Source organism: Phyllobacterium sp. YR620 (genome assembly GCF_900104165.1).
GTDB classification, from domain to species: Bacteria; Pseudomonadota; Alphaproteobacteria; order Rhizobiales; family Rhizobiaceae; genus Phyllobacterium; species Phyllobacterium pellucidum.
Genome location: NZ_FNJP01000004.1, coordinates 282,205 through 338,309, shown reverse-complemented (window position 1 = coordinate 338,309; position 56,105 = coordinate 282,205). Strand labels below are relative to the sequence as shown.

General features: G+C 57.8%; 56 protein-coding genes, 1 tRNA gene and 1 pseudogene (2 of these 58 only partly in view). 30 read left to right on the top strand and 28 right to left on the bottom strand.

The annotated features are described in order from the left end of the window. The 3 genes from BLR72_RS15825 to BLR72_RS15815 form a co-directional block, all read right to left on the bottom strand. On the bottom strand, positions 1 to 897 hold the 5' portion of the coding sequence (locus tag BLR72_RS15825; protein ID WP_091950138.1) for a DNA-packaging protein. 318 nt of this gene lie to the left of the window's left edge; only the first 897 of its 1,215 coding nucleotides appear in the window; the start codon lies at positions 895 to 897; its stop codon lies beyond the left edge, outside the window. Continuing rightward, complete coding sequence (locus BLR72_RS15820; RefSeq protein WP_091950136.1) at positions 857 to 1,390, bottom strand: hypothetical protein; 534 nt, start codon at positions 1,388 to 1,390, stop codon at positions 857 to 859. Before BLR72_RS15820 ends, BLR72_RS15825 begins: the two co-directional genes overlap by 41 nt. A 154-nt stretch (positions 1,391 to 1,544) precedes the next feature. Continuing rightward, positions 1,545 to 2,174: a LysE family translocator gene (locus BLR72_RS15815; protein ID WP_091950134.1), complete on the bottom strand. Its 630-nt coding sequence runs from the start codon at positions 2,172 to 2,174 to the stop codon at positions 1,545 to 1,547. Positions 2,175 to 2,450: 276 nt separating this feature from the next. On the opposite strand from BLR72_RS15815, the gene BLR72_RS15810 reads away from it, so the two are divergent. From BLR72_RS15810 to BLR72_RS15800, 3 genes are read left to right on the top strand one after another with little or no spacing between them, the layout of a single operon-like run. Beyond that, positions 2,451 to 4,604 (top strand): transglycosylase domain-containing protein, encoded by a 2,154-nt coding sequence (locus BLR72_RS15810; RefSeq protein WP_091950132.1) that lies wholly within the window; start codon positions 2,451 to 2,453, stop codon positions 4,602 to 4,604. A 37-nt stretch (positions 4,605 to 4,641) separates the two neighbouring features. After that, positions 4,642 to 5,226: a DUF1214 domain-containing protein gene (locus BLR72_RS15805; RefSeq protein ID WP_027229964.1), complete on the top strand. Its 585-nt coding sequence runs from the start codon at positions 4,642 to 4,644 to the stop codon at positions 5,224 to 5,226. Next, entirely contained in the window at positions 5,219 to 5,764 is a 546-nt protein-coding gene (locus BLR72_RS15800; RefSeq protein ID WP_091950130.1) for a DUF1254 domain-containing protein, read from the top strand. The genes BLR72_RS15805 and BLR72_RS15800 overlap by 8 nt, the downstream gene beginning before the upstream one ends. A gap of 14 nt (positions 5,765 to 5,778) precedes the next feature. Here BLR72_RS15800 and BLR72_RS15795 read toward each other — a convergent pair whose 3' ends face one another. Beyond that, positions 5,779 to 5,973, bottom strand: coding sequence for a hypothetical protein (locus tag BLR72_RS15795; RefSeq protein WP_091950128.1), 195 nt, complete (start codon positions 5,971 to 5,973; stop codon positions 5,779 to 5,781). A 171-nt stretch (positions 5,974 to 6,144) separates the two neighbouring features. Between BLR72_RS15795 and BLR72_RS15790 the strand changes: the two genes are divergently transcribed. Then, positions 6,145 to 7,098, top strand: coding sequence for a hypothetical protein (locus BLR72_RS15790; RefSeq protein WP_091950127.1), 954 nt, complete (start codon positions 6,145 to 6,147; stop codon positions 7,096 to 7,098). A 30-nt stretch (positions 7,099 to 7,128) separates the two neighbouring features. Here the strand turns inward: BLR72_RS15790 and BLR72_RS15785 are convergent, their stop codons facing one another. The 3 genes from BLR72_RS15785 to BLR72_RS15775 are packed head-to-tail and all read right to left on the bottom strand — an operon-like array spanning position 7,129 to position 10,151. Beyond that, positions 7,129 to 7,476, bottom strand: coding sequence for a DUF1491 family protein (locus BLR72_RS15785; protein WP_091950125.1), 348 nt, complete (start codon positions 7,474 to 7,476; stop codon positions 7,129 to 7,131). 13 nt (positions 7,477 to 7,489) lie between these two features. Continuing rightward, positions 7,490 to 8,362, bottom strand: coding sequence for a peptidoglycan-binding domain-containing protein (locus BLR72_RS15780; protein WP_091950123.1), 873 nt, complete (start codon positions 8,360 to 8,362; stop codon positions 7,490 to 7,492). Next, positions 8,337 to 10,151: a sensor histidine kinase gene (locus tag BLR72_RS15775; RefSeq protein ID WP_091950121.1), complete on the bottom strand. Its 1,815-nt coding sequence runs from the start codon at positions 10,149 to 10,151 to the stop codon at positions 8,337 to 8,339. Before BLR72_RS15775 ends, BLR72_RS15780 begins: the two co-directional genes overlap by 26 nt. Before the next feature lie 374 nt (positions 10,152 to 10,525). Between BLR72_RS15775 and BLR72_RS15770 the strand changes: the two genes are divergently transcribed. After that, positions 10,526 to 10,993: a DUF5330 domain-containing protein gene (locus BLR72_RS15770; RefSeq protein WP_091950119.1), complete on the top strand. Its 468-nt coding sequence runs from the start codon at positions 10,526 to 10,528 to the stop codon at positions 10,991 to 10,993. Between the two features lie 227 nt (positions 10,994 to 11,220). Beyond that, positions 11,221 to 11,646: a SufE family protein gene (locus tag BLR72_RS15765; protein WP_091919298.1), complete on the top strand. Its 426-nt coding sequence runs from the start codon at positions 11,221 to 11,223 to the stop codon at positions 11,644 to 11,646. Positions 11,647 to 11,649: 3 nt separating this feature from the next. Here the strand turns inward: BLR72_RS15765 and BLR72_RS15760 are convergent, their stop codons facing one another. After that, the gene (locus BLR72_RS15760) at positions 11,650 to 12,441 is read right to left on the bottom strand and encodes a DUF6456 domain-containing protein (RefSeq protein ID WP_091950118.1); all 792 of its coding nucleotides are present in this window, start codon (positions 12,439 to 12,441) and stop codon (positions 11,650 to 11,652) included. Continuing rightward, positions 12,441 to 12,893, bottom strand: a complete 453-nt coding sequence (locus tag BLR72_RS15755) for a helix-turn-helix domain-containing protein (protein WP_091950116.1) — start codon at positions 12,891 to 12,893, stop codon at positions 12,441 to 12,443. The genes BLR72_RS15760 and BLR72_RS15755 overlap by 1 nt, the downstream gene beginning before the upstream one ends. A gap of 205 nt (positions 12,894 to 13,098) precedes the next feature. Between BLR72_RS15755 and BLR72_RS15750 the strand changes: the two genes are divergently transcribed. After that, positions 13,099 to 13,407 carry a cytoplasmic protein gene (locus BLR72_RS15750; RefSeq protein ID WP_091950298.1) on the top strand — a complete coding sequence of 103 codons (309 nt, stop codon included), beginning with the start codon at positions 13,099 to 13,101 and terminating at the stop codon, positions 13,405 to 13,407. Positions 13,408 to 13,466: 59 nt separating this feature from the next. Here the strand turns inward: BLR72_RS15750 and BLR72_RS15745 are convergent, their stop codons facing one another. After that, on the bottom strand, positions 13,467 to 13,904 hold the full coding sequence (locus tag BLR72_RS15745) for a Ros/MucR family transcriptional regulator (protein ID WP_027229976.1): 438 nt from the start codon (positions 13,902 to 13,904) through the stop codon (positions 13,467 to 13,469). 398 nt (positions 13,905 to 14,302) lie between these two features. On the opposite strand from BLR72_RS15745, the gene msrB reads away from it, so the two are divergent. The 3 genes from msrB to BLR72_RS15730 all read left to right on the top strand — a co-directional run bounded on the left by msrB (position 14,303) and on the right by BLR72_RS15730 (position 17,347). Further along, positions 14,303 to 14,707, top strand: a complete 405-nt coding sequence (gene msrB / locus BLR72_RS15740) for a peptide-methionine (R)-S-oxide reductase MsrB (RefSeq protein ID WP_091950114.1) — start codon at positions 14,303 to 14,305, stop codon at positions 14,705 to 14,707. Positions 14,708 to 14,794: 87 nt separating this feature from the next. Beyond that, positions 14,795 to 16,900 carry a S9 family peptidase gene (locus tag BLR72_RS15735; protein ID WP_091950112.1) on the top strand — a complete coding sequence of 702 codons (2,106 nt, stop codon included), beginning with the start codon at positions 14,795 to 14,797 and terminating at the stop codon, positions 16,898 to 16,900. Between the two features lie 111 nt (positions 16,901 to 17,011). Beyond that, the gene (locus BLR72_RS15730; RefSeq protein ID WP_027229979.1) at positions 17,012 to 17,347 is read left to right on the top strand and encodes a hypothetical protein; all 336 of its coding nucleotides are present in this window, start codon (positions 17,012 to 17,014) and stop codon (positions 17,345 to 17,347) included. 10 nt (positions 17,348 to 17,357) lie between these two features. Here BLR72_RS15730 and BLR72_RS15725 read toward each other — a convergent pair whose 3' ends face one another. Both BLR72_RS15725 and BLR72_RS15720 read right to left on the bottom strand, forming a co-directional pair. Beyond that, positions 17,358 to 18,290, bottom strand: a complete 933-nt coding sequence (locus BLR72_RS15725; protein WP_091950110.1) for a cytochrome c — start codon at positions 18,288 to 18,290, stop codon at positions 17,358 to 17,360. A gap of 10 nt (positions 18,291 to 18,300) precedes the next feature. Beyond that, positions 18,301 to 18,753 (bottom strand): c-type cytochrome, encoded by a 453-nt coding sequence (locus BLR72_RS15720; protein ID WP_091950108.1) that lies wholly within the window; start codon positions 18,751 to 18,753, stop codon positions 18,301 to 18,303. Positions 18,754 to 18,910: 157 nt separating this feature from the next. Between BLR72_RS15720 and BLR72_RS22295 the strand changes: the two genes are divergently transcribed. The 8 genes from BLR72_RS22295 (at position 18,911) to BLR72_RS15680 (ending at position 25,286) form a co-directional block, all read left to right on the top strand. Next, positions 18,911 to 19,189, top strand: a complete 279-nt coding sequence (locus BLR72_RS22295) for a hypothetical protein (RefSeq protein WP_139202539.1) — start codon at positions 18,911 to 18,913, stop codon at positions 19,187 to 19,189. 772 nt (positions 19,190 to 19,961) lie between these two features. After that, a complete protein-coding gene (locus BLR72_RS15710) occupies positions 19,962 to 20,651 on the top strand; it encodes a helix-turn-helix transcriptional regulator (RefSeq protein ID WP_091950295.1) in 690 nt (229 codons plus the stop codon). Positions 20,652 to 20,718: 67 nt separating this feature from the next. After that, positions 20,719 to 21,099 (top strand): VOC family protein, encoded by a 381-nt coding sequence (locus tag BLR72_RS15705; protein ID WP_091950104.1) that lies wholly within the window; start codon positions 20,719 to 20,721, stop codon positions 21,097 to 21,099. Beyond that, positions 21,096 to 21,524 carry an EVE domain-containing protein gene (locus BLR72_RS15700; protein ID WP_091950101.1) on the top strand — a complete coding sequence of 143 codons (429 nt, stop codon included), beginning with the start codon at positions 21,096 to 21,098 and terminating at the stop codon, positions 21,522 to 21,524. The genes BLR72_RS15705 and BLR72_RS15700 overlap by 4 nt, the downstream gene beginning before the upstream one ends. Positions 21,525 to 22,053: 529 nt before the next feature. After that, entirely contained in the window at positions 22,054 to 22,644 is a 591-nt protein-coding gene (locus BLR72_RS15695; RefSeq protein WP_175492375.1) for a response regulator transcription factor, read from the top strand. A gap of 143 nt (positions 22,645 to 22,787) precedes the next feature. Then, positions 22,788 to 23,507, top strand: a complete 720-nt coding sequence (locus BLR72_RS15690) for an FkbM family methyltransferase (protein WP_091950096.1) — start codon at positions 22,788 to 22,790, stop codon at positions 23,505 to 23,507. A 13-nt stretch (positions 23,508 to 23,520) separates the two neighbouring features. Continuing rightward, positions 23,521 to 24,048 (top strand): hypothetical protein, encoded by a 528-nt coding sequence (locus BLR72_RS15685; RefSeq protein ID WP_139202538.1) that lies wholly within the window; start codon positions 23,521 to 23,523, stop codon positions 24,046 to 24,048. Then, the gene (locus BLR72_RS15680) at positions 24,045 to 25,286 is read left to right on the top strand and encodes an ATP-binding protein (protein ID WP_091950092.1); all 1,242 of its coding nucleotides are present in this window, start codon (positions 24,045 to 24,047) and stop codon (positions 25,284 to 25,286) included. The genes BLR72_RS15685 and BLR72_RS15680 overlap by 4 nt, the downstream gene beginning before the upstream one ends. Positions 25,287 to 25,418: 132 nt before the next feature. Here BLR72_RS15680 and BLR72_RS15675 read toward each other — a convergent pair whose 3' ends face one another. After that, positions 25,419 to 26,018: a superoxide dismutase gene (locus BLR72_RS15675; protein ID WP_027229990.1), complete on the bottom strand. Its 600-nt coding sequence runs from the start codon at positions 26,016 to 26,018 to the stop codon at positions 25,419 to 25,421. Positions 26,019 to 26,182: 164 nt separating this feature from the next. Beyond that, complete coding sequence (locus BLR72_RS15670; RefSeq protein ID WP_175492374.1) at positions 26,183 to 27,061, bottom strand: branched-chain amino acid aminotransferase; 879 nt, start codon at positions 27,059 to 27,061, stop codon at positions 26,183 to 26,185. Between the two features lie 481 nt (positions 27,062 to 27,542). Between BLR72_RS15670 and BLR72_RS15660 the strand changes: the two genes are divergently transcribed. Beyond that, a complete protein-coding gene (locus BLR72_RS15660; protein ID WP_091950086.1) occupies positions 27,543 to 28,256 on the top strand; it encodes a L,D-transpeptidase in 714 nt (237 codons plus the stop codon). Between the two features lie 36 nt (positions 28,257 to 28,292). Here BLR72_RS15660 and BLR72_RS15655 read toward each other — a convergent pair whose 3' ends face one another. Further along, positions 28,293 to 29,825, bottom strand: a complete 1,533-nt coding sequence (locus BLR72_RS15655; protein WP_091950084.1) for a helicase HerA-like C-terminal domain-containing protein — start codon at positions 29,823 to 29,825, stop codon at positions 28,293 to 28,295. A 306-nt stretch (positions 29,826 to 30,131) separates the two neighbouring features. Between BLR72_RS15655 and BLR72_RS15650 the strand changes: the two genes are divergently transcribed. Further along, positions 30,132 to 30,497 carry a hypothetical protein gene (locus tag BLR72_RS15650; protein ID WP_027229994.1) on the top strand — a complete coding sequence of 122 codons (366 nt, stop codon included), beginning with the start codon at positions 30,132 to 30,134 and terminating at the stop codon, positions 30,495 to 30,497. 53 nt (positions 30,498 to 30,550) lie between these two features. On the opposite strand, the pseudogene BLR72_RS15645 reads toward BLR72_RS15650, so the two are convergent. After that, positions 30,551 to 31,314: pseudogene (locus tag BLR72_RS15645) on the bottom strand (SDR family oxidoreductase). Positions 31,315 to 31,525: 211 nt separating this feature from the next. Here BLR72_RS15645 and BLR72_RS15640 point away from each other — a divergent pair. The 5 genes from BLR72_RS15640 (at position 31,526) to BLR72_RS15620 (ending at position 36,781) form a co-directional block, all read left to right on the top strand. Continuing rightward, the gene (locus BLR72_RS15640) at positions 31,526 to 32,968 is read left to right on the top strand and encodes a methylmalonyl-CoA mutase subunit beta (protein ID WP_091950082.1); all 1,443 of its coding nucleotides are present in this window, start codon (positions 31,526 to 31,528) and stop codon (positions 32,966 to 32,968) included. A gap of 1 nt (position 32,969) precedes the next feature. Further along, positions 32,970 to 35,102: a methylmalonyl-CoA mutase gene (gene scpA, locus BLR72_RS15635; protein ID WP_091950080.1), complete on the top strand. Its 2,133-nt coding sequence runs from the start codon at positions 32,970 to 32,972 to the stop codon at positions 35,100 to 35,102. A 1-nt stretch (position 35,103) separates the two neighbouring features. Beyond that, on the top strand, positions 35,104 to 36,096 hold the full coding sequence (locus BLR72_RS15630; RefSeq protein WP_091950077.1) for a magnesium transporter CorA family protein: 993 nt from the start codon (positions 35,104 to 35,106) through the stop codon (positions 36,094 to 36,096). Between the two features lie 77 nt (positions 36,097 to 36,173). Beyond that, the gene (locus tag BLR72_RS15625) at positions 36,174 to 36,404 is read left to right on the top strand and encodes an AbrB/MazE/SpoVT family DNA-binding domain-containing protein (protein WP_027229999.1); all 231 of its coding nucleotides are present in this window, start codon (positions 36,174 to 36,176) and stop codon (positions 36,402 to 36,404) included. Next, a complete protein-coding gene (locus BLR72_RS15620) occupies positions 36,401 to 36,781 on the top strand; it encodes a type II toxin-antitoxin system death-on-curing family toxin (protein ID WP_091950075.1) in 381 nt (126 codons plus the stop codon). The genes BLR72_RS15625 and BLR72_RS15620 overlap by 4 nt, the downstream gene beginning before the upstream one ends. 52 nt (positions 36,782 to 36,833) lie before the next feature. Here BLR72_RS15620 and BLR72_RS15615 read toward each other — a convergent pair whose 3' ends face one another. Further along, positions 36,834 to 37,307: a GreA/GreB family elongation factor gene (locus tag BLR72_RS15615; RefSeq protein WP_027230001.1), complete on the bottom strand. Its 474-nt coding sequence runs from the start codon at positions 37,305 to 37,307 to the stop codon at positions 36,834 to 36,836. Between the two features lie 97 nt (positions 37,308 to 37,404). Here BLR72_RS15615 and BLR72_RS15610 point away from each other — a divergent pair, with 97 nt between their 5' ends. Next, positions 37,405 to 38,748, top strand: a complete 1,344-nt coding sequence (locus BLR72_RS15610; RefSeq protein ID WP_091950073.1) for a TIGR03808 family TAT-translocated repetitive protein — start codon at positions 37,405 to 37,407, stop codon at positions 38,746 to 38,748. On the opposite strand, the gene BLR72_RS15605 is transcribed toward BLR72_RS15610, so the two are convergent. The 4 genes from BLR72_RS15605 to BLR72_RS15590 form a co-directional block, all read right to left on the bottom strand. Then, positions 38,741 to 39,760, bottom strand: coding sequence for an asparaginase (locus tag BLR72_RS15605; protein ID WP_091950071.1), 1,020 nt, complete (start codon positions 39,758 to 39,760; stop codon positions 38,741 to 38,743). The two genes, BLR72_RS15610 and BLR72_RS15605, sit on opposite strands and share 8 nt — an antisense overlap. A 166-nt stretch (positions 39,761 to 39,926) precedes the next feature. Beyond that, complete coding sequence (locus BLR72_RS15600) at positions 39,927 to 41,093, bottom strand: acetyl-CoA acetyltransferase (protein ID WP_091950069.1); 1,167 nt, start codon at positions 41,091 to 41,093, stop codon at positions 39,927 to 39,929. A 151-nt stretch (positions 41,094 to 41,244) separates the two neighbouring features. After that, a complete protein-coding gene (locus tag BLR72_RS15595; protein ID WP_091950067.1) occupies positions 41,245 to 42,111 on the bottom strand; it encodes a DMT family transporter in 867 nt (288 codons plus the stop codon). Between the two features lie 71 nt (positions 42,112 to 42,182). Beyond that, on the bottom strand, positions 42,183 to 43,061 hold the full coding sequence (locus BLR72_RS15590; protein ID WP_091950065.1) for a hypothetical protein: 879 nt from the start codon (positions 43,059 to 43,061) through the stop codon (positions 42,183 to 42,185). Positions 43,062 to 43,432: 371 nt separating this feature from the next. Between BLR72_RS15590 and betC the strand changes: the two genes are divergently transcribed. From betC to betB, 3 genes are read left to right on the top strand one after another with little or no spacing between them, the layout of a single operon-like run. After that, on the top strand, positions 43,433 to 44,956 hold the full coding sequence (gene betC, locus BLR72_RS15585) for a choline-sulfatase (protein WP_091950063.1): 1,524 nt from the start codon (positions 43,433 to 43,435) through the stop codon (positions 44,954 to 44,956). Between the two features lie 8 nt (positions 44,957 to 44,964). After that, positions 44,965 to 46,614, top strand: a complete 1,650-nt coding sequence (betA, locus tag BLR72_RS15580; RefSeq protein WP_091950061.1) for a choline dehydrogenase — start codon at positions 44,965 to 44,967, stop codon at positions 46,612 to 46,614. A gap of 31 nt (positions 46,615 to 46,645) precedes the next feature. Next, a complete protein-coding gene (gene betB, locus BLR72_RS15575) occupies positions 46,646 to 48,109 on the top strand; it encodes a betaine-aldehyde dehydrogenase (protein WP_091950059.1) in 1,464 nt (487 codons plus the stop codon). A gap of 15 nt (positions 48,110 to 48,124) precedes the next feature. Here betB and BLR72_RS15570 read toward each other — a convergent pair whose 3' ends face one another. Beyond that, a complete protein-coding gene (locus BLR72_RS15570; protein WP_244506721.1) occupies positions 48,125 to 50,368 on the bottom strand; it encodes an AGE family epimerase/isomerase in 2,244 nt (747 codons plus the stop codon). Between the two features lie 191 nt (positions 50,369 to 50,559). Here BLR72_RS15570 and BLR72_RS15565 point away from each other — a divergent pair. Next, positions 50,560 to 50,636 (top strand) — tRNA-Pro (locus BLR72_RS15565). A 34-nt stretch (positions 50,637 to 50,670) separates the two neighbouring features. On the opposite strand, the gene BLR72_RS15560 is transcribed toward BLR72_RS15565, so the two are convergent. The 6 genes from BLR72_RS15560 to BLR72_RS15535 form a co-directional block, all read right to left on the bottom strand. Continuing rightward, a complete protein-coding gene (locus BLR72_RS15560; RefSeq protein ID WP_091950057.1) occupies positions 50,671 to 51,510 on the bottom strand; it encodes a hypothetical protein in 840 nt (279 codons plus the stop codon). 323 nt (positions 51,511 to 51,833) lie between these two features. Further along, the gene (locus BLR72_RS15555) at positions 51,834 to 52,607 is read right to left on the bottom strand and encodes an ABC transporter ATP-binding protein (protein ID WP_244506720.1); all 774 of its coding nucleotides are present in this window, start codon (positions 52,605 to 52,607) and stop codon (positions 51,834 to 51,836) included. Continuing rightward, positions 52,604 to 53,404: an ABC transporter ATP-binding protein gene (locus BLR72_RS15550; RefSeq protein WP_091950056.1), complete on the bottom strand. Its 801-nt coding sequence runs from the start codon at positions 53,402 to 53,404 to the stop codon at positions 52,604 to 52,606. Before BLR72_RS15550 ends, BLR72_RS15555 begins: the two co-directional genes overlap by 4 nt. Beyond that, positions 53,401 to 54,216 (bottom strand): ABC transporter permease, encoded by an 816-nt coding sequence (locus BLR72_RS15545; RefSeq protein WP_091950054.1) that lies wholly within the window; start codon positions 54,214 to 54,216, stop codon positions 53,401 to 53,403. Before BLR72_RS15545 ends, BLR72_RS15550 begins: the two co-directional genes overlap by 4 nt. Next, positions 54,213 to 55,193 carry an ABC transporter permease gene (locus tag BLR72_RS15540; protein ID WP_091950052.1) on the bottom strand — a complete coding sequence of 327 codons (981 nt, stop codon included), beginning with the start codon at positions 55,191 to 55,193 and terminating at the stop codon, positions 54,213 to 54,215. Before BLR72_RS15540 ends, BLR72_RS15545 begins: the two co-directional genes overlap by 4 nt. 87 nt (positions 55,194 to 55,280) lie before the next feature. After that, positions 55,281 to 56,105 carry the 3' portion of an ABC transporter substrate-binding protein gene (locus BLR72_RS15535; RefSeq protein WP_091950050.1) on the bottom strand. The gene runs 789 nt beyond the window's last position, so the window shows 825 of its 1,614 coding nt (coding positions 790-1,614); its start codon lies beyond the right edge, outside the window — the gene reads right to left on this strand; it ends in the stop codon at positions 55,281 to 55,283.

The window sequence follows — 56,105 nt, the reverse complement described above, 5'->3', positions numbered from 1 at the left end:
GTCCGCTTCAAGCCGGTGAAAGAGTGCAATTGCCCGCCTCGCCCACTCGTGCGGCTTGGCCGGGGCAAGGCTCGCATCGGCCAGTACCCAGGCGATACCCGCGCCATCGAGCCCTGCGGCGACGATCCCGCATGCGTCCGACTTCTTGGTCGCGCTTGCCGGCGGATCGATAGCCACAACGATGCGCTTCAGATCCGGCACATCAGGACAGTGGATCTTCTCCAGCAATGGGCGCGACCACAGGGCGTCGGGGTTGTCCTCGATCAGTTCACCATCAAGTTCCTGTCGGCCGAGACGCGTTCCGCCATAGAGTTCGCTGACATGATCGATAAAGCCCGGGGCGAGGTTCGCCGCATTCTCTTCGGTTCGCATGCGCCAGACCGGAATTGCCGGATCGGCGATCATGTCTTTCAGGAGCGGCAAAGGACGCGGCGTCGTCGTAATAACCTGACGCGGCTTCGTTCCGAGCCGCAATCCGAATTGCAGCATGTCCCAGGTCTCCTGCAGATTGCGCCATTTCGCCAGTTCATCGCACCAGGCGGCGTCGAATTGCGGGCCGCGCAGGCTATCCGGATCCTCCGAGGAGAACATCGAGGCCGTCGCGCCATTAGCCCAGAGAAGCCGGCGGCGGCTTGCTTCGAAGCGCGGACGCTCGGCCCGCGACACCGCCATGATCCCCGAAGGTCCGTCGATCATGATTTCGCGCACGTCGGCAAGGGTTTCGCCGACAAGTGCGATATTGCCGGATTTGACCGTGGAAAAGGGCGGAAGTGCGTGAACCATGCCGTTGACCCATTCCGCGCCCATCCGCGTCTTGCCGGAGCCGCGCCCGCCGAAGATCAGCCATGCGTGCCATTCACCGCGTGGCGGCTGTTGTGCATCGCGCCCCTGGATCATCCATTCCCGGACCGCCGCTCTCGACTCCCGTTCGTTCAGATTGAATCTGGACCAATTCTCTTGCCCGCATTTCCGCAAGTTCATCGATCCTCTCGTCAATGCGCGTCAGGACGTTGCGCAATTCGTCGGTGCTGAGGCCGCCAACGGCTTCGAGCCTGACGGCCGCAAATCGTTCCTGGAGATCGCCCACCTTTTCGATGGTGCGGGTGAGCAACGCCAGCGTGTCGAGTTTGGTCTTGCTGAGGCTGTCTTCCTCAAGCGCAGTCAGCGCTTCCACCTCTTTTTGCAAGAGGTTCATGATCTTCTCGGCGAGCCGCAATTGCCGGCTCTTTTGTTCGAACCCTCCGCCGGACAACCCATGGCGCTTCAGGGCGCGCAGGAACTGCGCTTCGTCCTCCCCGAACAACGGTGCGATCTCGGCTGATGAAATGCCATAGTCACGGCAGAGCGCAACTGCGCTCCGCCGCCGCATGACGGACGAGGAAGAAGCCATGAATGTCCTGAGAGATCGCTTTGCGAACCGTCAACGATCGCAGGGCTGGGCTGCCCTGCGGGGCACTGAAGTCACATTTCCGACGATGACCAGAACCTACAGCACGACCGTTACGCAGTCAAGGACTATTTTCCTATATATGAATTTTTTCTCTCTAGGCCGCTTTGTGCCAACCCAGAGCCAGCATACCAGCGCCAATCATCAGCGATCCGCCGGAGCGATTGACGATGCGCTGCACCTTGGGTTTGCGGATCGTGTGGCGGGCCATGGATGCCATCAGCGCATATGTGCCGGCGTTGAGCGTTGCCAAAACCAGGAATGTCGTCTCGAAGATGACCATCTGGCCGAGCACGGGACGCGACAGGTCGAGGAACTGCGGCAGGAACGCAACGAAGAAGATGATGCTCTTCGGGTTAAGGGCGGTGACGACATAGGCATGAAGAAAGACCGGCAGCGCCTTCTCTTCCTTGACCGCAGCATCGCCGCCATCAGGATTGGCAACCGGCGCTCGCCAGAGCTTGATGCCGAGATAAATCAGATAGGCTGCGCCCACCCATTTGAGGACGGTGAAGATCGTTGCGGAGGCGGCAAGCAGGGCGCCAAGGCCGAGCATTGAAGCTGTCATCGCGGTAAAATCGCCAAGCGCGACGCCGGCAACCGTTGCCACGGCAAAGCGGCGGCCATGGCCGAGTGCGTAAGAGATGACAAGAAGGATGGTGGGCCCGGGAATGGCCAGGAGAATTGCAGATGCCGCAACGAATGCGAGCCAATGTTCAATCGACATGCGTACCATCCTCGAGTGAAGAATGGCATCAATCCACCGGTGGCTACCAATTGCAAGCGCAATTTGCAGGCTTGCGCTTCGGCAACACTCCTCGATCAAATCAACTTGCGCGGCTCGTCGCGTCTTGTGGCCTTAGTCATAAAAGCGGTATTCTTTAGTCTAAGAAGCCACCATATAATCTCTGCAAAACAGCCGTCCTAAGAAGCTGTTAAATGTAATCCGCTACACCATGTCCAATCAGGGTGGACGTGCCAAGCGTAGGGCAGGCAAGAACTCATGGAAGAGCCCAGGCCAGGCAAAGAACGGAAGCGATTCAAGGTCTCGCCGCTGCTGGGCCTTGACGCCTGGATCGATTCAACCCTTTACGAATTGCGTTTTCGCCTCGTCGAGTTCTGGGAAGATACGACGATTTTCTTTCGCCGGTTCCATGTCACCGGCTGGCGTCGCGTCATCATCGAATTGCTGGGCGAAGGCTTTACCTGGGGCACCGCGGGGTCGGTCGTCATGCTGACGCTTGCCATTCCCGCCTTTCACGAAACCGAGAAAAACTGGCGCACGCGCGACGACTTTGCGGTGACGTTTCTCGACCGCTATGGCAATGAGATCGGCCAGCGCGGTATTCTCCATCGCAGCGCCGTTCCTATCGATGAATTGCCGGATCACGTCATCAAAGCGGTCCTAGCCACCGAGGACCGGCGTTTTTTCGATCATTTCGGCATTGATTTCCTCGGCCTGTCGCGCGCCATGACAGAAAACCTGCGCGCCAATTCCGTGGTGCAGGGCGGCTCGACGATCACCCAGCAGCTTGCCAAGAACCTTTTCCTGACCAACGAACGCAGCCTCGACCGCAAGATCAAGGAAGCTTTTCTTGCCCTTTGGCTGGAATCAAACCTCACCAAGAAGGAAATCCTCCAGACCTATCTGGACCGCGCCTATATGGGCGGTGGCACCTTTGGCATCGCGGCCGCGTCGCAGTTCTACTTCGGCAAGAGCATCAAGGACGTCAATCTTGCGGAAGCGGCGATGCTGGCCGGCCTCTTCAAGGCACCCGCCAAATATGCACCGCACGTAAACCTGCCAGCCGCCCGCGCCCGCGCCAATGTCGTGCTGACGAACCTTGTCCAGGGTGGGCTGATGACGGAAGGCCAGGTGGTAGGCGCCCGCCGCAATCCGGCGACCGTCGTCGATCGCGGCCGGTCCGAAAGTCCGGACTATTTCCTCGACTGGACTTTCGATGAAGTCCGCAAGGTCGCCCAGAAGTTGCCGACACATACGCTCGTCGTGCGGACGACGATCGATATGGGCATCCAGAAAGCGGCCGAAGAGTCAGCCGAGTATCACCTTCGCCAGTACGGCAAGGAATATAACGTCACGCAAGCGGCCATCGTCGTTCTTGAAAACAATGGCGCTGTGCGGGCAATCGTCGGCGGACGCGACTACGGCGAAAGCCAGTTCAACCGCGCGACTGCGGCGCAGCGTCAGGCGGGATCGTCGTTCAAGCCATATGTCTATGCCGCCGCGATGGAAAAGGGCATGACACCGAAGACGCTGGTGTCCGGCGGCGCCGTCTCCTGGGGCAACTGGTCGCCGCAGAATTATTCGCGGCAATATCTCGGCAAGATCGACCTGACGACGGCGCTGGTCAAATCCATCAATACGGTGCCCGTCCGGCTTGCCAAGGATTATCTGACGACCGCGCCCATCGTTGCACTCGCCAAGGCAATGGGGGTCGAATCGCCGATCAGTTCGCACAAGACCATGGTCCTCGGCACATCCGGCATGACGGTTCTCGACCAGGCGACCGGCTACAACGTTTTTGCCACCGGCGGCATTGCCGGGATGCGCCACCCCTTTACGCAAATCCTCAGCCAGAATGGCGACGTGCTTTGGGACTGGAAGAAGGATGGCGAGAAACCGCACCGCGTTCTTTCCGAGACGGCCAACAACAATATGAACATTATGCTGGCTCAGGTGCCGGAATGGGGCACCGGTCGGCGTGCGGCGCTATCCATGACGCGCGTTGCCGGCAAGACAGGCACGACGCAGAGCTATCGCGACGCCTGGTTCGTCGGATTTACCGGCAACTACACGGCAGCCGTATGGTTCGGGAACGATAATTTCACGCCGACCAAGGAACTCACGGGCGGCATCCTTCCTGCAATGACCTGGCAGCGCTTCATGAACTACGCGCATCAGAACATCGAACTCAAGGCCATACCAGGGATTGACCCGACCATGCCGAAACAGGAGAAGGTCGCCGAGGCCAAGCAAAAGGCTGCCGACGATGACTCCGATGCCCTGACCGCCATCGAACGGCCGCGGGTCCTTTCAGGGGCGACCGCTACGGCCGTGCGCGAGATCGGACAGGCCCTGAAAGCCGCCCCGCAATTGAAACTGCCGGTCCCGCCCGAAAAGGTCTCGGTGCTTTGATTGCGTCCCCGAGCACGCCCGTGTAGTCATCGTCTTCATGCTTCGCAATGTTCTCCTTGCCCTCCTTGCGCTTGTGATTGCCGTCGGCGGCGGAACGCTGAGCGCATGGTATGCGGTGAGCCGTTTCGACGGCTTCGGTTCGCTCGCCATCGGACAATGGACAGCGCATCCCGATGCAGGCACGCCCCTCTCCGATCCCTATGCGAAAGCGCGGGCGGCGCGCGAAGGCGCCTTTCCGCTGGGCGGCACCGAGGGCCTCGTCTTCTACGCCTATAGCGACAATGAGGGCAAAACGCTGGATCGGCGCTGCACGTACAAGGTGGAAGGAAATACGCCAAACACCCGTTTCTGGACACTTTATGCAGCCGACCGCGCGCTGACCTCGCTCGAGCCAGGCAAGGACAAACTCCCCGCGCTGCACTCGCGGCAGATATTTCGCAATGATGATGGCGGTTTCAGCATCAGCGTTTCGCCGACGGCGCAGCCGGGCAACTGGCTGGCCACAAGCGGCGGCGGACGCATGGTGCTCGTCATGACGCTCTATGACACTCCGATCGCCGGCAATTCCGGTCTGGTCAATATGGCATTCCCGACGGTTACGAGGATCGGGTGCGATGGCTAGATTTCTTCGTGCAATCCTGTTTGGCCTTGTCGGCGCCGCCATCATCCACCTCGTGGTGGTGCTGCTGGTGCCCTATTACTCCGACCGCAACAGCTGGTCCCGGGTCGCCGCCTATGGCGACGATTGGCAGTTCCATCGCGTCACCCGCGACGGAGCGCCGGGGATGGTTCCCCTCGCCTTCGATCCGCTGTTCCAGGCATCCGTCTGCCGCTTCGACATCACGGATCTGCCCGCGCACATTACCGGCCTTGGAACGACCCCTTACTGGTCGATTTCAGTCTACAACCGGCAAGGCGAAAACCTTTATTCGATCAACGACCGCACGGCGATCGCCGACCAGCTCGACCTTGTCGTGGCAACGCCCCTGCAAATGATCGAGCTCAACAAGACCAAGCCCGAGTCCGCCGAGAATTCAGTCCTGATCGAAGCCGATATGGATGAGGGTTTTGTGGTCGTGCGCAGTTTCGTACCGGACGCCTCCTGGCAGAGCCAGGTAACGGCGTTCCTTGACAGTGCGGCCTGTACGCCGCTGCTTTAGAGCGGTTGCGCCGACTACCCCGGCTGGGGCACCCGATCAAGGAACCTGCGATTTTGTTTCGGTTTGGCGCGCTTTGGCGGCTCAGGCGCATAGCGTTCGTAGCGCACGCCCGGAAAGATCGTGATTTCGGCCTGGTGGTGCCGATTTATCTCTGCGCTAGGCCGGCGCTTGCTGGTGGTGCTGCCTGGAAATGCGATGACAAATCCCATGACTCCATCCGTATCGGTCTCTGGTTGGTCTCCCTGGATACTCCGATGCCTACGCGCGCAAGAACTGCGCCATAATTTCATTAGACATACCGATGGTTAACGGCTTGCTAACGCTTGGCGGCTAATTTTAGCCATTGTTTAACCGCGTTGTGTTCCGAGTGGAGTGTGTTCGTGAAGTATCCTGAGTTTCGGGCGCTTGAAGACCGCAATGGCGGCAGCAAGGCTGACGATCTCCTCACCGCATCGATTACCGCTTTCTGCTGCGTCGCAAGGCCAGCACGGAGCGACGCACAGCAACTCGAAGACCTTGCCGTTCCCCTGCTCGCCCTCGCCTCGCCGCGCGTCCGGCGCCATGCGGCTGCCGCACTGTCAGAAATTCCGCACGCACCGAAGCGCCTGATCCTCGCACTTTCCGAGGACGATATCGATATCTCGGCATCGGTATTGCTGCGCTCGCCGCTGCTCACGCCAAAGGACCTCATCGACATCATAACCCACAAGGGGATCTCGCACGCCCGGGTCATAGCCCGCCGGCGATCGGATGATCCGCAACTTCTGGGTGTCCTGCGCAGCTTCAAGGATACGGCCATAGACAATGCGCTCGAGATCAAATCTCATTTCGACCTCGGCGACGATGCGCCCATTGCTGACGGTGCCCTCGCGCCAGAATCGCCGCGGCTGCGCGAAACCCGCGAAGCGCTGAAGGCTCTGATGCGTAATGCTGCCTTGTCCGATGAAGGCACGCTCGCCAACCACCTTGTCGATGCTGCACTGCTTGACGAGACGATGTCGTTCGAACGGGAGTTGGCCATCGCGCTTAACCTTGATGTCGAGACGGCACGAAAAATCATCGGCCACGGATTGAATGCCGAATTGACCATTGCTCTGGCGTCGCTTGGCCTTTCAGCGGAAGCCGCCCATCTGGTCCTTACCGGGCTCTTCGGTCTGGTGCACAAGGATCTGCGATCCCTGCGCCTGTTTATACAGTCTTATCGCCAGATAGACCGCGATAAGGCGCAGGTGACCGTCGATCGCTGGAAAACCGCTGAAAACTCGGAAAAGCTGCGGCAAAAGCTGCGCGAGATGGCCGAGGATTACGAAGACGGCAGACGCCGGGTGTCTTAGAGCGTTTCTATTAAGCGCCCTACCCCCAGATTACTCTGGAGAAATCGGGAAGAGTCCGGCGCGATCGTCGCGGTAGTCCTCAATCTCGACGACCCAAAGATCACGGTCCCAGCGCTTCTGCTTTTCGAGGTCGGCATCGGCTATTGTCTCTTCGACACCTTGCTTGACGGCGGAAAACAAACGCTCCTGCGGCTTCATTTCGTCATAGGCCATTTGCGGCGCCGGACCGAAGAGGTCATAGGTTCCGTCGGCATTGCGGAACTTGATGAAGATCGCACCAGCCTCGGCAGCGCCCTTGTTGGAGAGCGCCGCGAACGCACCACTATTATTGACGCGGCGCACGAGCGCCGAAACCCAGAACTCTGATGTAAGACGCATTTTTAGGCTCCAATCAGTTGATCAGGCCGATTTCCTGCATCTTGGCAAGCAGTTTCGTATCAGGCTCTCCCGTCACCGGAAGTCGGAACAGTTTCTGAAACTCGCTTACGGCAGCCTTGGTCGATGCGCCAACCTTGCCATCGATCTCCACCATATCATTGCCGAATGCACGCAGGCCCGCCTGCACGCGCACTATCTCGGCGGGGGAAAGGCCGCCGGCTGTGCTGCTCGCGGCGACATCCTGCGCGGGATTTGTCGATATTTTCTGGACGGTCGCTTCTTCGGTCTGGGCCGGCTTCTTAGCCGGAACCGCAATGCTCGCCGTCGTTTCGCTGGGCTTATCTACAGTTGCCTCGGTATCGATGCCGATTTCGGCGGCTGCCTTGCGATAGGCTTCGATAGCCGCCCGGGTACCCTTGCCGGAAATGCCATCAACCGTGCCGGTGTAGAGCCCAAGCGCCAGCAGCTTTTGCTGCAGCTTGGCAACCTCGGGATCGCCGCCGGGCGCCAGCACCGGATCGCCGTTGATGGCGGCGGCAATCGGATCCTGGCTCTGGGGAACCGGAACCGACGTCACCTTGCGGATGGGTGCATCCACTGGCTGATTTTCTGAGTTATCGGAAGCCTTGCCGAGCGGGTTCGCTTGCTGCTTGATCGGCTTGAAAACGAGCTCCGGCCTTGTGCGGAAGAACACGCCATCATGCACGTGCGGCTGATACCAGAGCGCATTGGCAGAGATGAAGCCGAGCGTCACCAGGAAGGCGGTCGTGCCACCGGCGATGGCCGGATTGCTCGCCACCAACCCGCCGGCGGCCAGCAGAACCATCGTTACCCGTCCGCGCTTCGGGGCGCGCCGCTTCTTAGGCCGATTTACGGGTTTCGGCATGGGAACCTCCCCTCATATCGCTATCAATCCTGAACTCGACCACGTTTGCCGCCTCATCCTCGATATGATCTTCCATTTGCGGACCTTCGAGCGGGATGCGCACGTCGACGACAGTGCCCTCGCCCGGAGTGCTCTTTATGTTGAGGCTGCCGCCGTGCAGGCCGACGAGGCCCTTGACGGTCGCAAGACCAAGACCGGTGCCTTCGTGTTTGCGCGTGTAATCGTTCTGAACCTGCCGGAAGGGCTGGCCCAGCGTCTTCAGATCAGCTTCCAGGATGCCGATCCCCGTGTCGCTGATGGAGAAAGCCAGCATTTCGTCTTCGATAAGCGCATCGATCGTAACCACGCCGCCGCTCTCGGTGAACTTGACAGCATTCGACACGAGATTGATCAGCACCTGATTGATGGCACGCCGGTCTGCAACCACAGTCCCGACACGCGGGCTTACACGGTCGCACAAAGTCACGCCCTTCTGCGCGGCCTGGTGCGCCATCATGTCATGGACCATCGTCACGGCATCCTTGAAGGCGAAACGCTCGGTGACAATGGGATAGGTCCCGGCTTCGATTTTCGAAACGTCGAGGATGGCATTCACCACCGAAAGGAGATGTGTTCCCGAACGGTGCACCAGTTCGACATATTCGCGCTGGCGCGAATCCGGCAGCTTGCCGCAGATTTCCTGAAGCAGCAGGTCAGAGAAGCCGATGATCGAATTCAGCGGCGTGCGCAATTCGTGGCTGACCGAAGAAAGAAACCGGCTTTTGGCGATTTCAGCGGTTTCAACCTCGCGGCGCGCATGGGCAAGTGCGTTCCTGTCGGCAACGGCCTGGGCGATATCCGTAGCAACCACGAGGAAACCCGTGCCTTCGCTGTGCGGAACCGCGCGCAGATGGTGCGTGGCAAAGCGGATGGTATGTGCATGCTTCGACGTTTCGCCGGCTGCGACGCTGCGCAGCTTTATATCGGCGGTGGCGACGGGCGCCCCTCCCTTCAGATCCGCGAGGAAATTTGCGTACTGCACACGGTCCGAAACGTGCACTCTCTCCATCAAAGCTGTGCCGATGAGCAGGTTGCGCGCAATGCCGAACTGTTCCTGCGCCCGGGGCGAAAGGCACTCGATCGTTCCATCCGTCGCAAGCCTGATCACTACACCTTCGATGACGCTTTCGAGATCGGCGATGCGATCGTCGCGGCGTGCCGACCGTGCATGGCGGGAAAGCGCAATGCCCGTCCGGGCCAGCAGGATGCCCATATAGCCAAGCGATGCGAGAAGGACAGGTGCAGAAAGGGCCACCAAACCGCCGTTCTCGAATGCCACAATCGAAAGGACAACAAGGACCGTTCCGGCAGTGCAGCCGGCCACTCCCAGCGCAGTCCTGGATTTATGGACGAACCATGTCTCGAGCGGGATCGCTGCCGTCATCAGCCACAAGAGCAGGCTGGCCGATCCTGCGCTGACGCTGATGGCGGCAATCGCCGCGCCGTACACAAGTAACGCAGCCGCGCCGACAGTCGCGCTCTTTCGCGAAATCGACAGTGCGCCGCAGAAGATCATCGGCAATGCCAGAACCCCGACAACGAGGCTCACAATAACTGCACCATCATTTGTCAAAGGGTGAGTTGTCAGCATGGCCATCGCCAGCAGCAATGGCATCGCAAACATGCTGCCGGCGATGCGTGCGTCGCGTGCTCGTTCCGCCGCGTCCACGACGGATGCATTTACCCAGCGCTTGCAGAGACGATCATAGGTCTCGACAATACTGGATCGAATGACGGAATGAATCGGCACCAGCTTTTTCCTGCTTTCCGCACGTTCCGGCCTAAGCCGGATGAAATGCGGTCATTTTCCGAATGTCGCTTGCAACATTCTTGTCGGCGTTAACTTTTGCAGACGAGGCTTTAAGGAAAGGATAAAGCGGGCCATGCCCCGACCGGTTGTGGCCCGTTTCGAGCGATTGTGGCGGGCATGGTAAATGAAGGGTTGCCCTTGGCCGCCGCGCTTCCTTTCGAATCGTAAGTATGCAGTTCCGCTTCGAAGAATTCTTAATCCTTCGTTTCTATGATCGCTCAAATTCGGAGGTTTGCCGCAACGAGTTCTTGCCGGTTGTGTGGCAGGCTTATCCCATAAAACGCCACCACTAGGGATCGGGCAAAGGAAAAGGAATGGGTTTCCTGATCAGATTTGCGATCAAGTTCTGCTTCTGGATGATGCTGGTATCGCTGTTCATTCCGCCGGCGAAGGACGAGCACGGCGGAAACCAGCCTGGTCCGCTCGAAGCTTTCACGGCTGCACGGGAAGCCATTGTTGACCTTGGTGATTTCTGCAACCGCAAGCCGCAGGCCTGCGAGACAGGTAAAGCCGCCTTCGCCAATGCCGGCGAACGCGCTGGCGACGTTGCCAAGGCAGGTTACGACTATCTCGACACACAACTCGGCAAGGACGTGCCGCGCCCGGACGCCGCGGTCGCCGCAGCTCATGGCGACGCAAAGCCCGTTGCAGGCGCCGATGCCATCAAGGCGAAATTGCGCGAACTCGCGTTGCGTGAATTAATCGAAGCCGCTGACCGCCAGAGCGAAGCGTCAACCAGCGTCGACAAAAAGACGCAGACCGGTACAGTCGTCCGAAACTAGCCGGCGTGGCGAGGCCAATGCTTCATCCATCCGACGAAACTGAGGCTCGATGGATTTAGGGCAAACTCACCCGAGCTTTCAGGGATTCCGGCTGGCGCACAACCACCTTCCGCGTGGATTGTCTCGCCATCCGAGAAGCAGAACTGTTTTTATCTAGGCAAGACGTGCTCTAATCCCGTGACGTTTGCCGCCAGGTTGCCTATATGTGCCTTGAAAGGATCCAAGGCATGGCACAGACAATCGACGACATTATTGCTGATTTCGATTTTCTCGATGATTGGGAAGATCGCTATCGCTATGTCATCGATCTCGGGCGTGACTTGAAGCCCTATCCCGACTCCGCCCGCGATGCTGCCCACAAGGTGAGAGGATGCGTCAGCCAGGTTTGGCTGAAAAGCTCCCTGAATGGTGATGTAGATCCTGTCATTGATTTTCTCGGCGATTCAGATGCTCATATCGTTCGCGGCCTCGTCGCCATCATGATGGTGCTCTATTCGGGCAAGCGCGCATCGGAGATCATGGCGATCGATCCCGACGCCATCTTGAAAAAGCTTGGGCTCGACGAGCATCTCACGCCGCAGCGGTCGAATGGCCTGCGCGCCATGATCGGCCGGATCCGCAGCGAAGCGCAGGCTGCCCTCGCCGCGGCGTAATCTTCAAAGTGCCGGCCGATAATCTTCTGTTCCCCAGTGAATGATGCGCTGGCTCCGCGGTGACGGCATTGCCGGATGATAGTGACGGTCAAGCGCAGCAAGCGCCGTTCGTAAAATCAGCTTTGCCGAACGGACGGGCCACTGCCGTTCCCGTTCGACAAGCTCCAGCCCCTTCAAGAAGCAACAGACGTCAACCAGGACGCCGGAAAGCTCCGGCCCCACCGCTTCCAATGCGCGCTCGACACGCTGGCGGGCAGCAAGCGCCGCATCGGTGATGTCGAGGACGCCGTTTGAACGCGAGGCGCTGCCCGTAACGTCCCAATTTGCTCCAATCGAGGGCATCAGATTGCCAATCGTGTAGTCCGCGCGCAGCCGTTCGCCCGCCTTGAACGCTTCGTCGTTGATAAAGGGCGTTCCGCCGGCATCTTTGCGCTTGCGGAGCGTGGCAAGGGGCGATTCACTCTGGTTGCTGCGTACCTGGGATGTGCCATGTCGGTCAGCGAGGACCACCGTCGTCACTTCGCGATGCTGGCCGGCGAAAGGATCGTCCGATAACGCGACCCGGCGCAAATGTGCTTTGCCGGCTTCGCTAAGTGAAAGTTCCGTCCCGCGCAGTGTCGCGCTGCCGTTGCTTAGTGCCGATTTGACTGCGGCATGCTCGACCGAAATCGCGCCGTGCTCGCGACTTTCCAACATCACCCGCCCACTTCCGGCTTGATCGACGAGGAAACCCGGGCCTTTAGCCAGAAAGCGCAACAGGCGCAACTCGCGGGTCTTATCGTTTGCTGCGCGCATCAGCGCACCGTCCCGTCGCGCATGAATGCGACCTTCACGATGTTCTCGATCGTCTGGACAATATGGTCAAACTCCAGCTCCTCGCGCATATCCTCGATAAGATGGCACGCGTGGTTCACCGTGCTCCGGTCGCGGCCGAAGGCGCGCCCTACCTCGCTCATTGTCAGAGCAAGCGTCACATGCGCGACATACATGCCGATCTGCCGAACCCTTGCCACCGGGCGCTCGCAGCGTGAATGTGAGCGCAGTTCGCGGCCGCTCACATTGAAGAACGTCGAAAGAATATCGATGAGGCCATCGCAAACCTGGAGCAGCCGCTCGTCGAGCGGCGCTTCCTCGTCGATGGACACAAGCTCCGGTACCTTCGGTTTACCGCGCCTTGGCCGAAGCGAGTGGATCATCGCCTTGGCCTCAGGGGCGGAACGGATCAGATTGAGCAAACTCGAAGACATCCTGGCTCCAATTTCTAATAGGAATATCTTCTTATATTGGACCCTTCAAGTGCGTGGATAAGTTTTCCTGACAGCCTATCTTAAGGATCTGTACTTACATCGTATTTTTGCCTTCAATCTCCAAAAACGAGGACATAAATCCTACACCCAGCGTCATCGCGCATACTCGTTTGATCCACAACATAGGGGACAAAGCGTGTCGGCGATCGATTGGAACAGGCAGAAAATTGCATTTCTAAAATCGCAGGAGCAAGAGACAAGCGATGCTCGCCAGCGACTTGCGCTGCAAATTCTTTGTGGCGAGGATCTGGGTACGGTTCTATTGCTTGACGCGGCGAAGAAGGAACATCTGTGCAAGCGGCTGAAGCGGCTGATCGAACGCGAACGCCTCAAGGGCGCCGCAGGCCACTGGAGTTATGACCTCAACCGCCATATTGGCCTGAAGCAGGCGCTTGAAACGCTCAAAGTATCGCTTTCCGGCAGCGAGCCGGAGAAACAGATCCGCACCGCTTGAATGCAAAAACGGCGCCCTGCGGCGCCGTCCCGTCTGCGTGGCATATGCCCGTTGCTCGATCAGGCAGCCTTCTTGCGCTTGCGACCGAGGCCCATGTTCTTGGCCAGGCGCGAACGCGCAGCAGCATAATTCGGAGCGACCATCGGATAGGACGGGTCCAGATCCCACTTTTCGCGATACTGTTCCGGCGTAAGGCTGTAGTGGGTCATCAGGTGACGCTTCAACGACTTGAACTTCTTGCCGTCTTCGAGGCAGACGATGTAGTCGTCCGCAACGGACTTCTTCGGGTTGATGGCCGGCTTCGGCTTTTCCTGAACAGCAACGACTGTTTCGACGCTGCCCCCAACTCGGCCGAGCGCAGCATGAACGTCGGCGATGAGAGTAGGTAAGTCACCGGCTGGCACCGAATTGTTGCTGACATAGGCAGCAACCAGTTCGGCAGTGAGTTCAAGCAGGACGTCGCCGGCAGTTGTGTTTGAATTGTCGAACGTGGTCATCTAAGTCCAATTCCTTCGTCTATTTTTTTATCTCGGTAGGAAGATTAAAATCACCAATATAAAGTCGAGAACACGCGAGGTCTCCAACGCCTTTGATGACACTCTATTGCGGAGCGCATTTTATTTGTCAAATCAATACTTCGTTCAAAAAAGAAATATTTCAAATAATCCCGTGAATAGAGATTAACAGGACGCAAACGACGATGGACGCAAGAAAGCCAGGGCCCGGCCACAGGTGCGACAACACTTCGGGAATGCTGACAGCGATTTGCGGCATACCACTAAGACAAAAAATGGCAAAAATGAGGAACAACGATCCGCATCCCAAGCATTCTATAATAACAGATATTGCCGATTCTAGTGTTCATGCCTACATCTGGCGTAAAAAGGAACCCTCAATGACCACAAGAACATTCAAGGTCGTCAAGTCCGACGCACAATGGCGTGAACAGTTGACACCCGAACAATACCAGATCACGCGACATCACGGGACGGAACGTGCTTTTTCCAGTCCGAACTTCGACAGCAAGTTGAAGGGGACCTACAAGTGCGTCTGTTGTGACCGGCCGCTCTACCGCTCCGAGACAAAGTATGACTCGGGCACAGGTTGGCCGAGCTTCTACGCGCCCATCGAGCCTGAGGCTGTTTTTGCTGTCGAGGACCGTTCCTACGGCATGCTGCGCACGGAGATAAAATGCTCGGACTGCGACGCCCATCTCGGCCACGCTTTTCCCGATGGGCCACCGCCAACGGGCGTGCGCTATTGCATGAACGGCAATGCGCTCGTCTTCGATGAGGATTGACGCCGCGCCGGCGTTTCTTGCACATAGTTTCTGAATGTGTATTTCGCCCGCGGGACGCTTCCCGCTGGTAACCATGAAAGTTTTTAGATGACCAACGCTTCGCGCTTCCCCGCTCTTGCTGCACCTCAATCCGAAAAAAGGCCCGTCTCCGACACACGCCACGGGATTACCCGCGTCGATGACTATGGTTGGATGCGGGCCGAGAACTGGCAGGACGTTTTTCGCGATACCGCTACGCTTGATCCGGCAATTCGCCAGCATCTCGAAGCGGAAAACGCCTATCAGACAGCGCTGATGGAAGATACCAAACCGCTTCAGCAGCGGCTCTTCGACGAGATGAAAGGCCGGATCAAGGAAGACGATTCGTCAGTACCTTCGAAAGATGGTGCTTATGCATATGGCACGTCCTATAAGGTTGGTGGCCAACAGCCGCGGTTTTTCCGCACGCCGCGCGATGGCGGCGATGAGACCATGCTGCTCGACGGCGATCTCGAAGGCGAAGGCAAGCCGTATTTCCGTCTCGCGTCAGCCGATCACTCGCCCGATCACAACAAGATGATCTGGGGGTACGACGACAAGGGCTCCGAGTTCTTCACGCTGAAGGTACGCGACCTGGCAAGGCTTCAGGACCAGACGGACAGCGTGAGCGACACGACTGGCGGCGGTGTATGGAATGCACAGTCCAATGGCTTTTACTATACGCGGGTCGATGCCAATCACCGGCCATCGCGTCTCTACTATCATGAACTCGGCCAACCTGAGAGCGAGGACCGCCTCATTTATGAGGAAAAGGATCCAGGCTTCTTCCTCGGCGTCGGCGGCAGCTCGCTGAACGACTTCATCTTCGTCGATATTCACGATCACCAGACGTCAGAAATATGGCTGATCCCCGCCAACGACGCGACCGCCGAGCCAAGACTCGTTGCAGGGCGCGAGCCCGGCGTCGAATATGGTCTCACCGAAGGCGGCGACGTGTTTTACATCCTCACCAATGATGAGGGCGCCAAGGATTTCAAGATCATGAGCGCTCCGTTGGACGCGCCCGAAAAGTCGAATTGGACCGAAGTGGTCGCGCACAAATCCGGACGTCTTCTCCTTGGTCATTCCGCCTATTCCAGCCATCTCGTTTGGCTTGAACGCGAGAACGGTCTGCCGCGTATTCTCATTCGCGATCGCAAGAGCGGCGAAGAGCACGCCATCGCCTTTGACGAGGAAGCCTATGCGCTTGGTCTCGAGGGAAGCGCCGAGTACGACACCGACGTCATCCGCTTCTCCTATTCGTCAATGACCACGCCAACCCAGGTCTATGACTACAACATGCGTACCCGCGAGCGCACCTTGCTGAAGACGCAGGAAGTACCCTCCGGGCACAATCCTGAGGATTATGTGACGCGTCGTTTGCTGGCCCCTGCCCCCGACGGCGAGCTTGTACCTGTCTCGATCGTCTATCATCGCGACACCAGGATCGATGGCACAGCACCGTGCCTGCTCTATGGTTATGGGTCCTATGGGATCAGCATACCGGCGAGCTTTAACACCAATTGCCTCTCGCTTGCCGACCGCGGATTTATCTACGCGGTTGCGCATGTTCGCGGCGGCAAGGACAAGGGCTATGACTGGTATGAGAACGGCAAGCGGCTCAACAAGAAAAACACCTTTACCGATTTCATTGCCGCTGCACGGCACCTCGTAGCCGAAGGGTACACGAGCCACGACCGCATCGTCGCGCAGGGCGGTTCCGCCGGCGGCCTGCTGATGGGCGCCATCGCCAACATGGCGCCGGATACATTCGGCGGCATCATCGCCGAGGTGCCATTCGTCGACGTAATCAACACCATGCTCGACGATACGCTGCCGCTGACGCCGCCCGAGTGGACGGAATGGGGAAATCCGATCACTTCGGCCACCGACTATGAATACATGGCCTCCTATTCGCCCTACGACAACGTTGAAGCCAAGGCCTACCCGCCAATTCTGGCCGTCGCTGGCCTGACTGATCCGCGCGTTACCTATTGGGAACCGGCGAAGTGGGTGGCCAAACTTCGTGAACTCAAGACCGACGACAATCCGGTACTCTTCCGCATCAATATGGAAGCCGGGCATGCGGGGGCTTCTGGGCGTTTCTCACGTCTGGAAGAGGTGGCCTATGTGTACGCCTACGCGCTGAAGCTCGCCGGAAAAACACAAATGTGAACACCATCGCAGAAACTTCCGAGGGGCCCGTGCCGTTGCTCAATGAAACGACCGCGCAATGTTGCGGCAGATTGAGTATAACTGCTGTGTTGGCCACGGAGGTTTCTTGCAATGTTACAAAGCAGGCTCATGCTATTGGCTGCTATGGGGCTCGCCGCCCAGCCTTTTCTCGCCGTTGCCCACATTGATCGTGCGGCGGCCGTACTCAAGAATGTAAGCGAATATGCCGGGCGGCGATGCAATACGCCGCCGCGCGGCTCCGGCATCATCATCGGCTATTATTCAGGCACGACCGACAATCCGATCATCTCGTTTGGCGGCGATGAAGCGCCCGTCTTTGCGGTCCGTTGTTTCACTTCGTTACAGGAATGCCAGGGCTGGCTCTATACGATGCGCAGCAAATATAATGATGGCCCATCTGTTCTGATCCGCTGCGAACGGCGCTGATCGCTGGTATTCACTGTGGCGCCGGAGCCGGATAGCCATTCGCGTGCGGCGGCACTGCCTTCAAGTAGGCGGCGATTGCCTCACGATCGGACGCATCGATCTGGGCCATGTTCTGGACGACGTCGGCCATGGAACTTCCAAGCGAATCGAATTCCGGCGTAAAACCGCTCTCGAGGGCGTAAGCGATGTCCTTTTCCGACCAATCGCTTATGCCGCTTTCCCCGTCCGTAATGTTGGGGACGACGCCCTTGCCTTCTGCGGCCTTTGCCCCCGCAAGCCACCTGCCTTTGTCGAGCCCGCCTATGGCGTTGCGCGGTGTGTGACACTCGCCGCAATGTCCGGGACCCTCAACAAGATACTGGCCGCGCTTCACCGCATCCGTCGCCTCGGCAATGGCAAGGACGGGTTTCGGCGAAAGATAAAGCCGCTTCCAGAGCCCCAGGCCGCGCCGGACATTGAAGGGGAAGCCAAGTTTGTGCGGACCGGCAACATTGTCAGAGGGTGGCAAGGTCTTGAGGTAGGCGTAAAGATCGGCAACGTCCTGTGGCTGCATGCGCGCGTAGGACGTATAGGGGAACGCTGGGTAGAAATGCCGGCCATCGGGCGCAACACCGGCCATCATTGCATTGGCGAGGTCCTCGAACGACCAATCGCCGATACCCTGTTTTGAGGGGGATATATTCGGCGTCACGAAGGTCCCGAACGGGGTGACCAGGTTGACGCCGCCGGCCAGGACCAGCCGTGCATCGCCCTTTGAGCCCGGTGCTGCATGGCAAGAAGCACACCCGCCCTGCCAAAACACTTTTACACCGCGCTGAACATCGCCGGGTGCCACTGCGGCAAGTTGTGACGGATCAAGCCGGACGGGTGCCGTAAGATACCAGAAGCCCGCTCCAGCGATCACCGCGAGCAAGATGACGATGAGCGCGGCCCTGCGCATCATAGGTACGGTCTCAGTCTTTTTTGATACGGAATGCCTTATGGCAAGTGCCGCAATTCTCGGTCACCTGATTGAAGACGACCTTGAAGCTGTCGAGATCCTTTGGCTCGGCGGCAGCCGCCTTTGCGGCGTCGGCCTTGTACTTGCTCATGGCCGCTTCGAAACCAGCGCTGTCTTCCCAGATTTTCGGCGAGGCTGTTGTCTTGCCGCCCGTCTCGGAGCCTTTCGGGAATAGTGTCGCGATATCGATTTTCTGCGCATCCTCGTTCAGATGCTTCAGCGCGGTCATGACCAATTGGGCGTCAAAAGGCTTTTCGCCCTTGATGATCGGTGTGATGCTACCCACGGTCTTGCCCTGATCCTTCATCAGTGCCTGTCGGTCGGCGATCGGATCTGCATGCGCTGACATCGAAAAAACAGCGACGGCAAACAGCGGCGTCGCAGTCAAAGCGATCAGTCTATTCATGGGTGTCTCCCAACTCTTGTGGCTAAATATGGTTTGGCTTCAAGGGTTTCCGGTTGGCACTCTAGATCAAAGGCAGCAAAAATCACCCGTAGCGCTCGATCAACTTTTCGTTTGTTGAAAAAACCCCGGCACTTGGCCGGGGTTTGTGCGTCTCAGAGTGAAAAGTAGACGCCGGTACGATAGTAACGCCCGCGATTGTATCGCCGATCATCCCACCCGCGATAGTGCGGGCGATCCCAGCGGCGATGGTATGGACGATCCCAACGGCCATAGTGCCGACGGTCCCAACGGCGATCCCAGCGTCTATCCCACCGGCGATCCCAACGATGATGACGCCTTTCCCAACGATAGTGTCGGCGGTCCCAGCGATCATGGATCGGTTGAACATTCGGGTTTGGAATACCGGCACGTGTGGCATCGGCCGGCCGTTCAATAGCGACTGGCGCAGCGCTTGCGATTCCGGTCGCACCGACCGTTCCCAACGAAATAAGCGTGGCACATATGGCCGAAATCAATTTTCGCATCATTCCTCCAGTGAAAGCCGCTTCAGTTGGCTTCAGCGTGTTCAATGTAGAGCCTAAGACTTTAGGCAAAGCTCCTGAACGCTGGATGAATAACGAATGTGTCAGAGATTGGATCGATCCGCCGCGATCACTTATCGAGTCAATTTGCTCACATATGTGACATTGTCTCGGCCATGCCGCGCGCTCGACCCTGCTATGCCTGGGCGGCCACGCTTCCAATTGGGCGAATAGTAATTGACGACGTTCGAACGGTTACGAAGCGAACCTTGAGACGTTCTTTTGATAATTTTCTTTGATGGTAATATTTCAAGTGAAACCGACAGAGTTTGCGTAGCAGCAGAAGAAATTGAATAAAATGCAACGCAATTTAACAATCCCACAATAACAATATATGCACACTTTTTCATGGTTAACCTCTGTTTACGCCGATTATTTTTATTGTTTTACTAGATCAGAGCGGTTCGGAGCTTGCTTTCCCAATTAGTTGCTAGTCGTTATTTTGGAACCGTTACAATTACTGGTCCAATTCGCGAATATTCCAATGTTTTCAGAGCGATAGCTCGCTCAGCCATTGTGCGCTGGAATGTTAGGGTTAATAGAGTTTTAAGCGTGTCGGCGCGCGTCAAACGCCATTTGGTGCGGATACTGACAAAATATGGCATGATATTTCAGAGAGATTTTGCAATGTCCCGATCAGAACGCCTGCTCGACCTTATCCAGATCATGCGCCGCCACCGCCGTCCGGTAAGCGGTAAGGTGCTCGCCGATGAGACCGGCGTGAGTATTCGTACGCTCTATCGCGACATCGCTACGCTCCAGGCTCAGGGCGCGCATATCGAAGGCGAGCCGGGTCTCGGTTATATGTTGCGTCCGGGCTTCATGTTGCCGCCGCTTATGTTTTCCGAAGACGAACTTGAAGCGCTGGTCCTCGGCTCTCGCTGGGTCGAAAAGCAGCCAGACAAACGACTGGCGCTTGCCGCGCGAGACGCACTTTCGAAGATCGTCGCTGTTCTTCCGGATGACTTGCGCAGCGATGTCGATTCTTCGGCCCTACTAGTCGGCCCACCGGGTTCTTCGCCGGATACGATCGACCTCGCCGCGGTCAGGAAAGCGATACGTTCAGAACGCAAACTTGAAATCACCTACAGCGATGGCAATGGAACACAGTCGCGCCGTTTGATCTGGCCTTTCGCTCTCGGTTTCTTTGATCGCGTCCGTGTCGTTGTCGCCTGGTGCGAATTGCGTCAGGACAATCGCCATTTCCGCGCCGACCGGATTTTGGCGCTTCAGACCACAGATACGCGCTATCCCAAACGCCGCCATGCGCTCATCAAACAATGGCGGGAGGCCGAAGGCATACAATCGCTGGATTGAGCGTCTGCTACTGCCAAAAACTGACAGTAGTTGAGGCTAGATTACTCCCGTCAAACAGGAGGCAAAAATGTTAAATCCCAATTTCATGCTGATTTATGTGAAAGATGCAAAACGCAGCCGGCATTTCTATGCCGAATTGTTCGATCGAGACCCTGTAGAGGAGTCTTCCTATTTTGCGATGTTTGTCCTCGATTCGGGCCTCAAATTTGCAATGTGGTCGCGCGAAAAGGTCCTGCCGGCACCCACCGAACAGGCTGGCGGGAGCGAACTGGTTTTCAGCGTCGACAGCGATGCGGCGCTGGAAGCGCTGTATAGTGAATGGACGGGTCTTGGTATCGCCGTAGTTCAACAACCGGCGAGGCTGGATTTTGGATATAGTTTCGTGGCGCTTGATCCGGACGGGCAACGTTTGCGCGTCTACGCACCGGCGGAGGACACTATAGAATGACCCGGCACTGGATCGCCGTCGCATCGGCCGATCACGTCCGCAGGGGGATCAGGGGCGGCTTCATGCAGGTTTGCCACGGCAAGATTGCACCATTGAATCGCATCAAGGCCGGGGATCATGTCGCCTATTATTCGCCAACTGAAATACTCGGCAATAAGGATGAGCTGCAGTCATTCACAGCCATTGGTACTGTAAAAGCCGGCGACCCTCATATTTTCGACATGGGAAATGGCTTCGTCCCGTCACGGCGCGATGTCGATTGGGACGAAGCACATGCAGCTTCGATACGTCCTCTGCTCGACAAGCTTCAATTCACAGCGGGCAGGCCAAACTGGGGCGCCCAACTACGCTTCGGCCTGCTTCAGATCAGCGCTGGTGATTTTGCTCTGATTGAAGTGGCCATGAAAAACAAGACGGCCCCGTGAGAACGGGGCCGTTTGTGCGACTAGCGATCTTGCTGCCTGGATAGTTGTGAGAATCATCGCTCGTTGAAAGGCTTTTTATTTGACGATGGTTTAGGAGCGCTCACTCGCTTCGCTAGTCGGTAGGGAACATAAGGCACGGTAAAGAATGCACGGCCTTGGCAGCTGATTTGTTAGAGACTTTGAACTTTTGAAACCACGCGTAAAGGGCAGCAACCGCCGGCATCGGCGCAGGTCGCTACGCATGTGCGCTCAGCCGATTTTCGAGCTTTCGACCGCAGAAGGCTGGCAATATATCGTTTCATTAACTGCTTCCGGTATTAAAGTGACTAAAGTCTCAAAGGCGTTTTGTTGAATGTGTTCGTTATAGCGTTGGGACTTTTTGGGAAAAGTGACAACGTTGTCCCTATTTGCGCCTATCGAGTTTGTTTATAATTATCCCATTGGTCGGATTGAGTAATTTTTGAAAGATATTTGCATGCCGCCATCCAGTTTCGGGGCTGATCTCTTGGTCGTCGAAGATCAACACTTGATGCGACTCGCCTTGGTCCACGAACTCCAAACCGCATTTCCTGCCTCGGTAGTTCATGCAGCGGGGAGCATAAGTACGGTAATTGAACTGGCCGAATCGATCCCTTTCGCGCTTGTACTCATCGACCCGGGCCTTCCCGGCTACGATCCCCATTCAGCGCGCGACCGACTGCTCGTCATCAGGTCGATCGTGGAGCAGACACCGGCGGCCATCCATGTCGTCATCACCGGCTCGGACAGCCTGGAAGAATGGGAGGCGTGCCAACGGCTCGGCGTTGCCGGGTATATCGCAAAGAACAATCTCAGGCCTGGAGCCATGGCGGAAATCGTGCAGGAAATCGCCGAAGCGGGAAAATCGGTCGGCCTTGACCACGATGAAAGCACCGAGCCGGAGGTCTATCATTCGGCCCTTTCCCCGCGCGAGCAGGAGGTGCTTGCCTGGATGCGGCAAAGGCCGTCCGGCGTCAGCAGAAAGGAAATTTACGATCAGCTCGGATCGCATCTCAACATCGACGCGGCTTCGGCCGAGCGCTATTACAAGCGGGCGAAGGCAAAGCTTTTGAAGATCGGCGTGCTGTCGAATCTGTTTTGATTTGTGTTAATGTCAGGTCGTTGTTTGATTCTATTTATTTCAGCTTTTCCGCACCGGCATGGGGATTTTAAGCGGTAACGACGCTTTGGCACATTGCCGCCCCCTTACCGTTATTGTCTTGCCGCCCGCACATATTTTGTTCGATGGATATTATGAGAATCACTTTCGATACGCACGAAATTATCGTGCCAATTCACCCCGGCGACGTATCCGAGAAAATCTGGTCCGCACTGCAGAACGGTACCTATGAGGCCAAGGAAGCTTTTTGGGTGAAGCGCGCCGTCCGTCCCGGCGATCGAATTCTGGAGCTCGGCACGGGTCTCGGCATCATTGCGTCGGTAATGGCGGCAACCGATGACGTTCGCATTCTGGCATTCGATGCCAATCCTGAAGTCGTCGCGCTGGCGCGGAGGGTGATCGATACAAATGGCTTCGATAATGTGACCATCAGCCACGGCCTTCTCATGGCCGGCGAACCGCGCGAGGTACCATTCTATGTGCGCAAAGATTTCTGGATGTCTTCGACATTCGCAGACCAGGGCCCCTATGAGCACGTCATCACTATCCGGTCAGTGGAAATTGACGAGATCATAGCCGCCGCCGGGATAACGATCCTCGTGATGGACATCGAGGGTGGTGAATACGAGTTACTCCGCGGCGCGCAATTACCAGGTGTCGAGCGCGTCTTCCTGGAGTTGCACGACCACCTTTACGGGCTGGATGGCGTTATGCAGATCATAGCGGCGATGGCGGCGAACGGTTTTGCTTTTGATCCGCGCGGCTCCAGCGGAGCCTGCGCATTGTTTACCCGCGATCTGACGCCACGGGCATTTGACGAGGCTTTCGCCCTTGCCATCGCATAGGTTGCTCAAGGCTTTGTCGCTCGTCGTTTCCGTCGGCCTTGGTCTCGTTGCAGGATGTGCTGTAGCCCAACAGTCGGACGATGGGGCATTTATTCTTCGAGATACGTTAGGTGAGATCGTCAGGAGTTACACGCTTGATCAACTCCGAGAAGAATTCACGCCGCGGGAGCGAACCACCGAAACGCCCTGGAGCCTGGGGGTACCCGCCGGCTTTCGCGGGCCCTTCCTCAAGGACATATTGGCGAGGAACAGCCTCCTCGGCGGCTCATTTGAAATTTCCGCTGCCGACAGTTTCGTAGCCAAGATCAGTTCGGAAGAGATCGAGCGCTACGCGCCCATTCTCGCGACAGAGAAGAAGTGTACGGACGAAGACAAGCACAGCGGCGCCTGCAGCCCCGGCCAAACGTATCGGCGCATGTCAATTGACGATGGCGGGCCCCTTTATCTTATCTGGCCTCTCCACGATTTACCGCCAAGATATCTCCCCAGCCGCAACGCTATTTGGGTTTGGTTCGTCATATCGATCAAGGCTCTTTCATGAAAAGGTATCTGTCGCAAGTTTGCTCGTTTCTGCTTTATGCCAGCCTCCTGATGTCGGTCGGCTTGACGATCTGGGTGCTGCTGCGAACAGATGTCTACAGACGACAGACTGAAGTTGTTTTCGGGCAGAGTTCGGAGGTACAGTGGCGAGCATCGCAATCGCGCGACAAGGTGGCGCGCATTTTCGGCTACCTGAACGTTGCAGTCGAGACTGGGCAGCGTGACCCGCGTCTGCTTACAGAAATCCGGATGCTGCGGTTCAATCTGAAATCGCTCGCGTCGCTCGAATATGCCAAAGATTTCATGCCGCCGAACGACCCTAGCGGGCTCGACCGCTCGATAGGAATGCTCGATATGGTCGTTTTGCCCAACATATTGGCTCAGACGAATTATGATGAAGCTCTGCGCAGCGTCTCCCTGATAGACCTCTACCTCTCCGGACTCCTGAGCGCCACGGTGGACCATAGCCAGACGATAAGTGCTACAACGCGCATCGGTATTGATGCGGCCAGGAATCGTTTGATGTTTTTCGCCGCGCTTTCGGTGATCATCTTGAGCGCCATCGCTATTTACCAGCACAACAGGGAAAAGAGCCGCGAAGACCAGCACATAAGGTCCTTCTCCCTCCTTTTCGCCCATATGACTCGCACGCGTATTGCAGCATTGCGCCTGTTTCTCACCTATATCGATGGGAAAGTTCAACCATCCGTGGAGATGACCGAGGCTGCTCGTGCCACCATTCTCGAACTCGATTCGATCAATGAAGGGCTCATGCTGATCGGCCACCGGCGTTCCGACGCGCGGTCAACGCCGCTCGGCGATATTGTTGCCGAGATCGCCAGCAAAAACAAACAGACTCTGTTGATTCGCGCCAGTGAAGAGGCCTTCGCCATCCGCGTTCCCGCTGCGCAATTCCATCTGCTTATCGATGAACTGGTTCGCAACGCTATCAACGCGATACCAGCGTCCAAGCAGCCGCAAATCACGATAGGGGCCGATATTAATCGCACCTTCATGGGAGCGGCCCGGCTTGTCCTCGCTGTGAAGGATAATGGCAAGGGTATGAGCGCCGACCTGCTCGCCAAGGCCCGCGAACCATTTTTCTCGACCAAGGCGGGTGTCCATGTCGGGCTCGGGCTGACCAATTCAGTCGAATTGGTCAAGTCGATGGGAGGGAGGCTTCAGATACTATCGACGCCGTGTGTCGGAACGGAAGTCCGTATAATCTACCCGATCTGAGAGCCCTCCCCCGCGAGATCATGCTGATATGCTGGGGCGAGCAATCTCACTGTAAATGGTGGCGAGGCTCGCTTGGGCTTAGATAAAAGCGGCCCCACAAGAGGGGGCCGCTTTACTGATCGCAAACAGGGCTTACTTCGCCTTTTCGTAGAGCTCGAGCACATAATCCCAGTTGATGAGATTGTCGACGAACGCTTCGAGGTACTTGGGACGGGCGTTACGATAGTCGATGTAATAGGAGTGCTCCCACACGTCGACACCGAGGATCGGCGTGCCGCCATGAACGAGCGGATTCTCGCCATTCGGCGTCTTCGTGATTTCGAGCTTGCCGTCCTTTACAGACAACCAGGCCCAGCCTGAACCGAACTGCGTGGTGCCGGCGTTGATGAAATCCGTGCGGAACTTGTCGTAGCCGCCAAGATCGGATTCCACAGCCTTTTCAAGCGCGCCCGGCAGTTTCTTGCCACCGCCGCCCTTCTTGAGCCAGTGCCAGAAATGCAGATGGTTGTAATGCTGGCCGGCATTGTTGAAGAGGCCGGGATTCTTGCCGAAGGACTGCTTGACGATCTCTTCGAGCGAGAGGTTTTCGAGACCAGCTTCGGCAGCCAGTTTGTTGCCGTTGTCAACGTAAGCCTTGTGGTGCTTGTCGTGATGGTATTCGAGCGTTTCACGCGACATAAAGGGCGCAAGCGCATCGTAATCATACGGCAGTGCGGGCAATTCGAAAGCCATGGAAGTCTCCTCTTCGATTAATTCTGTGACCGGATTGGCAGCCCGGCTGGGTACCGGTACTTTGGTCGCCAATCCTGACAAAACCTGCGTTCGTTACATAGGTCCCAATTACTTCAGGAGCAATGCAAAACGGATCAATATTTCAGGCCGTGGCCTTCGGGGGGTTAAATTTTCGGCGTGGAATGCGCAAACTCCCAATAAAGCTCCCGCGCCTTCTTGGCGATCGGACCCGGCTGAAGATCGCGATCCTCGATGCGGGTAACGGGAACGACCTTCGAATGGTTCCCCGTCGAGAAAATCTCGTCGGCGCTGAGGAAATCGTGAACGCTCAACGTCGCCTGCGTTGTGCGGAAACCGTAGTCGGCAAGCACATCGATCGTGCGGGCGCGCGTGATTCCGGAAAGGAACGTCCCGTTGGGCGCAGGCGTGAAGATGTGACCGTCCTTGACGAGGAAGATATTGGAGGTGCCGGTTTCCGCGACATTGCCAAGCATGTCGAGGACGAGCGCGTTGTCGAAGCCACGGGATTTCGCTTCCGTGATCGCCCGTGCATTGTTGGGATAAAGGCACCCTGCCTTGGCGTTGGTCGGCATCGTCTCGAAGGTCGGGCGCCGGAATGGCGAGACAGTGACCGAGAAACCGCTCGGCGCAATCATCGGCGCCTCATAGAGGCACAGGCAAAACCGCGTCGATTCCGGATCCGCGGGTACGCCCATATAGCCGCCATGCTCGGCCCAATACATCGGCCGGATATAAACGGCGGTATTGCCGTCGAACTTCTTTAATCCATCATGGGTCAGCCCGATGATTTCGTCGACGCTCATCGTCGGATTGAGCCCGAGCGCAACCGCTGAGGCATTCACGCGCGCCGCATGACGGTCGAGATCGGGGGCAACGCCCTCGAACCAGCGCGCTCCATCGAAGACCGATGATCCCAGCCACATCACATGGCTGCGCGGGCCGATGAGTGGCACATTTCCTTCAAACCAGTCGCCATCGACATAGGTCCATGTCAATGTCTGGGCTTGCGTACTGACGGCCATGATGCTGCTTCCATTCCCTGTGATCTGCTTTTCCTATCGAACGGCCAATTGCCTTCAAAATCAATGGCAGTTTCGGCTTCAAACGCCAAGTACCTATTGGCTCTTCATGTTCTTAGACGAAGGTCTAATTGCCAAAATGCGCGGACTCCAGGATTATAAAATCACAGTGTTCCTGCTCCTCGCCGTTTCTCCCCTTTGGCGAGGGTATCTTAACAGACCCGCCAAGGGTCTGTTTTTTTATGTCGATCCGATCGAACAATTCGGCTCGTTGGCAGCAAGCGAAACGATCTTTCACGAAGTGTTTATCCGCCGGTGAACGCGCTTTCAGTCGTTCCCGCGCCGTTTTGTTGCTTGGCAGCAACAGTGGCGCCGCCGCCTTCATTGCGCCCTATTGTAATCGGCTCGCGGCCATAATCATTGTGCGTCTAGAGCAACCACAAGCGTTTGTTCAAACCCATCCTTCCACGAATTTGGTTCAATCATGCAAAATACAATATCACGTCGCGGCTTTCTTGCGGCGTTGACTGCGACGGCCGCCGCCGGCCTCTCCGGTTGCGCTACAATCCGCGACGATCTTCCTGTCATCCAGGTGGACGACGCCGGCAATCCGCTCATGCAACCGCAAATGGATGTGGACCCGGCATTTGCTTCCTTCGCGGAAATGTACTCCGCCCGGGAAGACGGCGGACATTCTCTGCCGGCCATACCGATCGCCAAGATGGACAAGCGCTATCTGCGCCAGATCGTCCCCGATCCGACAGGTGAGCGCCCCGGAACGCTTGTTGTCGACACCAACGACAAGTTCCTCTATCTCGTACGCGAAGACGGCCAGGCTGTTCGCTACGGCGTCGGCATCGGCAAGCAGGGCTTTTCATGGTCCGGCCGCGCGGTGGTCCAGTGGAAGCGCCATTGGCCGACCTGGACGCCGCCAGACGAAATGATCGCCCGCCAGCCGGACCTCGTAAAGTACAGCGCCCGGAATGGCGGCATGGAGCCCGGTCTCAAGAACCCGCTCGGCGCACGCGCGCTTTACCTATTCCAGAACGGTGTCGATACGCTTTATCGAATACACGGCTCGCCGGAATGGTGGTCGATCGGCAAGGCGGTCTCGTCCGGCTGCGTCCGACTCATCAATCAGGATGTGATCGATCTGTACGATCGCGTTCCGAACAAGACGCCGGTGCTGGTGATCTAGCGAACTGACGAAAAAGGCCGGCAGGAACCCGCCGGCCTATCGCCGGCTCAGGCTTCCGAGGATGCCCCGCACCAGAGCACGCCCGAGCGAGCTACCGACCGAACGGACGACGGACTTCATCGCCGCCTCGGCCACCGTCTGGCGGCCCCGCGGCTGACCACCGCGCGGACCGGGCTTGCTGCTGCCGCCGAGAATATCCGGGAGCGTCCAGCCACTCGTGCTGTCCGCTTCCTCGACCTGTTTGGCTGCGTCGGCTTCGGTCTTGGCCTGTTCGGCCTTCTTCTGCAGGAGTTCGTAGGCGGATTCGCGATCGACCATCTCGTCATACTGACTCGCAACGGGGCTGGCATTGATCAGGCGCTGGCGTTCGTCGCTGGTCAGCGGTCCGATGCGGCCGGATGGCGGCCGGATCAGCGTGCGCTGAACCATGGATGGCACCCCCTTGTCAGCGAGCGTCGAAACCAGCGCCTCGCCCGTGGCGAGGTTGGTGATTGCCGCGAATGTATTGAAGTCGGGGTTCGGCCGAAACGTATCGGCGGCCGTTTTCACCGCATTCTGCTCACGCGGCGTATAGGCGCGCAGTGCATGCTGCAGCCTGTTTCCGAGTTGCGAAAGTACGGTCTCCGGTACATCCAGCGGATTTTGCGAAATGAAGTAGACGCCAACGCCCTTCGAACGAATGAGGCGAACGACCTGCTCGACACGGGTGAGCAGCGCCTTCGGCGCTTCGTTGAAAAGCAGATGCGCCTCATCGAAGAAGAACACCAGACGCGGCTTCTCCGGATCGCCCACTTCGGGCAATTCCTCGAAAAGCTCCGACAGGAGCCAGAGCAGGAATGTCGAATAGAGGCGCGGATTGTTCATCAGCTTGTCCGCCGCAAGAACGCTGACAACGCCGCGCCCATCGGTGCCGGTGCGCATGATGTCGGCGATCTTCAGGGCCGGTTCGCCAAAGAATTTCGTGCCGCCCTGCTGCTCGAGGACAAGCAGCGAGCGCTGGATCGCTCCGACTGACGGCTTGGTGACGTTGCCATATTTGGTAGAAAGCTCTTCGGCCCGCTCGGCGACGTTGACCAGCAAGGCCTGCAGGTCCTTCATGTCGAGGAGCAGCAATCCGTCCTCGTCGGCGATCTTGAAGGCGATGTTCAGCACCCCCTCCTGAGCGTCGGTCAGGTTCATAAGGCGTGAGAGCAGCAAGGGGCCCATTTCCGAGATGGTGGCGCGTATAGGATGTCCCTGTTCGCCGAAAATATCCCAGAAAATAACCGGCGATGCGCTGAACTCATAGGGATCGAGCTTCACATCGGCGGCGCGCTTGACGAGGAAGTCCTTCGCCTCGCCTTTAGCGGCAATGCCGGAAAGATCGCCCTTGATGTCGGCGCAGAACACCGGGACGCCTGCTTGGGAGAAGCCCTCGGCGAGCACCTGCAGCGTCACCGTTTTGCCGGTGCCGGTCGCGCCGGTGATAAGGCCGTGCCGGTTGCCGAACTTCAGCAGCAGCGATTCTGCCTGCTGGTAGCTGTCGTCGGGTTTGCGGCTTGCACCAAGAAAAATGCTGTCAGCGGCCATGTCGTTCGATCCTCGCAGGAAGTCACTCACTACACGGTATAGACAGCCAATCTGGATGCGACAATGGTTGCTTGGGAATAATGGCGAGGGCGAGCCAGCATGAGCGTGTGTGACGGGACCGTTCACGTAGATTTGCGTGAACTTCGCACCTGCGTCTCAATGTCCAGCCGTCAGTTTTCCGCTGTTCAACGATAATTTGCCGAGGTGCGTTTTAGAGCTGTCATCCAAGCTGAAATAGACTTGTGCGGCGCGGATTTCGCGCATATTACGTAAACGTAATTTATGACGAGACGGGAGATTAGGCTCATGGAAGAACTCATCGCGCGGATTTCCGCCAATGTCGGCACCGATCCGGCAACCGCCACCAAGGCCGTCGGCCTGATCCTCGCTTTCCTGCAGAAGGAAGGTCCGGCGGACAAGGTCGGCGAACTCATTGCAGGCTTTCCCGGTGCCGAAGCCGCCATAGCCGAGGCGCAGTCGGGTGGCGGTCTGCTGTCCGGCCTGATGCCGGGTGTGATGGGCCTTGGCTCGAAGCTTATGGGGCTTGGGCTCGGAATGGGCGAAATCAGCGGCATTTCCAAGGAAACCATCGCGTTTGCCCGCGAAAAGGCCGGCAGCGGCCCGGTTGACGAAGTGGTCAATTCGATACCCGGCCTCAGCCAGTTCGTCTGATTTTATGCCATTTTTATAAAAGCGCGCGCCGCCTGGCGCGCGCTTTACCTTTTTCAGGTGCGATTGATCGAAACACCACCATCCACGAGCATGGCCGATCCTGTCGTGAAGCTTGCTTCATCCGAGGCGAGGTAGAGCACCGACTGGGCAATCTCGTCCGGGGTCGCAATCCGCTTCAGCGCGTGCATTCCCTCGACGAATGCGCGCTTCTCGGGAGTATCGGTCCAGGCATCCGCCAAGCGTGTCGCAGTACCGCCCGGCAGGATCGCATTCACTCTTATGCCGCTCGGCCCCAACTCGGCCGCAAGCGTTTTCATGAGGCCTATGATTCCCGCCTTGCTCGCCGCATAGGCAGCAGCGCCCGGCATTCCCGCCGTGTAGCCGACGAAAGTGGACGTGAATATCAGCGAACCACCACCGCGACGCTGCAAAGCCGGTATTTGATGTTTTGCGCCCAGAAAAGCGCCCGTCAGATTGACGCCGAGTGCGTTGCGCCAGCCTTCGAGCGATATTGCGGCGCTCGGCCCCATTTCACCATTTATCCCAGCATTGTTGAAAGCGATGTCGAGCCCCCCAAAACGGCTCTCCGCCAATGCCACCGACGCAGCAGCAAATTCTTCGTCCGTGACATCTCCCGCAAGTGCGGCCGCCCTGCCCCATTGCTCTCGATGGCATCGACAAGCTGTTCGAGTTTATCCCGACGCCGTGCCGTCACGACCACGTTTGCACCCTCGTTCGCAAATAGCAGCGCCGTTGCACGGCCTATCCCGGAACTTGCACCGGCGATAAGCGCCGTCTTGCCTTTGAGTCTGTCCATTTTTGCTGCCTTTCAGGTTTCGATCCTGATGCAGAAATTCCACAACCGCGAAGTACCAGCCACCCGAAACCTGCGCGTTGTCCAACACTGAGCAAACGTGGCAAAAAAGCCCGCTTTCTCAATATGTTGGCCAAACGGCACTTTGCTTTGTTGCGAAGCAGCATGAGTCCTCCTAAAGTCGCCGACAAAAATGCGCCGACCGGGAGTAAGCATGGACTCGTCACTGATCAAGGAAACGGAATTTGCGGCAATTGACCGGGATATTTGGGTCAAGGTTGCGCAAAAGGCCTTGAAAGGCGCCGATTTCGACGAATCCCTGACGTCCAGGACCGACGATAACATCAAGATCGAGCCGCTTTACGAGCGCCGGCGCAAGGCGCAGCTCACGCCGCGCAAGAACCCTGCGCAGCCGTGGCGTATCGTCCAGCGCATCGACGATCCGGATCCGGCGCGCGCCAACAAACAGTTGCTTGAGGATCTTGAGAACGGCGCTACCGGCATCGCTCTCGTCTTCGAAGGCGCGCCAAACGCCTTCGGCTACGGCCTTCCCTCGACCCGCGAGGCTGTCGACGAAGTGCTCTACGGCGTTCATCTCGACATGATCCACCTGCGCATGGATGTGCACCCGCGCAGCCGCGCCTGTGCCGACTGGTTTGTCGACTATATGCGCCCGCGCGACGTCAACCCCAAGACGCTGAGCTTTTCGCTCGGCATCGATCCGGCGGCGACGCTTGCCGGTACGGGCCGGCTTCGCATGACGCTTGCAGCCTTGAAAGCATCGCTGCCGCAGTCCCTCTCGGGTTTCTTTTCGCCTGACCTGCCGGGCATCGTTCTCGAAGCCGATGGCCGCGTCTATCACAATGCCGGCGCTACCGAGGCGCAGGAACTAGGCGCCATGCTGTCGATCGCCGCCGGGCATTTCCGGCTGTTTGAAGAAGCACGCCAGCCCATCGTCTATGCGGCGCCGCATCTCGGCTTTGCGCTTTCGCTCGATCAGGACCAGTTTCTGTCTATCGCCAAGATCAGGGCCTTGCGCCGGCTGTGGGCGCGGCTGCAGCAGGTCTGCGGCAGCGTTCGCCCTGCTCCCGCTGTGATCCATGCCGAAACCTCGATGCGCATGATGACGAAGCGCGACCCCGAAACCAACATCCTGCGCACGACGATTGCCGCTTTCGCCGGCGCGGTCGGCGGCGCGGACTCGATCGCAATCCTGCCCCATACGATCACCCATGGCCTGCCTGATCCGTTTGCCCGCCGCCTCGCCCGTAACACCCAGCTTATTCTCGCCGACGAAAGCAATCTCGCCTTCGTCGCCGATCCGGGGTGCGGGTCCGGGGCTGTCGAGGGGCTCACCGAAGCGCTGTGCAAGGCGGCATGGAAGGAGTTCCAGGCGCTTGAGCGCGACGGCGGTATTCTGCAAAGCCTCGTCGACGGCAAATTCCAGGCGCGCATCGTTGAGGCCCGCGACCGGCGCGCAGCCGAATATGCGTCGGGCAAACGGGCCATCGTCGGTACGACCATCTTTCCGCCGAAAAAGGAAAGGCCGGTACAGGTAATCGACGCACCGCACATGCCGCTGCCGACCGACGGCGTTGTACATTGCGAACCGCTGAGCTTTCCGCGCATAGACGAAACCTTCCAGGCCGCCGAGTAAAATGAGAATTCCGGATTTCACCACCATCGATTGGCAAGAGCCGAAACCGCTGCCATCCAGGCTCGACAGGTCAAGTTGGAAGACGCCTGAAGGGATCAAGGTCAAGCGCAGCTATGGCGACGCAGCCGTTAAAAATCTTCCGCATCTCGACAGTTATCCCGGCGCCGCGCCCTTTATTCGCGGCCCCTACCCGACCATGTATGTGCAGCAGCCCTGGACGATTCGCCAATATGCGGGCTTCTCGACCGCCGAAGAATCCAATGCATTCTACCGGCGCAATCTTGGTGCTGGCCAGAAGGGCTTGTCCGTTGCGTTCGACCTTGCAACGCATCGCGGCTATGACAGCGACCATCCGCGCGTTGCCGGCGATGTCGGCATGGCCGGCGTCGCCATCGACTCCATTCTTGATATGCAGCAATTGTTCGACGGCATCCCGCTCGGCGAGATGACGGTTTCGATGACCATGAATGGCGCCGTCTTGCCGATCCTTGCGCTCTATATCGTTGCGGCCGAGGAGCAGGGGGTCGCGCAGAAGCAGCTGGCGGGAACCATTCAGAACGACATTCTGAAGGAGTTCATGGTTCGCAACACCTATATTTATCCGCCGCAACCATCGATGCGGATCGTCTCCGACATCTTCTCCTACACGTCGGAGAACATGCCGAAGTTCAACTCGATCTCGATCTCCGGCTATCATATGCAGGAGGCCGGTGCGACCGCCGATCTCGAACTTGCCTATACGATTGCCGATGGCATCGAATATGCCCGCGCCGGTGTTGCGGCTGGCCAGGACATCGACAGTTTTGCGCCCCGCCTCTCCTTCTTCTGGGCGATCGGCATGAACTTCTTCATGGAAGTCGCCAAGCTGCGCGCGGCGCGCCTGCTCTGGGCAGCGCTGATGAAGAAGAACTTCAATCCGAAGGACGAGCGCTCCCTGTCGCTGCGCACCCATTCCCAGACGTCTGGGTGGTCGCTGACCGCGCAGGATCCGCACAATAACATCATGCGCACGATGATCGAGGCGATGGCGTCGACGCAGGGGCACACCCAGTCGTTGCACACCAACTCCTTCGACGAAGCGCTGGCCTTGCCGACCGATCACTCGGCCCGTATTGCACGCAATACGCAGCTGATCCTGCAAAAAGAATCCGGCACCACGCGGATCATCGATCCTTGGGGTGGATCGGCCTATGTCGAGCGCCTGACGTACGATCTTGCGGCGCGGGCTCTGGCGCATATCGAGGAAATCGAAGCGCTCGGCGGCATGGCGAAGGCAATCGAAAAAGGCATTCCGAAAATGCGCATCGAGGCTGCGGCGGCGCGCACGCAGGCCCGGATCGACAGCGGCCAGCAGCCCGTCGTCGGTGTCAATTCCTATCGCCCGACGCAGGACGTCGAAGTGGACGTCCTGAAGGTCGATAATGCGGAGGTCCGCGCTCGCCAGCTTGCCAAGCTCCAGAAACTCAAAGGCACGCGCGATGTTGCTGCGGTCGATGCCGCACTTTCCGCGCTGACAAGCGCAGCGAAGGCAGGAACCGGCAATCTCCTCGATTTTGCCATCAAGGCTGCGCGCGCCCGCGCGACAGTGGGCGAGATTTCCCTCGCGCTCGAAAAGGCTTACGGCCGTCACGTGGCAGAGATTCACACGATCTCCGGCGTCTACCGCAAGGAGATCGGCAGGAGCGACGCGGTCGACCGGGTACAGGCGAAGGCAGCCGCCTTCGAGAAGCGCACCGGAGAGAAGCCGCGCATTCTTGTTGCCAAGATGGGACAGGACGGCCATGACCGCGGCCAGAAGGTTATCGCAACCGCATTCGGCGATCTCGGCTTCGAGGTCATCGTTGGCGCCATGTTCCAGACACCTGAGGAAGTTGCCGATCTTGCCGTTGAAAGCAATGTTCGCATTGTCGGCGTATCATCGCTTGCGGCAGGCCATCTTACCTTGGTGCCGGAACTTAAGGCAGCTTTGAAACGTCACGGCCGCAATGACATCCTGATCATCGTCGGCGGTGTCATCCCGCCGCAGGATTTCAACGCGGTTCTCGAGGCCGGCGCGACCGCGATCTTTCCGCCTGGCACTGTCATTAGCGAGGCCGCCGAAAAGTTGATCGATAAATTGCTGGATTCATTGTGACATGATCTTTGTTTATACGCTCGAAGACGATTACCTGATGGCGAGCGCCGCACTTGCGGGCGCTGAGCTGCCGGCAAACACCGTTTGGGTTGACCTCCTCAACCCGACGCACGAGGAAGATCATCACGTCGAAAGCTGGATGAAGGCGTCGATCCCGACCCGTGACGACATGCATGAGATCGAGGAATCGAGCCGCTTCTACGCCGAGAACGGTGCGCAATATCTGACTGCTCCAGTCCTGTACTCCACAGGCGAAAACAGCCATGGCATCGGCCCGATTTCTTTCATCCTGACGGGTCAGCGCCTGGTTACGGTACGCTATACCGAGCCGAAATCGTTCAACCTCTACATCAGCCGCGCGACAAAGCCCGGCAACGGCTTAATCAACAACAAATGCACGGGCGTCAGCATCCTTCTCGGTCTTATCGAAGCAGTGACCGATCGTCTCGCCGACATCCTCGAAGACGTTGCCGGCCGAATTGATCTGAACTCGCACGCAATTTTCCGGCGCTCCGAAACCGACAAGCCGATGACCACCAAGAATTTCAGGGACAGCCTCAACCAGATTGGCATAACGGGTGCGTTCCTGTCGAAAGTACGTGAAAGCATCACCGGCGTTAGCCGCCTCCTCGTCTATATGACCGCCTTCACCAACCAGGAGCCGTACAAGAAGGATACGCGTGGGTGGATCAAGTCCCTGGAGCGCGACACGCAATCGCTGAGCGCCTATGTAGATTTTCTTTCAAACAAGGTGACGTTCCTACTGGACACCGTGGTTGGCCTGATCTCGATCGAACAAAACGCCATCATCAAGATATTCTCGGTGGCGGCCGTTGCCTTCATGCCGCCCACCCTTGTCGCCTCGATCTACGGCATGAACTTCCATCTGATGCCGGAACTCGACTATCGATGGGGCTATCCAATGGCCCTTTGCATTATGATTGCTTCGGCGGTGGTTCCGCTCCTGATATTCCGCAAGAAGGGCTGGCTGTAGCGCACCCCACGAAGGTCTTACTTGAAGATTGGCGATTTGCTGTGTTATAATTTTTGTTATAACATTGGAGCTGAGCCATGAATGTCACGTTACGAAAGATCGGCAATTCCGAAGGCGTGATCCTGCCAAAGGACGTTCTCGACCGCCACAACCTCAAGGCAGGCGATCAACTGGTTCTGACTGAAGACGCCGATGGCCTTACTCTTCGGGCTTTGCACGATGATCCCGAAGCGTTTGAGAAAAAAATGCAGATCGCACGCGAGCGTATGAAAAAGTACGAGACCGCCTATCGCGCTCTCGCCAAATGATCGAGTTCCATTCTCGCGAGTTCGTGGAGTCGCTTCACGCGGAGCAACTGCGCCTGCACGGCGGCGCTCCGGGTGTGCGCGACGTCGGAATGCTTGAATCAGCTATAAATCGGCCGCTGCAGAAGGAAGCTTACGGCGACCCCGATCTTTGCGAGCTTGCCGCGGCCTATCTCTATGGCATCGTCAAAAATCAACCGTTCATTGACGGCAACAAACGCACCGGATTCGCGGCAGCCGATCTGTTTCTCGTCTTCAATGGGTTCAGCCTCGAAGCACCGGCTGAGGACATCATCCAACTGGTTTTAAGTGTCGCCGCCGGCGAAATCGACGAGACCGGCGCGGCGATGTTTTTCCGCGACCACATTGAAGCGATCTAAAATTCAATGATTTGAGTCGGCTGGCTTAGTTGTCTTCAGTTGTGATTCAACTTCAAGGCGAGACGGCTATTTTCGTGATTTCCCATTCGTGACCGTTCAACTCGAACGTATCGCCGACTGACTTTCCGAACATCACCTTCGCCATCGGCGCCACGTGCGAGATCTTGCCGTGGCTGGCGTCGACCTCATCCTCACCGACAATCTGCCAGGTCTGGGTCTTTCCCGCATCATCGGCAATGGTTACGCTCATGCCGAAACGCACAACATCACTCTTCGGATCGGGATGCGAGACTTCGGCCGTTTCGCGACGTGCCGTCCAATAGCGCAGGTCGCGCGACGCCCGGGCGATCAACTCGCGATCCGCTTCCGCGTTGCCCTTGGCCAATTCCTCGTGCAGCGCGGCAATCTCAGCATCGATCATGGCGAGGCCGCGTTCGGTTACGAGATTGCGATGCGGACTGATCGGACGTTCGCCAAAATCAATCGAGGCATTGCTGTCGTCCTGTTTGGTAAAAGCACTGCTCATTACTCCAAAGTAGGGATTGCCCGCCCCAACAGCAAGTGCAATCCTTTGATGTATCCAGACCCTCGCTCTATTCTGCCTGCAACGCCAAGGAACAATCATGATCAGCAGACGACTTGTCCTCGCCGGTCTGACCGGGGTCGCCTTCAACCACGGCTTCCAGCAGGTTGCGCAAGCAGCATCCACCGCGTCTGCGCCGCTCAACGCCGTCGATTATGGTCTTCAACCGGGATCGACACAGGATCAAACGGCGAAATTCAACGCGCTTCTCGAGAGCGCAAGCGCCAAAGGCAATCAGGTTTTCCTGCCCGTCGGGACCTATATCGTTTCCGCCATCCTATGCCCGTCCTATGTCAATATTCTCGGCGTGACCGGCCAAAGCCGCATCGTCTATGCGGGCACAAGCGGCTTTGTCCAGGCAAGCGACTCCAAGCTGATCCAGTTCACCGGCCTCGTTTTCGACGGCAACGGAAAGCCGCTCGGCGACAAGGCGAAGGGGCTCATCGAGGCCAACAATGTCAGCACCTTGTTGATCCGCGATTGCACAATCGTTGGATCGGCGCAGAACGGGCTTTCGCTCTTTCAATCGGGCGGCGCAATCGACGGCAACCGGATTTCGGGCGTAGCCGACGCCGCGATATTTGCCGCCAATTCTACGGGCCTTGCGATCACCCGCAACACCATCAGCGATTGCGGCAATGGCGGCATCCTTGTTCATCGCTACGACAAGGGCCGCGACGGTACCATTATCAGCGGCAATCGCGTGCAAAAGATCCGGGCCGATTCCGGCGGAACGGGCCAGAACGGCAATGGCATCAATGTCTACAAGGCCGATAATGTCATCGTCGCAGACAATGTCGTCAGCGACTGCGCCTTCACGGCCGTGCGCGGCAACAGCGCGGGAAACATCCAGATCACCGGCAACAATTGCACGGCAAGCGGCGAGACGGCGATTTACTCCGAGTTTGCGTTCGAGGGCGCCATCATCGCCAACAATATCGTCGACGGCGCCGCCAATGGCATATCGATCGTGAACTTCGACGATGGCGGGCGCCTCGGTACCTGCACCGGCAATATCGTACGCAATCTGTCGGTGAGGGGCCCATATGCAGGCACGTTCGGCATCGGGATTTCGGCGGAAGCGGATACTACCATTACCGGAAATCTTGTTGAGGGCGCACCGACATACGGCCTCCAGCTCGGTTGGGGACCTTACATGCGCAATCTCGTTGCCAGCAGCAACATCATCCGCAATTCCGGCGAAGGCATCTATGTAACGGTCGTCGATGGGGTTGGACCGGCCATCATCACCGACAATATCATCCAAGGTGCAGCCAAAGGCGCGATTGTCGGCCACAAGTGGGATGAGGTTGCGATGAAGGATCTCACCCAGAAGGGCTCGGCCTATCCCAACCTCGTCGTCGAGCGAAATATCGTCAGTTAATATCCGCCTCAGTCAGTTCTTCCGTCGGGCTGATGACCCCATAGGTGATGCCGTTCCAATTGCGCATTTCGCGATCGGCAAACCTATCGAGTTTCGATTCAAGCTCGGCTTCATTGCGGAAAATACGCGCCAGGACCGTCGCAATCATTGCCTCGGCAGCGCGCGTCGCTCCATCGTCGCACTTGACGGCGATGCCGAGCCCAAGCTCGGGGACGGCTCCGACAAAGACACCCTCCGCACCCGTCTTCACAAATATGCGGCCCGGCGCCATTTCCATAAGTTCGGTGCAGGCGCGGTGTCTGCCGGCGACATAGAAGGGAGCGGCCATCGCCGCGTCCATCAAGCGACGCGCCGCCTTCGCGCGCTCTGGCGCAAGGTCGGTCCCCGTCGCCATGCGCGCAAAGCCATGCGCAAGGTTCTTCAGGGGAATAGCATAGGTCGGTATGGAGCAGCCGTCGGTGCCGCAATAGTCCAGCGTGTGGGGAGCGCCGGTAACGCTTTCCATCGCTTCGCGCACCATATCCTGTTCAGGCGAGCCCAGCGCCGAGTAGCCGCGCGTCTCGACGCCAAGGTGCCGGCAGGTGCAAAGAAACCCCGCATGCTTGCCCGAGCAATTGTTGTGGAGCGCCGTCGGCTCCTGCCCGCTCTTGGCCAGCGCAATGAGTACCGGCTGCTGTGTCGGCCAATGGGCGCCGCATTCGAGCGCCGAAACATCAAGGCCGGCTCGTGCCAACATGTCGGCTGCCCGGCTCACATGCTGGGGCTCGCCGGAATGCGATGCGCATGCCATGGCAAGCTCCTCATTGCCGAAACCATAAGCATCGGCTGCGCCGCTTTCGACAAGCGGCAGCGCCTGGATCGCCTTGATCGCGGAGCGCGGGAATGTCGGGCGCTCGATATCTCCGAGCGAATAGACGATTTTGCCGTCGCCATCGGTGACAACTACCAAGCCGCGATGACGGCTTTCGACCGTTTCACCGCGGAAAACCTCAACGAGGACCGGATTAGTCATGGGAGATCATCTTTCAATTGGGTCGAAAATCTTGCGCCTCGCCGATTTATAGGCCCTCCCGCCATCGATACCAAGCTCGCCAAGCGGAATCATTTCATGGGGTTGGCGCGCGAAGCTGAAAGGTTGAATCAGCGCCTTCAAGCGCCAATTCAACCTGTGGCCGAACCTATTTGATCCGTTCGAGAACGGAAACGTAGTTGGCGACCGCCGCGCCGCCCATGTTGAAGATGCCGCCAAGCTTTGCGCCGGGGACCTGGATGCCGCCTGCCTCACCGGTAAGCTGCATCGCCGACAAAACGTGCATCGACACCCCACTTGCACCAATCGGATGCCCCTTCGCCTTGAGTCCCCCTGACGGATTGACCGGAAGGCGACCATCCATGGCAGTCTCGCCCTCGAGCGCGACCTTGGCGCCCTCGCCCGGTTTCGCCAGACCCATCGCTTCATATTCGATTAGTTCGGCAATCGTGAAGCAGTCATGAGTCTCGACGAAGGAGAGATCGTCGATTGTAACACCGGCCTGCGCCAAGGCGCGCTTCCATCCTAACGCGCATCCTTCAAATGAGAGGATGTCACGCTTCGAGATGGGCAGGAAGTCCTGAACATGCTGGGCGGCACGGAATGCCACGGCGCGCTGCATTTTGAGTGCAGTCTCCGTATCGGTGAGGACAAGCGCCGCGGCGCCGTCGGAGACGAGTGAACAATCGGTGCGCTTGAGCGGGCCGGCCACGAATGGGTTCTTTTCGCTCTCCTGCCGGCAGAATTCATAGCCGAGATCCTTGCGCATCTGCGCATAGGGATTGCCGACGCCGTTCTTGTGATTCTTCGCGGCGATCATGGCAAGCGCATCGGACTGGTCGCCATATTTCTGGAAATAGGCGGCGGCGATCTGGCCGAAAACGCCGGCAAAGCCCGCGGGGATATCGCCTTCCTCGGGAAGGTACGATGCTTTCAGCAGATTTTTGCCGATCTCCGGGCCGGGTGTAGAGGTCATCTTCTCGACGCCGACGACGAGTACAACCTTGGCCGCGCCCGCCCGAATGGTCTTGATCCCCTGATGAACCGCCGCCGATCCCGTGGCGCAGGCATTCTCCACGCGGGTCGCGGGCTTGAAACGCAGCGAATCGCTGGCCTGGAGAACGAGGCTGGCCGTGAAATCCTGCGGCGAGAACCCCGCGTTGAAGTGCCCGAGCACGATCTCGTCGACATCCTCGGGACCGATCCCGGCATGCTCGAGCGCTCCGATCGCGGCCTTGACGATCAGACTTTCGACCGTTTCACCCTCGAGTTTTCCAAACGGCAAATGCGCCCATCCGACGATGCAGGCTGTCATCTTGTTTCCTCCACAAATGTCATGGCCATTGACCTAACCACGATCAGACTTTTGTTCAAGGAATAGCAGCAAATGTCGATTTCGCGTATGGCGAATTTGGACCGTCGGAGATCATGGGGCCGATCAGCAGCAAATGGCGACCATTACGAAATCAAGCCCGTTTGAAATTGAACTCCGTGATCAACATCGCGGCCAGAATCAAAGCCGCTCCCACCCAATTCATCAGCGTCAATCTGTCATTGGCTAAAAAATATCCAAAGATGCCGCCAAAAACCGGCTCAAGAACGATGATAAGAGCGATTCTATTTGGTGACGAGGCAATCTGCGCCTTCGTCTGGATGTAAAAAGCTAGTGCAGTGCCAAGTGTGGCCATGACAACAACAGTGTTCACGGTCTCCGTATCGGCAGGGATGGAGAACTCCCCACATACCAAAGATTGAAATAGTGCAAGCATCCCTACGACGAATACCTGAATAAACGCTATATTTAGAATATTTGTATTTTTACTTACCTTTGATAATATTACAATGTGAAGAGCAAATGATACAGCACACAATAATACGAGCAAATCACCCACATGGACAGAAAGCCCCTGCAGCGTCAGGAGCGCTAGACCTACCGTCGCAATCGCTGCGCCGACAATATGCTGCTCCTTTGGCGTCACTTTGAGAAACAAGTAAGCGAATATCGGCGTGAATACGAGCGCCAGGCCCGTGATGAAACTCGTATTCGAAGCGGAGGTTAGGGCAAGCCCTTTTGTTTGAAAGAAGAACGCTAGATACAGAGCCAGTCCGGCGCAGCCGCCCCCGACGATATCCCGGCTAGAAAATCGAGAATTCTTTAACACCAGGACCGGGACAATAATGGCTGCAGCACTCAGGAAACGGTAAACATTGAACGCCGAGTCACTCATTCGTTCGAGTGCTTTGTGTATTGCAGAAAATGACCAACCCCAAAGTACGGTCACCAAAACGAGGGCGAGCTCCCAAACAAGTTCCCGCCCTCTTGACCTGTTCATATTTGTCTTCTTTTGAATAAAATCATCACTTCAAAATTAGCAAAGTATCAATGCGACGTGAGCCCGAACGCTCATTGAGAGTGATATGGATGCTGGCCAAATTCCATATGATGCCTGTTTGCAATATCACGCATCGGAATTTCCCGCCCACGGACGCTAGGCATACTCTCGTACAATGCATTGACGTTATAGATGAGTGAAGCCCGTGCAGAAGGTAAGTTAAGATCCAACACGGAATGATAAACTGGCTGAATTTCGCCATCCGTAAGCTCAGTTAGAAGTGACCCTGCAATAATGATAGCTTCATCCACCTCCAGATTAACAATATAGTCTACACCGGCCAATTGGATCGTCAATCCTGGGCCGTTTGGCTTGATCAAGGTGATCAAATGCCCGTCCTCATGCAGATCTTGGAGGTTAACACGAGACGATCTTTTCATTGCCTCCGGGTAAACATTGAATTGAACATATGAATCGTCTCGTACTTCCAATGGGTGCTCGTACTGGTAGGTTCCAACCATCTCTCTCAAAATAGAACTCGCGATTTTAAACAACTGGCACTCGCATATCGATATAATCCTATAGAACATCTCATTGGAAAAAATGTGCTCATTATGAACGCTTCTGTACTTATACCAATAGTTGAATGTTTCGCATAGATCTGTTTTCTCCTCATTCCGCGCAAACGTGGTACCTACTGGCATAACTCCATCGGTGTTCTTAACAAAGGAAAACTCTTCCTTAACGCCTTTGTCAAAGGTTTGAATCTCACTCTGAAGTAATATAACATGTTTTCTTACCAACGGATTGATTTTAATAATAACATACCCATCACATGCTAACAATTTAGCATAATATCTAAAGTTATGCTCCACTTCATTATTATCACCATTTTTAGTTTTACTTGAAATTAATGGGAATGACTGCGTCGTACTTGCGATATTGAACATTTTTGTTCTCCTTAATATAATATCTTAATTTTTAATTCAAGATAAATGCATCACAAGAATTTTATAAAAGCGATCACAAAATAAAATTAAACACACAAATATTTTAAATGTAACGCTTATAAATACAGTATTTCATCAGCCAACTAAACAAAATAAAAGTTATATTATTATATATTTCTCACCATGTCTACGAAGAGCTAAAATTAATTGGGAGATATATTATACACGTATCATGCATTTCGGTACTGATTGAGGTCTGATACAAAGCCGGAATATCCGTCATGCGCTGTTGAGTGACGTTGATGAAACAGGGCTCGTGGTCGTCTTATGGAATACAAGACAACATAAAACTGAATTAGCGTTTGAGCACAATGAAGCCCAACATTCTCATCATCGTCGTCGATCAATTGAACGGCACGCTTTTTCCGGATGGCCCGGCGCCTTTCATCCACGCGCCGCATCTGAAGGCGCTTGCCAAGCGTTCAGCCCGATTTGCAAAAACCTATACGGCCTCGCCGCTCTGTGCCCCGGCGCGGGCATCGCTTATGTCGGGCCAATTGCCTTCGCGCACGCGGGTTTACGACAACGCTGCCGAATTCGCTTCGGACATTCCGACCTACGCGCATCATTTGCGCCGTGCCGGCTACTACACCGGCCTTTCCGGCAAGATGCATTTTGTTGGACCGGACCAACTCCACGGTTTCGAAGAGCGGCTGACAACCGATATTTATCCTGCCGATTTCGGCTGGACGCCCGACTATCGCAAGCCTGGCGAGCGGATCGACTGGTGGTATCACAATCTCGGATCGGTGACCGGCGCCGGTGTCGCCGAAATCACCAACCAGATGGAATATGACGACGAGGTTGCGTTCCACGCCCGGCAGAAGCTCTACCAGCTTTCGCGCGAAGCCGATGATCATGCACGGCGCCCCTGGTGCCTGACTGTTTCCTTCACGCATCCGCACGACCCTTATGTCGCCCGCCGCAAATATTGGGACCTCTACGAAGGTTCGGAAGCCCTCGACCCCTCTGTCGGCGAGATTGGTTTTGCCGATCAGGATCCGCATTCGCAGCGCCTGCTCAAGGCCTGCGACTACGAGGCCTTCGACATTACGGCCGATCAGGTACGCAAGGCGCGCCAGGGCTACCTCGCCAATATTTCCTACATCGATGACAAGGTTGGCGAGATTCTCGACGTTCTTCAGACAACCCGGATGCTTGAGGATACAATCATCGTCTTCACGTCGGATCACGGCGACATGCTCGGCGAGCGCGGCCTGTGGTTCAAGATGAACTTCTTCGAAGGCTCGGCACGCGTGCCGCTCATGATCGCTGGCAGGGGCATCCACGCGCAGCTTGTCGAAGCGCCCGTATCGACACTGGATATCACGCCGACACTGGCAGCCCTTGGCGGTGTGGATATTGCCGAAGTATTGCCCTGGACCGATGGTGAGGACCTTGGCCCGCTCATGCGCGGCGATGTGGCGCGCAAATCACCCGTGCTTATGGAATATGCGGCTGAAGGCTCCAATGCACCGCTCGTTGCGCTGCGCGACGGTAAATACAAGTTCGTGCACTGCGAGATCGACCCGCCGCAACTCTTTGATCTTGAATCGGATCCGCACGAACTCAACAATCTTGCGGGCGATCCCGGTCACGCTGGGGCAGTCGCGGATTTCACGGAAAAGGCTCGTGCGCGCTGGGATATGGCCGCCTTCGATGCAGCAGTGCGCGAGAGTCAGGCGCGGCGCTGGGTGGTCTACGAAGCATTGCGCAACGGTTCGTACTACCCCTGGGACTATCAGCCGCTGCAAAAAGCCTCCGAGCGCTACATGCGCAATCATATGGATTTGAACGTTCTGGAAGAGAATGCCCGCTATCCGCGTGGCGAGTGAGACCGGGCATGGAAGCAGATTTCGTCATCATCGGTTCGGGTTCCGCCGGCTCCGCCATGGCCTACCGCCTGTCGGAAGACGGCAAGCATTCGGTGATTGTCATCGAATATGGCGGCACCGATATCGGGCCCTTCATCCAGATGCCGGCCGCGCTTTCCTTCCCGATGAACATGAGCACCTATGATTGGGGTTTCAGTTCCGAACCCGAGCCGCACCTCGGCGGTCGCAGGCTGGTCACGCCGCGTGGCAAGGTCATCGGTGGATCGTCGTCGATCAATGGCATGGTCTATGTGCGCGGCCATGCCCACGACTTCGATCACTGGGCCGAGACCGGCGCCGCTGGCTGGTCCTATGCCGATGTGCTGCCCTATTTCAAGCGGATGGAAAATTCGCATGGCGGCGAGGCGGGATGGCGCGGCACGGACGGACCGCTCAACGTGCAGCGCGGGCGCCGCGACAATCCCCTGTTTCACGCTTTCGTGGAGGCAGGGAAGGAAGCAGGCTTCGAAGTCACCGACGACTATAACGGCTCGAAGCAGGAAGGCTTCGGAGCGATGGAGCAAACGATCTACAAGGGGCGGCGCTGGTCGACGGCGAACGCCTATCTGCGCCCTGCCCTCAAGCGCCAGAATGTCAGCCTCGTCAATGGGTTCGCGCGCCGTGTGATCATCGAGAATCAGCGCGCGACCGGCGTCGAGATAGCGCGGCGCGGCAAAACCGAAATTGTCCGGGCGCGGCGCGAAGTGATCATTGCCGCCTCTTCCATCAACTCCCCCAAGCTGCTCATGCTGTCCGGCATCGGTCCGGCCGCGCACCTCAAGGCGCACGGCATCGATGTTGTCGCTGATCGGGCAGGTGTCGGCCAGAACCTGCAGGACCACCTCGAAGTCTATATCCAGCAGGAAAGCCTTAAGCCGATAACGCTCAATTCCAAACTCGGGCTTGTTTCCAAGGCGATGATCGGCGCCGAGTGGCTGTTCTTCAAGAGCGGGCATGGTGCGACAAACCATTTCGAATCCGCAGCCTTCGTGCGGTCGAAACCCGGTATCGATTATCCGGATATCCAGTACCATTTCCTGCCGGCCGCTATCCGCTACGACGGCAAGGCGGCTGCCAAGGGCCATGGCTTCCAGGCCCATGTCGGACCCATGCGCTCGAAGTCGCGCGGCAGCGTAACGCTACGCTCATCGGATCCGTTCGAAAAGCCGAAGATCGTTTTCAACTATATGTCGCATCCCGACGACTGGAGCGACTTTCGCCATGCTGTGCGCCTGACCCGCGAGATTTTCGGCCAGTCCGCACTTACCCCTTATCGCGGCCGCGAAATTTCCCCGGGCTCGCACGTGCAATCGGATGATGAAATCGACGATTTCCTGCGCGAACATGCCGAGAGCGCCTTTCATCCCTGCGGTACCTGCAGGATGGGCGCCACCAGTGACCCGACCGCCGTGGTCGATCCGCAATGTCGTGTCATCGGGGTGGAGGGACTTCGCGTTGCCGATTCGTCGATTTTTCCGCGCGTGACCAACGGCAATCTCAACGGTCCATCGATCATGACCGGCGAAAAGGCTTCGGACCATATTCTCGGTCGCGATCCACTGCCGCGTTCCAACCAGGAGCCCTGGATCAATCCGCGCTGGCAGGTGAGTGACCGGTAAGGTATCCATACGCATTCAAAGGAGAGCACTCATGCGCGCGCAGCCCAAGGCATCGCATTTCATCAACGGCCGGTTTGTTGAGGACAAGGCGGGTAAGTTGCTTGATGTGATCTACCCGGCTACCGGCGAGACCATTGCCAGGCTTTTCGGCGCAACGCCTGCCCTCATCGACGAGGCGGTTAAGGCGGCAGCCGCGGCACAACCCGCCTGGGCGGCGCTGAAACCGGTAGAGCGTGGCCGCATCCTGCGCCGCGCCGCCGATATCCTGCGCACCCGCAATGCCGAGATCGCTGAACTTGAAACGCTCGATACCGGTAAGGCCATTCAGGAAACGCTCGTCGCCGATCCAGCCTCGGCCGCCGATGCACTCGAATTCTACGGCGGCATCATTGCGGGGTTTAATGGCGAGATGATCGAGCTTGGCGGTTCCTATGCCTATACGAGGCGCGAAGCTCTCGGCGTCTGCGTCGGCATCGGCGCCTGGAACTACCCTATCCAGGGCGCCGGCTGGAAATCGGCACCGGCTCTCGCAGCGGGCAACGCCATGATCTTCAAACCGTCAGAAAACACGCCGCTTTCTGCTCTGGCGCTCGCGGAAATCTACAAGGAAGCCGGCCTGCCTGACGGCCTGTTCAACGTTGTCCAGGGTTTTGGCGATGTCGGCTCCCAGCTGGTCGACCATCCGCTCGTCGCCAAGGTATCGTTGACCGGCTCCGTGCCGACCGGCAAGCGGGTCCTTGCCCAGGCGGGCTCGCACATGAAGCATGCCACGATGGAGCTCGGCGGCAAGTCCCCGCTCATCATCTTCGACGATGCCGACGTGGAGAATGCCGTCGCCGGTGCGCTTCTCGGCAATTTCTATTCGACCGGCCAGGTCTGCTCCAACGGTACACGTGTTTTCGTCCAGGGCGGTATCAAGGATCGCTTCCTGGAGCGCCTGACAACCCGCACGAAAGCTATCCGCCTCGGCGATCCGCTCGACCCTGAGATCCACCTTGGACCGCTCGTCAACGCGGCGCAGCGCGACAAGGTCGTGTCCTACATCGAGAAGGGCAAGGCAGAGGGGGCGACGCTCCATTACGGCGGCGGCGTACCGCAGATGCAAGGGTTTGAGGGGGGCTGCTTCGTCGAGCCGACCATTTTTACCAATGTGACCGACGATATGATCATTGCCCGGGAGGAGATATTCGGGCCGGTCATGGCCGTTCTCGATTTCAAGGACGAGGATGAGGTCATCGAGCGCGCCAACGACACGGAATTTGGACTGTCGGCTGGCGTGTTCACGCAGGATCTTGCGCGAGCGCATCGGGTCATCAGCCAGATGAAAGCCGGCACCTGCTGGATCAATACATATAATCTGGCGCCGGTGGAAATGCCTTTCGGCGGGTTCAAACAGTCCGGCGTCGGGCGTGAGAATGGCCTTGCCGCGCTCTACCATTACAGCCAGATCAAATCGGTCTATGTGGAGACAGGCAAGGTCGAAAGCCCTTACTGATCGATCAGGTGACCGCTACTTGCCGACATAATCCACGTATTGGGTGAGCGCGCAGACGAGGTGATAGAAGATCGAGGCGGGAACGTCTTCCGCCTTGGCGCGGCCGGTCTCGTCGATGAGATCGATCCACAGTCCCCTCGGCGCCGGTTCGATGTGCCAGCGGAAGAGGCGGCCCACACGTGCCTCGATCTCCGGCTTCAGATTCGGGCCGCCATTACCGTCGAGCGCAATCGCCGCCTTCACGGCTTCAGTCTGCGGCCAACTGCGTGAATTGGTGTCGAGCGGCAGGCCATGGCGCGACACGGCGCCATAGGCAAGGCCCGTCGCCCGGTTGAGGCCGTTGGCAATGGCCGAGGAATAGAGCTTGCGTGCAAAGCGGACGAGATCCTTTTGCCCGGATGCGGTGGCGAAATTGACGAGCAACGAAGCCCATTCGAAGTGGTGGCCGGGTTCGGTCCACTCGCCTTCCTCGCCGGGCGCCCGCTCCCAATCATTGGTAAAGTACTCGCCCAGCGTCCAAGTTTCCGCATCGAACATGTGGTGGCGGAAAAGATCGACGATGCGCGCCGCCCGTTGCAGATAGTCGCGATTGCCGGTGGCGTTATACCAGGCCAGAAACGCTTCGAGCAGGTGCATGTGCGGGTTAGAGCGGCGCAGGCCCTTGCCGTCCGGGGTCTCCAGAAAGCCGGTCAGGCGCGCATCGGCGAGATACTCGTCGATGAAGGCAAATGTTTCGGTGCCGAGCGCGAGCGCTCCCGAATGGCCAGCCTTATGCGCATGCGCAAGCGCCAGCAGGACGAAGGACTGGTCATAGGCGTCTTCCGTGGCGTCGAGCACGCTGCCGTCCGGGTTGAACGTCTTTACCCAGCCGCCGCGGTCGGTACGGCCGTTCCTGGTGATGAAATCGATGCCGTGATCGATCAGCGCCGCTGCCGGGCCGTCCCAGCCCATCTCGTGGGCGACGGCAAAGGCATAGATCTGCCTGCCGATGGTGCGCATGCGTTTCGGCTTGGCAACCGGCGTCGCCTCGAAGGACAGCGCCTCGTGAAATCCGCCGAAACGCTCATCAACACCGACGGTCGACCACAGCGGCAGCGTCTCACTGAACAGCCAGTGGCGCACGCGGTTGGCATAGGCGCCGACCTGAGGAAGACGGTCTTGCGAAGGGGTGAACTTGGTTTCGAGCCGTCCCGACTTTTCCAGTTGCTCGACGATCTTGCGCACGTTCTGGCTTTCGCTGACCGGTGCGACGAAGGTTGCATCCGCCGTCGCCACAACAGCGGTGTCGCGCAGGCCTACGACAGACAGCAGCCCGCCTTCGCTGCGCAGATAGCTGTGCTCGCAGTCGATGGCGACGACATCACCAACGATGACGTTGCCGTTGGCGTCGACCGAACCGACATCGAGCAGCGACTGCCAGGAGCCGAGGTCGTTCCAGCGGAAGGTCGCCGGGACGAGCGCGATACCTGAAGCTCGTTCCATGATGGCGTAGTCGACCGAAATCGAGGGCACTTCGGCATAAAGCTCATAGGGAAGATAGGTGCCGGAAACATTGGTGTCGGCAGCATCAAGCGCGGCGACGGCCTTGTCCCATATCTCCGCAGCGTGCGCTTTGAAGGCTGCACGCATGGCGCTGGCACGGAAAAGAAAAATGCCGGCATTCCACAAGAAATTGCCCGATTCCAGGTAGTCCCTGGCCTTCGCTTCGTTGGGCTTTTCGACAAAGCGTACGACATCGCGCGTGCCCTCGCCCGTCGCCCCGACCTCGATATAGCCGAAGCCGGTCTCGGGACGGTCCGGCTTGATGCCGAAGACAACGATCCGCCCGGCCTTTGCCGCGGCAACGCCGGCTTCAACGGTGTTCCAGAAATCGCGATCGGTGGTGATCTCATGGTCGGAAGGCACGACGAGCACAAGGTCGTCGCCATGTTCCCGCAAGGTCACTTCGGTGGCAAGCACCACGGCCGAGGCAGTGTTGCGGCCCATCGGCTCGAGGATTGGCCGCCCACCCGCGAGGTCGACGCCGGCAAGATCATGCTGGATGCGCGCGGCGTGTCGTTCCGAGGCGAGAAGATAGACAGGTACAGCCGTGTCGTCTGCCCGCGCGCTCATGCGCCGGACCGTTCGCAACAACATCGAACCTTGACCGGAAAGATTGTGGAACTGCTTCGGAAAATCCTCGCGCGACAGCGGCCATAGCCGTGAACCAACACCGCCGCTCATGACGAAGCTGATGATCTTCTGCTTTTCCGCCGCCATCGAACGCAGCCCCGCACTTTCTACGCATTGAAGACTTGAATGCCAATCGATACAGGAGTTTGGAGGGCGATCACAGAGGAAAATAAGGCGTAGGACGCTCGGAAAAAGGTTTCCAGAGCATTATCAAAAAGTGGATAGAAACGACTTGCAGGTACCGAGACCGGACGGTATATACCGCGCGTCACTGGTTACGGAGTGTAGCGCAGCCTGGTAGCGCACCTGCTTCGGGAGCAGGGGGTCGGAGGTTCGAATCCTCTCACTCCGACCAGTTGAATCAGGCCAAGCCACAATACTCTTTGTAGTCAGCAACGCTTGAAAATATCCTCAAGATATACAGCGGCCTTCGCTTGAGGCGTTGTCTTCCTTTGTGTCGGCGCAAAAACAAAACGCCGATCGAAACGGGCTTGGTTTACGGGGCTCATGGCCAAGACGTCGATTTGCCGATCGAGTTCTGCTCCATCAGCGAAGCGCCTGTATGCCGTTCCAACATCCTCGCGGACATTGGCGTTTTGAACCGCAGGAACTCCGGGAATGGACAACCCTACGGTTCTGCAAAAATCGTCAATCGTATCATTCAAGGGATATGGCCGAATAATCGTCTCGATTTGCTTCTTTGAGAGGACGTCGCGCACTCGCTCGTAATCGAACCAAAATATCCAAGACTCATATTGAAGAAACCCTAGGTCGAGTATCTCTTCAAGATATTCGGAAAAACTCCGCCGGAACCCGTGCTTTAGCAATTCCAGATAAAGACTTTCGGCGTAGTCAGCCGGCCTACGCAGATAGATTACGATCTTGGGCTTAATCGCAAGCCACTGAAGATCGTCAAGAAAATGGTAAAAACCATCATTCTCTACGAGACAGCCTTCGAAGTCTTCACTCGACAGCAGGATATTTCGAAGCGGCGTATCCAGCATTTCAGCGACGAGATCGGCCGGTCGAGAGGCCGTACCCACCGCACGGGGATCATTCATAAAGACCCATGCGGCCAGATGATGACCACTCATCGCGCGGCAAGCGCGAGGATAAAGAAATCCTGCGGCTTCGATGGCCGATTGCTGAAGCTGCAAGAAGTTTTGGAGCGCCGTAGTTCCCGTTTTATGCAATCCAACATGAACGTAGCAACTTTTCTCGATCAGCATCTTGCGTTCTCTCAGGGCCAGAAAACGTATATACTGGGCTATCGAGTTTAGGCAACTTGTACGCGTATAAGATTGTAGTGAAAACACGCGCTTCAAGCGAAGATGGATTCTGACCATCGTCTTTAACCCCATGAGGTTAGCCCACAGTGGTGTAAATCCATTGCGGTGCAGCTTTGCTAGAATGGCGTGATCAATAAGGGGTTATTGATGTGAACGACGCTACACTTATCCTGCTTTCCATCTTTACGGTCATCGGTGCATATCTGTTCTACGTGCCTCCGCTATAGACCAAGCGGCCAGGCATTCGCGAATGTTTGCGCGCTCTAAAATATGAGCCGCGGAACAGCTTCGATCAATGCGCGCGTGGTCTCGGCTTTCGGCGCTTTGAGGACCGTCTCCGTATCGCCGCTTTCGACGATTCGCCCTTCGTCCAGCACGATCAAGCGCTCGGCGAAGGCGCGGACGACGGCAAGGTCGTGCGATATGAAAATATAGGCAACTCCGGTTTGCTCCTTCAGATCGAGGAGCAGGTTAAGGATCTGCGCACGCACCGAAACATCAAGCGCGGATACGGGCTCGTCGAGAACGATCAGTTCCGGCTTCGTCATGATTGCCCTTGCTATCGCCACTCTTTGCCGCTGGCCGCCCGAAAGCTGACGTGGCGGACGATCGATCAAATCTGTGCCGAGTCCGACGCGCTCGAGTGCGGCACCGATCGTCGCGCCATAGTCGCCGGGGTTGGCAAGTCCATGCAGGCGCAACGGGTCCTCAAGAACATCGCGGACGGTGGCGCGTGGATTGAAAGCCGCGAGCGGATCCTGGAATACCATCTGGAATCGGCTGCGACGCCGGCGAAGACGCTCGCCGCTCAAGGCGGTGATATCCTGCCCGGCCAGATGGATGGACCCCTTGTCCGGCTCGGCAAGGCGCATGATCAGGCGCGCGAGCGTGGTCTTGCCTGAACCCGAAGCCCCAGCCACGGCCAGCGTTTCGCCCGGAGCGAGCACAAAACTGATATCCCGCAGGCCAGCCCCGCCCCGATCGCCGAAGCGTTTGCTGATATTTTTGACTTCGAGGATCGGAGTGGGCGACATCATTCGAGACCTGCCGTATCGATTTCGGCAAGGCGCTTTCTACGCGGTGTATCGAGCGAAATGTGCGTGTCGACAAGCGCACGCGTATAGGGGTGGCGGGGCGCGCCGAGCACGTCTGCCGCAGGACCGAACTCCACGAGCCTTCCTTTATAGAGCACGCCGATCTTGTCGGCGCGCTCCGATGCCAGCGCAATATCGTGCGTGACGAAGATGAGCGTCAGCCCATTGTCCCTGACGAGCCGATCGAGCAGATTGACAATGTGTCGCTGTACGACGGTATCAAGCGCGCTGGTCGGCTCATCGGCGATGAGCAGCGAAGGGTTGCCCGCAAGCGCGATGGCAAGGGCGATACGTTGCTTCTGGCCCCCAGAAAATTCGTGCGGATAGCTGTTAAGCCGAGTGAGAGGACGTGAAATCTGGACCGCGCCCAGCAATTCGGCGGCGCGGACCCGGGCGGCAATCCAGCCAATCCCCTGGTGGATCATCGCAACTTCAGCGATCTGGTCACCCACATTCATCACCGGGTCAAGACTGCCATTGGGGTCCTGGAACAGAACACCAATATCCTTGCCCGGTCTTGGCCTGTAGCCAAGCGTGGGAAAATCAACCGACCCTGTCGCCTTTGCCGCCTCGGGCAGAAGCCCGGCGACCGCCATTGCCAGCGTGGATTTCCCGGAACCGCTTTCGCCGATGAGCGCGAGCCTTTCACCTTGGCTAACCTCAAGGGAGATATCTTCAAGAGCAACGGCCGCGCCATAACGCACGCTGAGGCCCGCTATATGCAAATAGGGCTTGCTCATGGCTGCAGCCTTTCGGAGCGCGACAAGCCACGGCCGAGCAAATGAACGGCAAGGACAGTAACGACAAGCGCAATTCCCGGGACGATGGAAAGGTATGGCGCGGAGCGAAGAACGGAGCGCCCTTCTGCGATCATGCTCCCCCAGGTCACGCGATTGGGGTCGCCGAAGCCGAGGAACGACAAGGCCGCCTCGATGAGGATGGCGGCGGCGACGGAAATAGCGGCAAGCGATGCTGCCGGCCCGAATGCATTGGGCAGAATTTCACGAAAGGCAATCTCGAGCGGATGCATGCCAAGCGTGCGCGCCGCCGCGACAAAATCACGTTCGCGCAGCGACAGAACCTCGGCACGGGTGACGCGAGCCGCTTGCGTCCAGGTGCCGAGGCTGATTGCAAAGATGAGCGTCGGCACGCTGGGCCCCGTAACACTGATGGCGGCAAGTGCCAGAAGAAAGCCGGGAACGGTCTGGAAAGCCTCGGTGATCCGCATCAGGATCGCATCGGCGATGCCGCCGAGAAAACCTGCCAACGTGCCGACGACGCTGCCGACGATGAGTGCCGCGGCGGCCGAAAAGAACGCAACAAGCAGCGTGGTGCGGGTCCCGTGCAAGAGACCAGCGAGCACGTCGCGTCCGAGCCGATCGGTCCCGAGCGGATGCGCTGCGTCGGCGAAGGGGCGAAGCAATGGTTCGCCGCTGATCGCCAAGGGATCTCCTGGCGCGAGGATGGGGGCCAGCAGCGCCATGAGGATGAGCGCCGTCAGGATTACCGCGCCCATCCGCCCTTCGCCGTTAAGATTGCGCCAGGCATTCATCGGCCGGTTCTCACGCGCGGATCGAGCTTGCCATAGGCGAGATCGACGAGAAGATTGGCAACTATGACGGTTATGGCGCTGCAAAGAATAATCCCGAGGAGCAGCGGTGTATCGCGCCGCGCCACCGCTTCGGCGGCGAGGCGGCCAAAGCCTGGAATGGCGAAGACGCTTTCGACGACGACGCTGCCGCCGAGCATGGCCGCCGCCTGAAGCCCAAGCATGGTAACGACCGGCAGCACCGCGTTGCGCGCGACATGGCGCCAGACGATACGCCAATGGCCGATGCCGCGCGCCCGCAGCGACTGCACAAATGGCTCATGCCAGATTTCGCCCATGCGATCGCGCATGAGACGCAAATAGAGGGCGAGGTAGACCATGGCGAGCGAGGTGACGGGCAGGATCAGGTGCGCGCCAATATCGCCGAGACGGGCGAACCCCGACTTGCCGGAAGCAATCGACTCGATGCCGCCGACAGGCAACCAGCGTAGGTCGACCGCGAAAATTACGATCAGCACCAAGCCCAACCAGAAACCCGGAACGGCATAAATCGCCAGCGAGGTGACCGAAAGAAATCGGTCGCGTAGCGAACCGGGACTGGCGCCGGCAATCACGCCCAGCAAGGATCCAATGAAAAATGCCAGCGTCGTGGCAAGGGTCATCAACAGCAGCGTAATGGGCAGCCGCTCGAGGATCACCGCGCCGACCGGACGCTGATATGCGGTGGACCAGCCGAGATCTCCCTGGGCCAGTGCGGTGGCGTAGGCCTTGAAACGGTAGGCGGGGCCCTTGTCGAGCCCCCACTCCTGGCGCAATTGCGCCAACTGCTCGGCGTCGAGCGTGCCCGAGCGCGCGACGTAAGAATCAACCGCATCGCCCGATGCCGCTTCAAGCAGCAGGAAACTGCCGACGAGAACGATCGCCAGGACAGGAAGAGCGCCGAGCAGACGTTTCAGCAACAGGGAAACGAGAGGCGGCAAGATTACTCCGGTCGGGCGACGTGTGCGATTGATTCCAGCGCTAGGCTAGAGGGTTTCCCGTTGAAATTGAAGCGGTTCCTGTGGCTGTTATGGCTTCACCCAGACGTTCGACCAGTTGGAGACGGCCCAGCGCGGATTGTCCGACACGTTTTGCACCGAGTCGCGCGCAACCGTGATGAACGAGAATTCGGCGACATTGATCAATGGCAGATGGTCGGCAGCTTTCTTCTGCAGTTCCTTGTAGAGCCCTGCCCGCTTGTCTGCATCGATGGTCGAGGCAGCATCCTTGATCAGCTTGTCGATTTCGGCATTGGCGTAGCCGTACTGGTTGGAGAAGGGCACCCCGGCCGGCAGACCGCTCTCAAACAGGATCGTCGTCGAGATTGCAGGATCTGAGCGGTAGACGGGGGTCGCCACCGTAATGTCGAAGTCATGGTCTGTATAAACCGCCTTCAGGTGGGCTGGCGTGTCGTTGCTGACAATCAGGGCGTCAATCCCGATCTTGGCCAAAGCCTGGCGAAGATAATCGCCGAACTGTTTGGTTTCGTTGAAGAACGGTGCCGGTAACAGTTTAAGGGTGAAGCGGTTTCCGTCAGCGCCGCGCTTGTAGCCGGCTTCATCAAGCAGCGCCTCCGCCTTCGCCGGATCGAAAGCATATTTTGTGACATCGGGTTCAAAGAACGTCTTGTCATAGGCGGGTACGGGGCCCGATGACGATTTCGCATAGCCAAGAAAGATCGTCTTCACAACAAAGTCGTGGTCGATGGCATGGGCGATTGCCTGGCGTACCTTGAGGTCAGCGAGTTCCTTGCGGCGATGGTTTATTTCCACGATGAGCTGATAAGTCAGGCCTTCATAGCCGTTGGCATAGACCTTGAGGCCCGGCACCTTCGAAATCCGGTCGAGGTCGGC

Coding starts and splice junctions, on each gene's coding strand:
- BLR72_RS15695 (WP_175492375.1), top strand. CDS start 22,054: ATGCGACTCGCCTTGGTCCACGAACTCCAAACCGCATTTCCTGCCTCG.
- BLR72_RS15620 (WP_091950075.1), top strand. CDS start 36,401: ATGATCGAGTTCCATTCTCGCGAGTTCGTGGAGTCGCTTCACGCGGAG.
- BLR72_RS15780 (WP_091950123.1), bottom strand. CDS start 8,362: ATGCCGAAACCCGTAAATCGGCCTAAGAAGCGGCGCGCCCCGAAGCGC.
- BLR72_RS15615 (WP_027230001.1), bottom strand. CDS start 37,307: ATGAGCAGTGCTTTTACCAAACAGGACGACAGCAATGCCTCGATTGAT.
- BLR72_RS15670 (WP_175492374.1), bottom strand. CDS start 27,061: ATGGCCGTCAGTACGCAAGCCCAGACATTGACATGGACCTATGTCGAT.
- BLR72_RS15755 (WP_091950116.1), bottom strand. CDS start 12,893: ATGTCTTCGAGTTTGCTCAATCTGATCCGTTCCGCCCCTGAGGCCAAG.
- scpA (WP_091950080.1), top strand. CDS start 32,970: ATGAGAATTCCGGATTTCACCACCATCGATTGGCAAGAGCCGAAACCG.
- BLR72_RS15725 (WP_091950110.1), bottom strand. CDS start 18,290: ATGATGCGCAGGGCCGCGCTCATCGTCATCTTGCTCGCGGTGATCGCT.
- BLR72_RS15550 (WP_091950056.1), bottom strand. CDS start 53,404: ATGAGCAAGCCCTATTTGCATATAGCGGGCCTCAGCGTGCGTTATGGC.
- BLR72_RS15815 (WP_091950134.1), bottom strand. CDS start 2,174: ATGTCGATTGAACATTGGCTCGCATTCGTTGCGGCATCTGCAATTCTC.
- BLR72_RS15570 (WP_244506721.1), bottom strand. CDS start 50,368: ATGGCGGCGGAAAAGCAGAAGATCATCAGCTTCGTCATGAGCGGCGGT.
- BLR72_RS15680 (WP_091950092.1), top strand. CDS start 24,045: ATGAAAAGGTATCTGTCGCAAGTTTGCTCGTTTCTGCTTTATGCCAGC.
- BLR72_RS15735 (WP_091950112.1), top strand. CDS start 14,795: ATGACCAACGCTTCGCGCTTCCCCGCTCTTGCTGCACCTCAATCCGAA.
- BLR72_RS15560 (WP_091950057.1), bottom strand. CDS start 51,510: ATGCTGATCGAGAAAAGTTGCTACGTTCATGTTGGATTGCATAAAACG.
- betB (WP_091950059.1), top strand. CDS start 46,646: ATGCGCGCGCAGCCCAAGGCATCGCATTTCATCAACGGCCGGTTTGTT.
- BLR72_RS15555 (WP_244506720.1), bottom strand. CDS start 52,607: ATGATGTCGCCCACTCCGATCCTCGAAGTCAAAAATATCAGCAAACGC.
- BLR72_RS15625 (WP_027229999.1), top strand. CDS start 36,174: ATGAATGTCACGTTACGAAAGATCGGCAATTCCGAAGGCGTGATCCTG.
- BLR72_RS15765 (WP_091919298.1), top strand. CDS start 11,221: ATGGCACAGACAATCGACGACATTATTGCTGATTTCGATTTTCTCGAT.
- BLR72_RS15705 (WP_091950104.1), top strand. CDS start 20,719: ATGTTAAATCCCAATTTCATGCTGATTTATGTGAAAGATGCAAAACGC.
- BLR72_RS15760 (WP_091950118.1), bottom strand. CDS start 12,441: ATGCGCGCAGCAAACGATAAGACCCGCGAGTTGCGCCTGTTGCGCTTT.
- betC (WP_091950063.1), top strand. CDS start 43,433: ATGAAGCCCAACATTCTCATCATCGTCGTCGATCAATTGAACGGCACG.
- BLR72_RS15640 (WP_091950082.1), top strand. CDS start 31,526: ATGGACTCGTCACTGATCAAGGAAACGGAATTTGCGGCAATTGACCGG.
- BLR72_RS15655 (WP_091950084.1), bottom strand. CDS start 29,825: ATGGCCGCTGACAGCATTTTTCTTGGTGCAAGCCGCAAACCCGACGAC.
- BLR72_RS15770 (WP_091950119.1), top strand. CDS start 10,526: ATGGGTTTCCTGATCAGATTTGCGATCAAGTTCTGCTTCTGGATGATG.
- BLR72_RS15600 (WP_091950069.1), bottom strand. CDS start 41,093: ATGACAGCCTGCATCGTCGGATGGGCGCATTTGCCGTTTGGAAAACTC.
- BLR72_RS15700 (WP_091950101.1), top strand. CDS start 21,096: ATGACCCGGCACTGGATCGCCGTCGCATCGGCCGATCACGTCCGCAGG.
- BLR72_RS15605 (WP_091950071.1), bottom strand. CDS start 39,760: ATGACTAATCCGGTCCTCGTTGAGGTTTTCCGCGGTGAAACGGTCGAA.
- BLR72_RS15630 (WP_091950077.1), top strand. CDS start 35,104: ATGATCTTTGTTTATACGCTCGAAGACGATTACCTGATGGCGAGCGCC.
- BLR72_RS15820 (WP_091950136.1), bottom strand. CDS start 1,390: ATGGCTTCTTCCTCGTCCGTCATGCGGCGGCGGAGCGCAGTTGCGCTC.
- BLR72_RS15650 (WP_027229994.1), top strand. CDS start 30,132: ATGGAAGAACTCATCGCGCGGATTTCCGCCAATGTCGGCACCGATCCG.
- BLR72_RS15795 (WP_091950128.1), bottom strand. CDS start 5,973: ATGGGATTTGTCATCGCATTTCCAGGCAGCACCACCAGCAAGCGCCGG.
- BLR72_RS15810 (WP_091950132.1), top strand. CDS start 2,451: ATGGAAGAGCCCAGGCCAGGCAAAGAACGGAAGCGATTCAAGGTCTCG.
- msrB (WP_091950114.1), top strand. CDS start 14,303: ATGACCACAAGAACATTCAAGGTCGTCAAGTCCGACGCACAATGGCGT.
- BLR72_RS15675 (WP_027229990.1), bottom strand. CDS start 26,018: ATGGCTTTCGAATTGCCCGCACTGCCGTATGATTACGATGCGCTTGCG.
- BLR72_RS15785 (WP_091950125.1), bottom strand. CDS start 7,476: ATGCGTCTTACATCAGAGTTCTGGGTTTCGGCGCTCGTGCGCCGCGTC.
- BLR72_RS15610 (WP_091950073.1), top strand. CDS start 37,405: ATGATCAGCAGACGACTTGTCCTCGCCGGTCTGACCGGGGTCGCCTTC.
- BLR72_RS15800 (WP_091950130.1), top strand. CDS start 5,219: ATGGCTAGATTTCTTCGTGCAATCCTGTTTGGCCTTGTCGGCGCCGCC.
- betA (WP_091950061.1), top strand. CDS start 44,965: ATGGAAGCAGATTTCGTCATCATCGGTTCGGGTTCCGCCGGCTCCGCC.
- BLR72_RS15595 (WP_091950067.1), bottom strand. CDS start 42,111: ATGAACAGGTCAAGAGGGCGGGAACTTGTTTGGGAGCTCGCCCTCGTT.
- BLR72_RS15745 (WP_027229976.1), bottom strand. CDS start 13,904: ATGACCACGTTCGACAATTCAAACACAACTGCCGGCGACGTCCTGCTT.
- BLR72_RS15590 (WP_091950065.1), bottom strand. CDS start 43,061: ATGTTCAATATCGCAAGTACGACGCAGTCATTCCCATTAATTTCAAGT.
- BLR72_RS15730 (WP_027229979.1), top strand. CDS start 17,012: ATGTTACAAAGCAGGCTCATGCTATTGGCTGCTATGGGGCTCGCCGCC.
- BLR72_RS15710 (WP_091950295.1), top strand. CDS start 19,962: ATGTCCCGATCAGAACGCCTGCTCGACCTTATCCAGATCATGCGCCGC.
- BLR72_RS15545 (WP_091950054.1), bottom strand. CDS start 54,216: ATGAATGCCTGGCGCAATCTTAACGGCGAAGGGCGGATGGGCGCGGTA.
- BLR72_RS15690 (WP_091950096.1), top strand. CDS start 22,788: ATGGATATTATGAGAATCACTTTCGATACGCACGAAATTATCGTGCCA.
- BLR72_RS15660 (WP_091950086.1), top strand. CDS start 27,543: ATGCAAAATACAATATCACGTCGCGGCTTTCTTGCGGCGTTGACTGCG.
- BLR72_RS15720 (WP_091950108.1), bottom strand. CDS start 18,753: ATGAATAGACTGATCGCTTTGACTGCGACGCCGCTGTTTGCCGTCGCT.
- BLR72_RS15805 (WP_027229964.1), top strand. CDS start 4,642: ATGCTTCGCAATGTTCTCCTTGCCCTCCTTGCGCTTGTGATTGCCGTC.